The following is a 57671-nucleotide window of genomic DNA, read 5'->3' as shown; positions in this document are numbered from 1 at the left end:
CGCCGCCTTGAGGCCACGGGCGCAGCAATCCATGCCACCGATATGGCCGATCAGCAGGTCCTGCGGATCGAGCGACTGGCGACGCAGCTTGGAATCGAAGTTGGTACCGCCATTCTTGAAACCGCCGCCGGCGAGCACATGGTAATAGGCCAGCGCCATTTCCGGCACGTTGTTGGGGAACTGGTCCGTATCCCAGCCGGACTGGTAATCGTTGCGGTTCATGTCGATGGAGCCGAAAATGCCGAAGGCGTTGGCCATGGCAAGCTCGTGCTCGAAAGAGTGGCCGGCGAGGATGGCGTGGCCCTGCTCGATATTGACCTTCACTTCCTTGTCGAGACCGTTCTTCTGCAGGAAGGCATAAACGGTGGCGACGTCATAGTCGTACTGGTGCTTGGTCGGCTCCTGCGGCTTCGGCTCGATAAGGATCGTGCCTTCAAAACCGATCTTGTATTTGTATTCCACCACCAGATTGAGGAAGCGGCCGAGCTGGTCGAGCTCGCGCGACAGATCGGTGTTGAGCAGGGTTTCGTAGCCTTCGCGGCCGCCCCACAGAACGTAGTTCGCGCCGCCGAGCTTCTTGGTGGCGTCCATGCAGGTCTTCACCGTTGCGGCGGAGAAAGCGAAGACGTCAGGATCGGGATTGGTCGCGGCACCCGACATGAAGCGGCGGTTGGAGAAGAGGTTGGCCGTGCCCCAAAGGAGCTTCACGCCGGTATCGGCCTGCTTCTGCGCGAAATAATCAACGATCTCGTTGAGGTTCTTGGTGTTTTCAGCGAAGTTCTTGCCTTCCGGCCGTACGTCGGCATCGTGGAAGCAGTAGAACGGCGAACCCAGCAGCGAAAAGAATTCGAACGCCACGTCGGCCTTCAGTTTCGCGGCCTGCATGCTGTCTTCAAACCATGGACGCTCGAACGTCTGGCCGCCGAAGGGGTCACCGCCCGGCCAGGTAAAGGTGTGCCAGTAGGCCACGGCAAAACGCAGATGGTCTTCCATGCGCTTGCCGGCAACGATTTCGTTGGGGTTGTAATGGCGGAAGGCCAGCGGGTTGGTGCTGTCGGGGCCTTCATATTTGATCTTGGCGATATCGCCGAAGAAGCCTGTGCTCATTGGGTGGTTCCTCCTTGGTGGGTTAGGTTTAATTGATGGAGGGTGTGGCTACCCCCCTCTGTCCTGCCGGACATCTCCCCCTCAAGGGGGGAGATCGACTCGTGGTTAGGTGTCCACCTCTTGCGAGGCTGGAGATGAAGCGAAGTGTCCGCCGCTTGCCGATCTCCCCCCTTGAGGGGGAGATGTCCGGCAGGGCAGAGGGGGGTGAAGCCGCACCCTCAACACCTCAATGCGATAGCGCCCGAATGGCCGGATAAACCGCGTGATACCGCCGGTAAGCCTCCTCATAGGCATCGGCCAGATCAGCCACCGGCTCAATCGTCCGCGCCGTCTCCGGCTGCGAGCACACCGCCACCGGATCAGCTCCGGTCGCAGCAATCAGGCCGAGACGCGCGGCACCGAAGGCCGCACCGAAATCGCCCTCGGCGGGAATATCCACTGGCACACCAAGCGACGTAGCAATCGACGCCAGCCAATAGGCCGAACGCGAGCCGCCGCCGATGGCGGTGACACGAGAGATCGAGGTGCCGGCGGATTTCAGGGCTTCGAGATTGTCCCTGATCGCGAAGGTCACGCCCTCAAGCACGGCCTGCGTCAGCGCCTTGCGGTCGCTTTCATGCGAAAGGCCGATGAAGGAGCCGCGGATGGCAGCATCATTGTGCGGTGTGCGCTCGCCGGAAAGGTAGGGTGCAAAGGTGACACCCGTGGGGGCAAGCAGCGTGTGGCCGAGTTCGCCGGTCAGATCGGCGCCGGATTGGCCTGTCAGCCGCGAATACCAGTTCAGCGCATCCGTGGCGGAGAGAATGACGCCCATCTGGTGCCAGGTATTGGGCAACGCGTGGCAGAAAGCATGAACTGCGCTTTCCGGCTTCGGCAGATAAGAGGCATTGGCGGCAAAAAGCACGCCAGAGGTTCCGAGCGACACGAAGGCATGACCTTCCTTCACCGTGCCCATGCCGCAGGCCGAGGCGGCATTGTCGCCCGCTCCGCCGGCAACCACGGCCCGGCCGGAAATGCCCCATTCGGAGGCAAGCTCGGCGCGCAGAACGCCCGCCTCATCCGTGCCTTCCACCAGAGACGGCATGTGTTTTTCATCGAGCCCGGTGACGGCGAGAAGTTCGGATGACCATTTGCGCGCGCCGGTATCGAGCCAGGAGGTGCCGGCGGAATCGGACATTTCCGAGATATACTCACCGGTCAGCCACAGCCGCAGATAATCCTTCGGCAGCAATACCTTGGCGACTTTTGCGAAGACTTGAGGTTCGTTCTTTGCCACCCAGGCGAGCTTCGGCGCGGTGAAGCCAGGGAAGACGATATTGCCGGTTATCTTGCGGAAGCGCGGATCAGCGTCGAGTGCGGCTGCTTCGGCATGGGAGCGGGTGTCATTCCAGAGAATGCAGGGGCGCAGCACCTTGCCATCGGCATCGACAAGTGTGGCGCCGTGCATCTGGCCGGAAAGGCCGATGCCCTTCACCGCGGCAAGCTCTTTCGGAAACTTCTGCTTCAGGCCGGCAACTGCGGTTTTCGTCGCGGCGATCCAGTCCGCCGGGTCCTGTTCCGACCAGCCATGATGCGGGCGCGAGACATCCAGCGAGCCGTTGGCCGAGCCGATGATTTTCTGATCGCCGTCCATCAGCAGGGCTTTGACGCCTGAAGTGCCAAGATCGAGACCGAGATACATGTATTTCTCCATTCCGGCGCGCCATGCGCCAAAGTTCATGCGGTTTTTTAAAGCCGCCGCCAGAGGGAAAACCGGCGGCCACTTTTCCTTCGGAAGAGTTTCTTCAGGGAAGATTGTCCCTGAGGAAGATATCGATACGAATACGTTCCTGCGCGGCGATGACGGGCAGACCATCGGCGCGCGCCTTCAGGACGCGGATGGCGCTGCGCACCTCGTGACCCGCGTCCTGGTTGAGCACGGCATCCAGCAGCCCTTGCCGTAGCGCATTGGCGGTGGTTTCGGTGAGCTCATGGGCAATGACCGAAAGCGGTCTTTCGTCATCTACCGCCCCAAGCGCGCGGATGAGACCTCGATTACCGGCACCGAGACTGTAAATGCCGGCGAGGGTTGCATTGCCGAGCGCCTCGCGCACCAGCGCCTCGACGGTCACCGGATCGTCCCTGCCCTCCAGCACCGGCAGCAGCCGCGCCTGGGGAAACTCTGCCTCGATGACGGCGCGAAACCCTTCCAGACGCTCGCGGTGGTCCCGCACCAGCATGGAGCCGGCCACAACGGCGACATCGCCGCCGCGCCCGGAAAGAAAACGTCCCATCAGGCTCGCCGCCGTGCGGCCGGCGGCGACGTTGTCCACGCCGGCATAATGGTCGCGCCTCGAACCCGAGAGGTCCGACACCAGCGTCACCGTGGCGATGCCGTCTTCCGCCAGCCGGTCGGCGGCCTCCGCCACATCCTCGGAATCGGTGGCGACGAAGGCCACCCCGGATGGTTTTTCCCGGCGCGCGACTTCCAGAGCCTCGGTCAGAGCCGCAGCATTAAACGGCGGCACCTCGATGACGCGGATCGCCGTCCGCTCCAGATGCGAGCGGCTGGCCGCAGCCCGCACCTCGGCGCGCAGCGTCGCCATGAAGGAATTGTCGTTGTCGGGCAGGATGAAGATCATCGAGTAATTGCGCCCCTTGGCCAGATTGGCGGCGGCGATGTCGCGCACGTAACCCAGTTCGGCAATGGCCGCTTCCACCCGCGCCCGCGTTGCGGCATGCACGCCGGGGCGCATGTTCAGCACCCGGTCGATGGTGGCGAGGCTGACGCCCGCCCGCTCGGCGATATCGTGAACTGTCGGCTTCATGGCTCCTCCCGCCTCCTGCATATCCAGCTTTGCCGCCGCCGTAAATCGAAAAATGATGTACGTACCTCATAATTCATCAAATGGTTGCGGAATATCAATCCCGGCATTGGCTGAGGCTAATAGAGGGTCCGGCGGTAGTCCTGCTCCAGCTGCTCATCCATCTTCCGCAGGTCATCCCCATTTGTCGGAGTGCGCGACGTTTCATCCAAGATGATCTTGATAAGCGAGGGCATTTCCGACCGGGACTGGTGATGCGCGGGATCCCACAGGTGGGAACGCCGGAACGCCTTGGCGCAATGCATAAAGACCTCATCCACCTTCAAGACGATGGCAAGTTTGGGGATACGATCCGCAACGCTCATCAGCTTCAGTAGTTCTGGATCGGTGCTCAGTGTCGCTCGCCCGTTCACCCGCAGGGTGTCGTCGAAACCGGGGCACGATAAACAAGAGACCGACAATGGGGTTGGCGATGATATTGCTGAGCGTATCAAGGCGATTGTTGCCCGGCCGGTCCGGGATCGCCAGCGTGCGCGCGTCGAGAACCTTTACAAAGCCCGGCGGATCGCCGCGGGGGCTGACATCGGCCTTTCCCTCAAGGTTTTGGGTGCCGATGCAGAGAAAGGGCGAACGCCGAATGAATTCCTGCGCATGTTCGCCGAGCCTGTCCTGACACTTCTGTAGCGCAAGGGCATGTGTCGGCTCGAACAGGCCGCGAAGCGACTGCTCATCCGTGATTGCGAAGTCTGGATTGAGTTCCAAGGCCGCCATGATCTCCCCCTCTGAACCGCCCTGCCCAAGGGGCCACAATCCCGGTCAGCCGTCCTCCCGGCCCCGTTTTCGCTCCCCTTGCGCCTTTGAGGTACGTACCTCATAAATTGATATACATGGCTTGCCCGCTGCGATCAACAGTTGAAATCTGGCAACAGGCGAAATGGGGATTTTGGCCGGATATAAAAAAGGGGCCGTCATTTCCGACGGCCCCAGCTCTGCGGTGGATGGGAGGGGATTGTTATCAGTGCGCCGCGTCTGGCGGCGGCGCTGCCTTGGGTTTCTGGATCAGGATCGTCATGAAGATCAGGCTGGAAAACAGCAGCGTCAGCGCGAAGAACACATCGGCGAAGGCTAGAATCCATGCCTGCTGCGAGACCATGCCAACCATTTTCTTGACCGCGACGGATGCGCCGTCCAGCCCGTAGGAATCATAGTTGGCGCCGACACTGTTCAGCCATTCCAGCGCCTTGGGGTTGGAATAGCTGATATGTTCGGCCAGACGCACATAATGGTCGTCCGTGCGCTGCGACAGCATGGTGTTGATGACGGCAAGACCAACGGCGCCGCCGAGGTTACGCGTGAGGTTGAACAGGCCGGAGGCGTTGCGGATACGGGCGGGCGGCAGGGTGCCGAGCGCGATGTTGTTGATCGGCACCATGCACATCATCAGGCCGAAACCGCGCAGGATCTGCGGGATCAGCAGCTCGTAGAAATCCCAGTCGGTCGTCACATGCGTCATGATCCAGGTGCCGCAGCCGAAGCTGATGAAGCCGATGGCCATCATCGCCCGCGGATCGAGCTTGGTGGAGACCTTGCCGGCAATCGGCGCGGTGAAGAACATCGCAAGGCCGGACACGAACATGGTCTCGCCGATCATCAGCGCGTCATATCCCCTCACCCGGCCGAGATAGAGCGGGTAGAGATAGGTCAACCCGTAAAGCCCGATGCCCATGACGAAGGAGAACAGCGAGCCGATGGAGAAGTTGCGGTCCGCAAAGGCGCGGATATCAACCACGGGGAACTCTACCTTGAAGGCGCGCCAGAAAAAGACGACCGCGCCGATAACCATGGCGACCGTTCCCATGACGATGTGCTCGTCGTTAAACCAGTCCTTGTTGTTACCCTCTTCCAGCACATATTCCAGCGAGCCGAGGAAGACGGCCATGGAGATGAGCCCCCACCAATCGAACTTCTTCCAGAGCGACCGCTCCGGCTTGTCGAAATCGATCAGGCTCCATGTCAGGATGGTGACGATGATGCCGGGGATGATGTTGACGAGGAACAGCCAGTGCCAGGAAAAGGCGTTGGAAAGATAACCGCCGACCGTCGGGCCGATGGTGGGCGCAAGCGTGGCGACGAGACCGATGATCGGCGACACGACAGAACGCTTCGACGGCGGGAAGATGGTAAAGGCGGCCGCAAAGACCGACGGGATCATGCCGCCGCCGATAAAGCCCTGGATCGCGCGGTAAACGATCATCTGGTCGATATTGGTGGCAGTGGCGCAAAGCGCGCTCGAGATGGTGAAGCCCGCAGCACAGGTGGCGAAGAGCACGCGCGTGGAGAGGATGCGCGCCAGCGTGCCCGATAGCGGGATCATAATGACTTCCGCGATCAGATAGGACGTCTGCACCCAGGCGATCTCATCCGAGCCGGCGCCGAGGCCGGCCTGGATTTCCGCAAGCGAGGCGGAAACGATCTGAATGTCGAGAATGGACATGAACATGCCGAAGACCATCGCGAAGAATGCGATGAGCCTGCGCCTGTCCATCGGAGGATCGGCGGGGATGGACGCCCCGCCCGTACCGACAACCGTAGCCGCCATGATCTTGCCCTCAACGGTGCGTCAAAGACGCGCCTTACTTGGCCTGCGGATTAGCTTGCGCCGTTCTGGTGGTTTCCGGCGCCGTGCGGGTATCGACATCGACAACAACGCTGAGGCCCGCGCGCAGATTATGCTTTTCGAGGTCTTCCTTGGAGAAGACGATCCGAACCGGCACGCGCTGGATGACCTTGGTGAAATTACCCGTGGCATTTTCCGGCGGCAGCATCGAGAAGACCGAGCCGGAACCCGGCGAGATCGACTGGACCGTACCTTCGATCGTCGCGTCGTCAAAGGCGTCGACATGCACGCGCACCTTCGAACCGGGTACGACGCGGGCGAGCTGCGTTTCCTTGAAATTGGCGTCGATATAAAGCTCGTTCATCGGCACCAGCGAAGCCAGACGCTTGCCGACAGACACCAGATCGCCATTCTGTACCGCGAGATTGCCGATAACGCCGTCATAAGGCGCCTTCAGAACCGTGAAGGACAGATCGCGGGCCGCCTTGTCGCGGGACAGCTGCAGCGAACGGATGGTGCTTTCCGCCTCCTGACGCTGGGCGCGCAGGAGCTCCACATTGGCCTTGGCCGAGGCGATGGCGGCATCGCCGGCCACGACATTCGCCTTGGCCTGATCGAGCGCGACCTGCGCATTATCGGACGCGGCAACCGTGCCGACATCCTTTGCCTGCAGCTGGCTTGCGCGCTTCTGGGTGATTTCCGCACCACGAAGGGCTGCATCCAGCGCGCCCTTCTGGGCAACGGCCTGCTCGAGCGCCGCTTCGCCGCCGATGATCTGCGCATCGATACGCTTCAGAGACAGTTCCTCGGTGCGGATCTGCGCTTCGGCCTGGTCAAGCGCGATACGATAATCGCCGTCGTCAAGCGTCACCAGCGGATCGCCCGCCTTGACTTCCTGGTTCTCTACCACGTTCACTCTGGCGACGTAACCGGAAACCTTCGGCGCGATGACCGCGATGTCACCTTCGATATAGGCGTCGTCCGTCGACACCAGGAAGCGACCATCGATCCACCAGTTGTAACCGTACCAGCCAGCACCGGCCAGCAGTGCAATGGCAATGACAGGCAGAAGCTTCGAGCGCTTCTTCTGCTTTGGTGCCGGCGCTGCCTGCGGCTGCTGGGACGGCGCCTCCGCCGGCTTTGCGGGAGAGGTCTCGGCCTTGGCGGAGATATCCGCCTCTTCCGCATCGTTGACGGCGCGAACCGCATTATTCTTCTGGGCCGACATGAGAGAGCTTACCGTGATAGATTGAAGAAAGTTTTTCGAACTGAACCGTTCGGTTCGATTGACATAATCTCTTTCCTGACACATATCAAGTGTTATCGAACCGATTGGTTCGACGTTCGGTTAATTTTTTTTACGCCGTTGTGATGCTATGAGGGCGGTAGCGATGGCAGGTGAAGACAGGGATATGGAGACGGAAACGGAAACGGGCTGTCCGGGCAATGCCGCCGGGCGTTTTGCGGCGGGCGAAGACCCGGCCAAACGCGAGCAGATTCTGGCAGGTGCGTGGCGTGTGTTCAAGCGCAAGGGCTTCGATGCGGCCAGCATGAACGACATCACGCGTGAAGCGGGCGTTTCCAAGGGCACGATCTACGTCTATTTCTCCAACAAGGAGGATCTGTTCGTTGCGCTCGTCGATCACCATCGCAACGAATTCGCCACCTCCATGCGCCATATCCTTGAGGGCACCGAGGAGGTGCGCGAGGGGCTGGAGCAGTTCGGCAAGGCCTTTGCCAACAAGATGATCTGTTCGGACATGATCCCCGCCATGCGTTCGGTGCTCGGCGTCATCGATCGCATGCCAAAACTGGCGCAGCGCTTTTTCCTGTCGGCTCCGAACAACGTGCGCACCGTGCTCCTGGATTTCATCCAACATCAGGTCGAGATCGGCCATCTGAAAGTGGACGATCCTGAACTGGCCGCCCGGCAATATATCGAGCTTTCCACCGGCACCTTCTTCAAGCTGCGGCTGTTCGGCGAACTGGAAGGCCCGGTTCCCGACGAGGAACTGGACCGGGTTATCAGCAGCGCCATCAACGTATTCATGGCGGCTTACGGAACAGACAAGGCCTGAGACCATTCAGCAAGGGACGGCCTGACCGGCATCGGGCCGGCAAGGCAATGGCGCCCGATACGCGGTTTGCGCGAAATTTCGATGAAATCTTGCCAAACACAGGAGCTATCTCCTTGTTTCTCGCGTATTGCGCTATAAATTCCACCCACCGAATATATCGGCTGGCCTTGTTGCTGAAAGGAAAACATACCTGATGGAGTCCATTCTCCCTCTTCTGTCGGACCCCGCCGCCTGGGTGGCGCTCGTCACACTGATCGTCATGGAGGTCGTGCTTGGCATCGACAACCTGATCTTCATCTCCATTCTCACCAACAAGCTGCCGCCTGAACAGCGCGAAAAAGCCCGCAAGATCGGTATAGGCCTCGCGCTCGTCATGCGCCTTGGCCTGCTTGGTACCGTCGCCTGGATTGTGCAGCTCACCACACCGGTCTTCGAAGCCTTCGGCCACCCATTCTCGTGGAAGGACATGATCCTCATCGCCGGCGGTCTCTTCCTCGTCTGGAAGGCGACCAAGGAAATTCACCACAATGTCGACCCGGAAGACCACAAGGAAGACCTGGTGGGCGGCCCTGTGGGCATGAATTTCGGCGCCGCCATCGGCCAGATCCTGCTGCTCGACCTCGTCTTCTCGGTGGACAGCATCATCACCGCCGTCGGCATGACCCCTCACCTGCCGATCATGATCGTCGCCGTCATCGTGGCCGTGACAGTCATGCTGCTGGCCGCAACGCCGCTCGCCAATTTCATCGAGCGCAACCCCACCATCGTCATGCTGGCGCTCGCCTTCCTGATGATGATCGGCACGACACTGATCGCCGAAGGCATGGGCTTCCATGTTCCCAAGGGCTACGTCTATGCCGCCATGGCGTTCTCGGCACTGGTGGAACTGCTCAACATGCTGGCGCGCAATGCGAGGCGAAAGAACAAACAGCTGCATTGAGTGATAGCTGCAACGACTGGTAGGGCCCGCAGCATGCGGGCCTTGCATAACCGGACCAAGGGGGCCGACACATGGCATCGCCCGAAGGGACGAGAACATGGCTTTCGTCATTAAAGCGGAAATCTCAGACCCCGACGCGGAAACTTTCGCATTCACCGCGCAGAAAACCATGTATGGCGGCAAGACCATCATGGCGGGCGATACTGTTTTCCTGTTTGCCAGCGAAAATGAGGGCGGGCACGGCCTCATTGCGAGCGGCGTCGTGACAGCCACCCGGGCAATTGCCCGCAGACCGGGCATCGCGCGCCAAACGCCCCGGGTCGATCTCACCATAAAGAGAACGGCAACGGCCTGGCGTCCTCTCGGCCGGGCACAGTTGCGGGATTTCCGGGACTGGGAGGACGGGCAGCCTGAGACCGAACTCAATTTCAAACTTTACCGCCAGGCGACAGACAAGATCGTCGGCATATCTGACGAGGCAACACGTTTTATCGAGGCATTTTTTAAGCAATGAAATGATGTGCGCAGACACGAGGAACTCCCGCCCCGCACTTGCGTTGATGAGCAGGTCCCTGACAAAAAAAGCAAATACGATTCCATCCCCCGCATGCGAAAGTAACCCGCACAAATGACGACAGACCAGATTCTCGCCTTCACCGTCATCGCCGGCATGATGGTGGCCTTCATCTGGGACAGGTTTCGTTATGACGTCGTCGCCTGCAGCGCGCTGCTGGTGGCTGTAGCACTCGGCGTCGTGCCTTTCGACAAGGCATTTTCCGGCTTTTCGGATGATATCGTCATCATCGTCGGCAGCGCGCTGGTTGTCAGTTCGGCGGTGGCGCGTTCAGGCATCGTCGACATGACGATCAAGAAATATTTCCCCGAGATGCATTCAAAAGGCCTGCAGCTCGCCTTCCTGATGATCGTCGTCGCCGTCATGTCGGCCTTCATCAAGAACATCGGCGCACTCGCCATCATGATGCCTGTCGCGTTCCAGTTCGCCCGCAAATCAGGAAGCCCGGTTTCCTATTACCTGATGCCCATGGCGTTTGCCGCCTTGCTGGGCGGGCTGATGACGCAGATTGGCACATCGCCGAACATCGTCGTCTCGCGCCTGCGTGAGGAGATGACCGGTGAGAGCTTCTCGATGTTCGATTTCACGCCGGTTGGGGCTGGCCTCACCGTCATCGGCATCATCTTTCTGACCTTCGGTTATCGGTTGCTGCCGGTGCGCAACCGGGAAAAGGCCTCCGTTGAGGATATTCTCGACCAATCCGCCTATACAGCCGAAGCGACGCTGCCCGCAGACAGCACCTTTTCGGACAAGCCGCTGCGCGAGCTTCTCAAGCAGGCCGATGGTGATGTCATTGCCAGCACCATCCTGCGCGGGCCGCGGCGCATCTCGCCCTTCCCCGATGTGACGCTGAAGGCGGGCGATACGGTTATGCTCGAAGGCAGCCCGGAGGGGCTCGACCGCATCGTCTCCCAGGCAAAGTTGCTGCTTTCCGGCAAGCCCCTGATGGAGAACGGCCAGAAGACCGCCGATCTCATCTCGATGGAAGCCGTCATCAGCAATGAATCCGTTCTGAACGGCATTTCGGCGCGTGAACTCGCGCTCTCCTACACGCGCGGCGTCAATCTCATCGCAGTCAGCCGGCGCGGCCAGCGTGTCAGCCAGCGCCTCTCGGAACTGACATTGCAGGCGGGTGACGTCATCCTTTTACAGGGCAGCCGCAAGAACCTGCCGCAGGTGCTGCAGGAATTTTCGCTGCTGCCGCTGGCGCAGCGGGAGATTCTGCTCGGCGTACAGCGCCGCGCGCTTTTGCCGGTCATCGTACTCGCCGCCGCCATGATCGCGGCCGGCAGCGGTCTGGTCCCGGTCTCGGTCGCCTTTTTCGCAGCCGCCTTCATGATGATCGTCGTCGGCGCGATTCCGCTTACCGAAGTCTACAAATCCGTCGATGGCCCGATCCTCGTCATGCTCGCCGCCCTCATTCCCGTCAGCGACTCGCTGCGCACCAGCGGCGCCAGCGAGTTGATCGCCGCCTGGCTCGGCAGCGCGGCTCAGGGCCTGCCGCCCTTTGCCGCGCTCGGCATGATCCTGCTCACCGCCATGGCGGTTACGCCCTTCCTCAACAATGCCGCAACGGTGCTGGTCATGGCCCCCATCGCCGCCGGTTTTGCCACCACGCTCGGTTTCCGGCCGGAGGCCTTCCTGATGGCGGTGGCGATCGGCGCGGGCTGCGATTTCCTCACCCCCATCGGGCACCAGTGCAATACGCTGGTCATGGGTCCTGGCGGTTATCGTTTCAGCGACTATCCGCGGCTTGGCCTGCCGCTATCGATCATGATCGTCCTCGCCAGCATTCCCATGCTGCTTTACGTCTGGCCGGTCAACTGAAGCCAGCCGGCAGGACCGGCCGACCTCTGAAGACTCCATATTTCCTTGACGCCTGCGGCAGAATATGGCCTAAGCCCAAGCCGAACGGGAATATGAAAAAGGCACTTTCCTTTCGCCTTTCGACATGATGTCCTGCCGCATCCAAACGAAAACTCCGTGGTATCAGGGTGGAACCGCCCCGATGTCACCGCCACGTCACGACGAGTGAAATTCATGACCACTTCCGGCGTTCGCGTCCGCATCGCACCTTCCCCCACCGGCGAGCCGCATGTCGGCACCGCTTATATCGCGCTGTTCAACTATCTCTTCGCCAAGAAACACGGCGGCGAGTTCATCCTGCGCATCGAGGATACCGACGCCACCCGCTCGACCCTGGAATATGAGCAGAAGGTGCTGGAAGCCCTGCGCTGGACCGGCCTTACCTGGTCGGAAGGCCCCGATGTCGGCGGCCCTTACGGTCCCTACCGCCAGTCAGAGCGCAAGGCGATGTACTGGCCCTATGCCGAAGAGCTGCTGGAAAAGGGCCATGCCTTCCGCTGTTTCTGCACGCCCGAGCGGCTGGAGCAGATGCGCGAGGCCCAGCGCGCCGCCGGCAAGCCGCCGAAATATGACGGTCACTGCCTCAACCTGAAGGCCGAGGAAGTGACCGCGCGCGTCGCGGCCGGGGAGCCCAACGTCGTGCGCATGAAAATCCCGACCGAAGGCTCGTGCGATTTCCATGACGGCGTTTATGGCGATGTCTCGATCCCGTGGGATTCCGTCGACATGCAGGTGCTGATCAAGGCCGACGGCATGCCGACCTATCACATGGCCAACGTCATCGACGACCATCTGATGAAGATCAGCCATGTGGCGCGCGGTGAAGAATGGCTGGCGTCTGTGCCCAAGCACATCCTGCTTTACCGTTATTTCGGCTGGCAGGAGCCGGTGTTCATGCATCTTTCTTTGATGCGCAATGCCGACAAGTCGAAGCTTTCCAAGCGCAAGAACCCGACCTCGATCTCCTATTATTCCGCGCTCGGCTACCTGCCGGAAGCGTTGATGAACTTCCTCGGCCTGTTCTTCATCCAGATCGCAGAGGGCGAAGAACTTCTCACCATGGACGAGCTCGCCGCGAAGTTCGACCCGGAAGCGCTTTCCAAGGCCGGCGCCATTTTCGACATTCAGAAGCTGGATTGGCTGAACGGCCGCTGGCTGCGCGAAAAGCTTTCGCCGGAAGAGTTCATTGCCCGCACACTGGAATGGGCGATGGAGAATTCCCGCCTGACCGAGGGCCTGAAGCTTGCGCAGAGCCGCGTTTCCAAACTCGGCGAGCTGCCGAACCTTGCCGGCTTCCTGCTCGCAGGCGATGCTGGCCTGACGCCCGCTTCCTTTGCCGGGCTGAAGAGCAAGCCGGAGGAAATCCACGAAATCCTCACCACGGTTGCCGCAGACCTCGAAAAGATGCCTGACTGGAATGTGGAAGCCATCGAGGCCGAGCTGCGCGATGTGGCCGAACGCACCGGCAAGAAGCTGCGCGTCGTTACGCCGCCGCTTTTCGTCGCCATGTCCGGATCGTCGCGCTCGCTGCCGCTGTTTGACTCGATGGCGCTGCTCGGCCGCTCCGTCGTGCGCCAGCGCCTGAAGGCTGCGATCGCCGTTGTGGCCACGATGGTTGGCAGCGGAAGCTGATGATGACGTGCTGGCGGTGACGGCAGCATTTTAGAATACGCCCTTTGCCTGGGGCTCACCCCCCTCTGCCCTGCCGGGCATCTCCCCCTCAAGGGGGGAGATCGACAAGCGGCTGACACCTTGCCCATGGAACGGGCGGGCGCGGCATCTGATCTCCCCCCTTGAGGGGGAGATGTCCGGCAGGACAGAGGGGGGGGTAACCCAGAGCGCCAAGGGTAACCGCAACGAACAAGCCCGCTAAAGGCGAACACGATGACCGACACCAAGACCGAAACCACCGCCCTGTCCTCCGACGCAACAGAAGTGCGCCGCCAGAAACTTGCGCTGCTGCGCGAGCAGATCGGCGACGTCTATCCGGCGCATTTCCACCGCACGATGAGCAATGCCGAGCTGGCGGAAAAATATGCCGATATCGAAGCCGACGTCGAGACCGGTGATACGGTGACGGTGGCGGGGCGCGTTTATTCCTCGCGCAATTCCGGCATGTTCATGGATATTCATGACGCCTCGGGCAAGGTGCAGATCTTCAGCCACAAGGATACGACGCCGGAAGCGGCGCGCAACCTGCTGCCGATGATCGATATCGGCGACATCATCGGCGTGACCGGCAAGGTGCGCCGCACCAAGCGCGGTGAGCTGACGATCAACGCCGAAGAAATCACCATGCTGACGAAGTCGCTGCTGCCGATGCCCGAGAAATGGCACGGCGTCTCCGACATCGAGCTGCGTTACCGCAAGCGCCACCTCGACATTCTCTCCAACGAGGAATCCAAGCTGCGATTCCTGCAGCGCTCGAAGATTCTCTCCGGCATCCGCCGCTTCATGGAAGCCGAAGGCTTCCTCGAAGTCGAAACGCCGATGCTGCAGACCGTCTATGGCGGTGCAACGGCCGACCCGTTCAAGACCTTCCACAACACGCTGAAGATGGACATGTATCTGCGCATCGCGCCGGAACTGTTCCTGAAGCGCACGCTGGTTTCGGGCCTGTCCGACAAGGTTTTTGAAATCAACCGCAACTTCCGCAACGAAGGCGTCTCCACACGGCACAATCCTGAATTCACCATGATGGAGTGCTACTGGGCCTATGCCGACTACGAGGACATCATGGGTCTCGTTGAGCGGCTGTTCGAGACGCTGGCGATCTCGCTCCACGGCACCACAGAGGTGGAATTCCAGGGCCAGACGATCTCGTTCAAGGGTCCGTTCAAGCGCGTGCCGATGCCTGATGCGGTGAAGGAAGCAACCGGTATCGACTTCCTCGCCATCAAGACCGACGAAGAAGCCCGAGCTGCCGCCAAGGCCGCCGGTTTTGCTGTCGAGAAGGACTGGACCTGGGGCGAATGCCTTGCCTTCATCTTCGAAGAGAAGGTGGAAGGCACGCTGATCCAGCCGAGCCACGTCACGCACTTTCCGAAAGACATCTCGCCCTTCGCCAAGGAAGTGCCGGGCGAACCCCGCCTCGTCGAGCGTTTCGAAAGCTATTGCAACGCCTGGGAAGTGGGCAACGCCTTCTCGGAACTCAACGATCCCGAAGAACAGCGCCGCCGCATGGTGGAGCAGCTGGAACAGGCGCACGCCCGCGGCGAAAAGGACAAGCAGCTGGACGACGAGTTCCTCGACGCCATCGACCAGGGCATGCCACCCGCCGGCGGCCTCGGCATCGGCGTCGACCGCCTGATCATGCTTTTGACCAACGCCCCGTCGATCCGCGACGTCATTCTCTTCCCGGCCCGCCGCAACAAGGCGGATTGAGGCACCAGGAGCGCTGCCCGGTTCGAATTTCCGGGCAAGCTGCAATCCCCTTGAAGTTGGCGCTGAAAGGTGAATATTCACTCAACCTCATCCTCGGGCTTGTCCCGAGGATTTGCTAACGTAGCGATTTTGTTGACGTGCTTAGAGGCGTGGGGCAAGCCCAAGGATGACGTCGGGCAAGCATGACAAGGCAGCGTCGGCGGAACCTACCGCCGGCATGAAACAGGAACGCCTAGGCAACAGCCGAATCCCTCTCAATGCCCCGCCTTGGCCTTTTCGCCAGCAGCTTCCTCTGCCACCGCCGCCTCTCCGTCCATCGGTTTTTCCTCCGCCGCCTGCGCGGTGGTCGAGCCTTTTCCGAAGATCAGTGACTTCAGATAGGACAGGCTGAAGATGCTGCTGCCCTCGGCTTCCGGTGTCGAGGTCAGAAGCTCGTCGGTGACGGTCTCACCATGCGCTTCGGGAGACGGAGTTTCGTCATGTGCTTCCGGAGCAGTTTCGCCATGGCCGGGCTCCGTTGGCGCAGCGTCATGTTCGCCGCTGGCCCCGCCCTTGCTTTCGCCGTGACCTTTGGCGGACTTGCCCTCGTGGCCGCCCGCTTCCGGCTCCGCAACCGGCGTCGCACAATCGGCGAAGTCGCTGAGGCTGGCAGCCATGGCTTCGGTATCTTCAAGCGGCAGATCGATGCGCAGACCGTAAAACTGGCCGCTGCCATTTGCTGCGCCGTCATAATAGAAGGCTGAATAACGGCGGGCCTCGGCGCCCTCGGGAATTTTCGCCGTATCCGGAATGAAGACCACCTGTGCGGCAATGGCCCGGCCGCGCATTTCCGAACGCAGCTGCGGGCCGTTCCTGTCAAGCACGGAGACCTGAACCAGATCGGGCTTCTGTTTGTCGTAAACCGCTTTGGCGACGCGCAGGGCGGTTTTCAACCGCTCCGTGCCGTCTCCGCCTTCGGTGCGAATGAATTTGCGTACCCATAGCGAGCCGTTCTTGCGGATATTCACTGTCTGGACTGCGTCGCAGGAAAGCCCGTTGGTGGAGGCATAGGATGGGCCAAGCAGCCGCTCGCTGCCGATGAACACGGCAGCGGAACCGGTCGCGCCTGCCAAAAGCAGGATCCCGCCTCCAATCATAACGAGCTTGCGCGAAAACCGCATTCGTCCGAATACAGCTTTCACCCGCAACATCCTGACATCAAGTACCCCGCCTCTCGCCCTCACCCCGGAAACGTGGCTCGAAGGATGAGGAACACACGCGGGATAAGCTTCGGACCACGCTGTCCGAGCCTTCCGATAGTGCCGCTTTCTCATTGAAAAAAGTTTAATCCCGCAGGCAAGATACCCGCAAAAGCGCATTATTTTCGGACATTTCAGAAATCTCAAGATTTGCGAATGATTTGCAATAGCGTTGACAAAGGTGATTTTATAACAGATGGTATTGCGAATTAGTCGCAACAAAATCTGGTGAGCACGTGAACGTCCATAAATTCCGCCACGCCATTTTCGCTTTCTCGCTTTTTCTTCCGGGCGTCGGCTTTGCCCAGGAAAAACCTGTTGTCGTGACCACCTTCACCATCATCGCCGATATGGCGCGCAACGTAGCGGGTGACGCGGCCGAGGTGGAAAGCATCACCAAGCCCGGCGCGGAAATCCACAATTACCAGCCGACGCCCCGCGACATTCTGAAGGCCCGCAAGGCCGATCTGGTGCTGCGCAACGGACTCAATCTGGAATTGTGGTTCGAGAAATTCCTGACTAACCTCTCCGGCGTGCCTGATGTGACGGTGAGCGATGGTGTGAAGCCCATGGCGATCAGCGGCGGCGCCTATCAGGGCAAGCCCAATCCGCACGCCTGGATGTCTCCCGATAACGCCTTGATCTACGTCGAAAATATTCGCAAGGGCCTGAGCGAGATCGACCCCGCCCACGCCGATGTCTACGCCGCCAATGCCAAGGCCTATTCGGACAGGATCAGGGCCACGGTGCAGCCGATCCGCAATGAACTTTCGGCCCTTCCGGAAAACAAGCGCTGGTTGGTGACAAGTGAAGGCGCCTTTTCTTATCTCGCCCGCGATTTCGGCCTGAAGGAATTGTTCCTCTGGCCGGTCAACGCCGACAGTCAGGGCACGCCCCAGCAGGTTCGGGGTGTGATCGACGCCATGCGCGAGCATAATATCCACGTCATCTTCAGCGAAAGCACCGTTTCCGCCGATCCCGCCCAGCAGGTGGCCAAGGAAACCGGTGCGGCCTATGGCGGCATTCTCTATGTGGATTCGCTGAGCGAGGCTGATGGGCCCGTCCCGACTTACCTGGACCTGCTGCGTGTGACGAGCGAAACAATCGCCAAGGGACTGTCTTCATGAGAATGGGGGGTAGAAAATCAGGCGGTGGCCTGACGGTTCAAAATGCGACAGTGACCTATCGCAACGGCCACACCGCATTAAGAGATGCCAGCTTCTCCATTCCTCGCGGAACGATCACGGCACTTGTCGGCGTCAACGGCGCCGGCAAGTCCACGATTTTCAAGGCGATCATGGGTTTCGTTCCTTTGGCCACCGGTTCCGTCTCGATCTTCGATCTGCCGGTGAAGGAGGCGCTGAAGAAAAACCTCGTCGCTTACGTGCCGCAGGCGGAAGAGGTGGACTGGAGCTTTCCGGTGCTGGTGGAGGACGTGGTGATGATGGGCCGTTATGGCCACATGAATTTCCTGCGCATCCCCTCGAAGCGCGATCACCAGATGGTGGAAGAGGCGCTGAAACGCGTCAACATGCTCGATTATCGCAAGCGCCAGATCGGCGAACTCTCCGGCGGGCAGAAGAAGCGAGTGTTTCTGGCCCGCGCGCTGGCGCAGGAAGGGCAGGTGATTCTGCTGGACGAACCTTTCACCGGTGTCGACGTGACGACGGAGGAGCAGATAGTCGCGCTTTTGAAGGCGCTGCGCGACGAGGGCCGCGTCATGCTGGTCTCCACCCACAATCTTGGCAGCGTTCCGGAATTCTGCGACCGCGCCGTCTTCGTCAAGGGTACGGTTCTGGCGTCGGGCAAAACAAGCGACACCTTTACAGAGGAAAACCTGCAAAGGGCTTTCGGCGGCAGCCTGCGCCACTTCGTTCTCGGCGGGGCAGACCTGCATAGCGACGCCGATCCGCGCCGCCTGAAGGTCATAACCGATGACGAGCGGCCCTTCGTGATCTACGGCAAAAATGGCCAGGACAGGGGCGATTCTGAGGCTCCGAAAGAGAAAGCCGATGATTGAGACCCTTCTTGAGCCTTTCACCTATGGTTACATGTTGAACGCCATCTGGGTCAGCGCACTGGTGGGCGGTGTCTGCGGCTTTCTCTCGGCCTATCTGATGCTGAAGGGCTGGTCATTGATCGGCGATGCGCTTTCCCATGCCATCGTTCCCGGCGTTGCCGGAGCCTATATGCTGGGCCTGCCCTTTTCGCTCGGCGCGTTTCTCTCCGGCGGGTTGGCGGCCGGGTCCATGCTGTTTCTGAATCAGAAGGCACGGCTCAAGGAAGATGCGATTATCGGCCTGATCTTCACCTCGTTTTTCGGGCTTGGCCTGTTCATGGTATCGCTCTCGCCGACCTCGGTGAATATCCAGACCATCGTGCTCGGCAATATCCTCGCCATCACTGCTGAAGACACCATCCAGCTGGCTTTGATCGGCGGTATCAGCCTCCTTGTGCTTTCGCTGAAATGGCGCGACTTCATGGTGGTGTTCTTCGATGAGAACCACGCCCGCACCGTGGGGCTGAAACCGGAAGCGCTGAAGGTGATCTTCTTCACCCTGCTGGCCGCCTCTACGGTTGCCGCCCTACAGACTGTCGGCGCTTTCCTCGTCGTCGCCATGGTGGTGACGCCGGGCGCTACTGCCTATCTCCTGACCGACCGTTTCGAGCGGCTGATCCTGATGAGCCTCATCATCGGCGCGGCCACCAGCTTCATCGGCGCCTATCTCAGCTATTTTCTCGATGGCGCGACCGGCGGCGTCATCGTGGTGCTACAGACGGCGATCTTCCTTGCCGCCTTCGTCTTTGCACCCAAACACGGCCTGCTCGCCTCGCGCGCCAAGGCGCGCAGGGCGCTGGAGGAAACGCCATGAGTGAATATCTCGAACTGGCCATACTGCCGTTTCAGCTGCCTTTCATGCAATATGCCTTCCTGATCACGCTGATGATCGCGGTGCCCATGGCAATGCTCTCCTGTTTTCTGGTGCTGAAGGGCTGGTCGCTGATGGGGGACGCCGTTTCCCATGCCGTGCTGCCCGGCGTGGTGGTGGCCTATATCGTTGGCATCCCGCTTTCCATCGGGGCCTTCATCGCGGGCATGATATGTGCCCTCGGCACCGGTTTCATCAAGGAAAACAGCCGCATCAAGGAGGATACGGTGCTCGGCATCGTCTTTTCCGGCATGTTCGGGCTGGGACTGGTGCTTTACGTGAAGGTGCAGAGCGACGTACATCTCGACCATATCCTCTTCGGCGACATGCTCGGCATCGCGCCCTTGGACATGCTGGAGACGGGCGTGATCGCGCTTTTCGCCACCCTGTTTCTCGGCATCCTGCGCAAGGACCTGCTGGTCAACGCCTTCGATGCGCAACATGCAAGAGCCATCGGCCTGCCCGTGCGTGTGCTGCATTATGGCCTGCTGATGGTGCTGTCGCTCACCGTAGTCGGCGCGCTGAAGGCGGTTGGCATCATTCTCTCCGTCGCCATGCTCGTCGCACCGGGCGCAATCGCCTTCCTGCTGACCCGGCGTTTTTCCGCCATGCTGCTGGTGGCCATTGCGGTGGCGGTCGCCTCGTCGCTTGCGGGCATATGGCTGAGTTTCCTGATCGACAGCGCTCCCGCCCCCACGATCGTGCTCTTCATGAGCGTCACCTTCGTCGCGACATTCGTCCGCACCATCTGGAAAACCCGCCGTACCGACACGGCCCGTGAGACGGCAATATAAAAGAACGATTTTTACGGGCGCGTGGAACATTTTCTCCTTTTGCGCGTCATTTTATCGAGCCTGTCGCGGGGCGGCGGCTCGGGAAAATTTCGCAAAAGGGGAAGCGCCATGCTTAAATGGGCTCTTATTTTCTTTGTCATTTCTTTGATCGCAGGCGTGTTCGGCTTTACCGGCATTTCGGCAGCTGCAGCCGGCGTGGCCCGCATTCTGTTCTTCATCGCCGTGGTGATCTTCCTGGTCTTCCTCGTGCTTGCGCTGATGGCCGGAAGCGCCGTCGTCTGAATGAAAAAGGCGACCGGTTGTCACGCCGGTCGCCCTCCTCTCTCCCTTGAAATCCGTCAGCCCGTCCAGCCGCCATCAATGACATGGATCTGGCCGGTGGTGAAACCTGCTTCGTCTGACGCGAGGTAGGTGACGAGCGCTGCGATCTCTTCCGGCGTAGCGATGCGGCCCATAGGCTGGCGCGCGATGAAATCTGCAAGAGCCTGTTCGTAATTGCCGGTGGCGCGCAGACGATCGTGCAGCGAAGGGCTATCCACCGTTCCGGGGCAGATGGCGTTGCAACGAATGCCCTTTGTTACGAAGTCCGCCGCAATCGCCTTGGTCAGGCCCACAACGGCGGCCTTGGAAGCGGTGTAGGCAAACCGGTTTGGCACTCCCTTTACGCTGGAAGCAACCGAGGACATGTTGACGATTGCGCCCTTTCCCTTCTCCAGCATGCCGGGCAGGAAAGCGCGGCAGGTACGGTACATGGCCTTTGCGTTGAGGTCGAAGGAGAAATCCCAGTCCTTCTCTTCACACTCGAGGATGGTGCCGGAATGAACAAAACCGGCGCAGTTGAACAGCACATCCGCATGGCCGATATCGGCGGCAAAATCTTTTACGCCATCGCCGTCGAGCACGTTCAGAACCCGCGTCTCTGCCCCCTTGAGCGTAGAAAGCGCCTGCTCATTGATATCGGTGGCGATGACGCGCGCCCCGAGCGACACGAACCGCTCTGCCGCCGCCCGCCCGATACCCTGACCGGCCGCGGTGATCACCACTGTCCGGCCGTTAAAATCCTGCACCATGAATAGCCTCCCGCTAAGGCACGCCCGCCTGCCGGGGCCGAGCCGTTGAATTTCAGTGATCTCAAATATGGATCGACAATTCATATGTAAACGCGGTATTCATATGGCGTCAAGCAAACTTGCGTGGACGGCCGGTATAGGGCAAGCCTATTTTCAGGCTCAGCCCGGCGCCGGCGACCATACACACCATCATCATCGAGGCCAGATGACCGACGACGACAGCGAAAGATATCGCGCTCCCGCCCTCGACAAGGGCCTGGACATTCTCGAACTTCTGGCCCGCACCGATGGCGGGCTGACACAGATCGAGATCGCCAAGTCCATCGGAAAGAGCCCCAACGAGCTTTACCGCATGCTGGACCGGCTGGTGCGCCGGGGTTATGTGCAGCGGCTTGACGGCGATCGATTCTCTTTGACGCTGAAGATGTTCGGGCTGGCGCATTTCCATGCGCCGATCCGCCGGCTGGTTTCCTTCGCAGCCCCTGTCATGCGCGATTTTTCGGCGAGTGCGGAGCAGGCCTGCCATCTGGCGGTCCATGATCGCGGCAGCGTTGTGGTCATTGCCCAACAGGAATCATCCACCTACTGGGCCATGTCCATGCGTGTCGGCGCGCAGATGAGCCTGTTCCACACCGGCTCGGGCCACGTGCTTCTGGCCTTCCAGACAGAAGCGCAGCGCCAGATCATGATAACCGAACAGGTGCGCGGCAGCGGCGAGACCATACCGCAGGGTCTTGCCGATCGGCTGGCAGAGGTGCGCAAGAACGGCTTCGAATCGATGGACAGCCTCCAGACCGCCGGGGTCCGCAATATTTCCGCTCCGGTGCTGACGCTCGATGGCACCGCGCTGGCCGTGATCACCTGCCCCTATATTACCCCTCTTGGCGGCAAGGCGCCCACACGCGAGGCCTGCGAGGTGTTGATCCGCGAGGCAGCAAAACGTATCTCCGAGATCGTGACGGGCACTATCTGAGCACAAAAAAACGCGACCGGCAGGGACCCGATCGCGTTTCAGTTGACTGGAGATTTATGTCTCGTAAACGTCGGGGGAACGTGGATGGTTCCCCCTTTTTTCGTCAGGCGGCGGCGGCCGTCAGTTCCTTGCGCACCATTTCGCGCAGCGTCACCAGATCCTTGGCGAAGAGGCGGATACCTTCCGAGAGCTTCTCGGTGGCCATTGCGTCTTCGTTCAGCGCCCAGCGGAATGCCTTCTCGTCCAGCGACTGCAGCGGCTCGGCCTTGACGTTTTCTGCCGAAAGCTTGCGCTCCAGCTTGCCGGTATCCTTGTCCAGCTCTTCCAGCAGCGCCGGGCTGATCGTCAGGCGGTCGCAACCGGCAAGCGCTTCGATTTCGCCGACGTTGCGGAAGGACGCGCCCATGACGACGGTGCTGATGCCATTGGCCTTGTAGTAGTTGTAGATGCTGCGCACGGAAACGACGCCCGGATCGGTCTCGGCGGTGTAGTTTTCGCCGGTCGACTTCTTGTACCAGTCAAGGATACGGCCGACGAAGGGCGAAATGAGGAAGACCTTGGCTTCGGCGCAGGCAATCGCCTGAGCCTGCGAGAAAAGGAGCGTCAGGTTGCAGTCGATGCCTTCGGACTGCAGCACTTCGGCAGCCTTGATGCCTTCCCAGGTGGAAGCAAGCTTGATGAGGATGCGTTCACGCTCGATGCCGCGCTCCTTGTAGGCGGCAATGATGTGGCGGGCCTTCGTGATGGAGGCTTCGGTATCGAATGAAAGGTCGGCATCGACTTCGGTCGATACGCGGCCCGGCACGAGGCCGGCAAGCGCTGCCCCCACGGAGATGGCCAGTCGATCGGCAACGGCGGCAACAACGGCGTCGGACTGACCGCCCTGCTTCTTGCCCCAGGCGACGGCTTCCTTGACCGCATCGGCAAATGCCGGCGTGCCAAGCGCCTTCAGAACGATGGTCGGGTTGGTGGTGCAATCCACCGGCTTCAGGCGGGCAACCGCCTCGATATCGCCGGTGTCGGCAACGACCGTGGTGATGGCGCGAAGTTGTTCGAGTTTGGATGTCATATCGAATGATCCTTCATGATCTCTTGAAAACTTGCTCAGCCGTCATTTCGTTCCCGCACCATGGGTGCGCCCAAGGCCGAAATCGCGGTTTCGTCGGCTTTGACTATCGCAAGCGGCACGGTCGAAAGTCAAGACATTTGCGCATCGCAATTGACATAAGTTTCATGCCTGCGATACTCGGCAAACACAATGAATGGCGGAAACCGTGGCGAAACTGAGAAGAGAAACCCATACGGCCTATTCGGAAGCGGCTTCGCTGCGGCTGCGGGCGGCATGGCTCTATTATAACCAGGGCATGACGCAGAAAGATGTCGCCGAAAAACTGGGTATCAGCCGCTCCACCGTCATCCGCCTGCTGGACGAAGCGATGAAGCGCTCCGAAGTGCAGATATGGATCAATGAGGGCATCGAAGATTTCGTCTCGCTGGCCGGCCAGCTTGAGGCGGCTTACGGGCTGGACGAGGCCGTGATCATCCCCTCTCCAGACAAAGCCAGTGCCGAAGGCACCGCCAAGGCCGTCGGGCTGGCGCTCGGGCAGTTCCTCTCCGAAGCGGTGCCGAATGGCGCCACCATCGGCGTTGGCTGGGGTCGCACCATGACCGCCTCGCTTTCCAGCTTCCGCCCGCCGCGCCGGGAGAACTGCAAGGTCGTTTCGCTGCTCGGCGGTATCGTCGCCGTGCACCAGACCAACCCGCTCGATTACACCTGGCGGCTGGCGAGCGCGCTCGGCGCTGAATGTTACATGTTCCTCGCACCGCTGCTGGTGGATTCGGTTGAGACCAAACGGGCGCTGATCGAAAAATGCGGGCTTGCAACGCTGTACGATCTCGCCGAAACGCTCGATCTTGCCATCGTCTCCTGCGGCGATATCGGCCCGCACTCCACATCTTTGTCGGAAGGTTTCATCTCCAGGGAGACGCTGCGCGAACTCATTGACGCCGGCTGCGTCTGCGACACCATGTTCAACTTCATCGATGCCGAGGGCCGCTCGGTCGATCACCCAATCAACCAGCGCGCCATGGCGATCGATCTCGATACGCTGCGCAAGGCCAAACACATCGTGCTTGCCTCCGGCGGCGCCCACCGCGCCATCGCCATCCGCGCCACGATCAAGCGGATCGGCTGCAATACGCTGATAACGGACGAGGCGGCGGCGCGGGCGTTGATGGCGCTGGTTTAGGCGTTGTCAGGCACTACTCAGACATCCCTCATTCCTGTGACAAACACAGGGATGAGGGAGACCAGCCTCACACCTTTCCCGTTTCCCAGCCCAGCATCGCCCGCTTGCGAGTGAGGCCCCAATGGTAACCCGTTAGAGCCCCGCTTTTGCCGACAGCGCGATGGCAGGGAACGACGAAGGACACCGGGTTTGCCCCCACTGCGGCACCCACCGCGCGGGAGGCGGTGGGCTGGCCGATATCACAGGCGATGTGCGAATAGGTGACCGCGCGGCCCATCGGGATTTTGAGGAGGCTTTCCCATACCCTCACCTGAAAATCCGTACCGAGCAGCACAACACGCAGCGGCCTGTCCGCCGACCACATTGACGGATCGAAGATACGGGCGGCATAAGGCGCGGTCGCTTCGCGATCCTCGACATAATCCGCATTCGGCCAGCGGCCGGCCATGTCCTCAAAACAGGCCCTCTCCTCACCCGGATCGGCAAAAGCGCAGCCGGCAAGGCCACGATCGGTCACCATGACCAGCGCAAGACCGAAGGGCGAGGCGTGGAACCCGTAACGGATCGTCAGCCCGCCGCCCTTCGCCTTCCATTCGCCGGGCGACATGGCTTCATGCGTGACGAAGAGGTCGTGCAGGCGTCCCGGCCCCGACATGCCGACCTCGATCGAGGTTTCGAGCAGCGGCAGATCCTCCTCGCGCAAAAGCCGCTTGGCATGATCGAGCGTTACAGCCTGAAGGAATGCCTTGGGCGAAAGGCCGGCCCAGCGGGTGAAAGTCTTCTGCAATTGCGTCGGTGACTGGCCGAGCCTTGCGGCAATGGCTTCGAGGGAGGGCTGCTCGCGATAATCCAGCGTCAAAAGCTCGATGACCCCGCGCACCGTGTCGTAATCGGATCCGATGGGGGTGATGTCTTCGTTCAGCGCAATATTGGCGTTCATCGCAAATCTCCTAACGGTTAAGAGAAAACCATTAAAGCGTGGTCGTCTCCACCCGTTTCTTGCGCCCTGCTCCATTTCTACCGTCATACCGGCCTCGAGCCGGTATCCAGCCAGCCCAAGTCCTTGGGCTGAAAGGAGTCTTTTCCGCCGCGCCGACGCGCGTCGGCTGGATTCCGGCTCAGGGCCGGAATGACGGAGGGAGAGCTGGATTATCCTCTTACATCCGCCGCCGCACCGTCGCCAGCGCACCGCCAAACGCCTTGGCAAAGCTTTCCCGATCATCCGGATTGAGGAACGAGCCGATGTCGGTCGCCCGGCCCTCGCCCGTCACATGCATCGAGACGATGCCGATCTCGTCATGCCGCCTCACCCTGAAACGCGCCCAGAACGGATTGGAGCGATGCTCCACCATTCGTCCGGCAGGGGAGAATTTTCGGATCGACAGGCTGGTGCGCGAGACGCTGACCTCCTCCCGCACCTTGGCCGCCCGGTAATTGGCGCGGAAAGCGATATAAAGCAGCAGAAAATCCAGTCCGAAAAACAGGCCGATCGGCCACGCTCCAGTGGCGAAGAAAAAGCCGCCATAGATCAGGCAGGCAAATCCCGACAGGATGAGAAGGAGCCGGAAACCGCGGCGGCCAAGCGAACGGTGCGGAACGAGTTCCGCCGCGAAAATCGGCTGGTCGTTGAGCGTATCCACGTTGCTTTCCTTTGGGCGGGCTGGCTATAGATAATCCATGACAATCGCCAAGAAACGATCCAGCACCCAAACCTTGAAAAAGTCAAATCCGGCAGCCGCGCGCAGGCCGGCGCGGGTGAAGACGGCCTATTCCAGGGAGGAGCTCAGCGAAATCTTCCGCCGCTTTTCCATCCAGCGGCCGGAACCGAAAGGCGAGCTGGAACATACCAATCCCTTCACCCTGCTGGTGGCTGTGGCGCTGTCCGCACAGGCGACCGATGTGGGCGTGAACCGGGCCACCCGCGCGCTGTTCAGGGTGGCCGATACGCCGGAAAAGATGCTGGCGCTCGGCGAGGAAGAACTGATCGGTTACATCAAGACCATCGGGCTTTACCGTAACAAGGCGAAGAACGTCATTGCCCTGTCGCAGATGCTGATCGACAATTTCGGCGGCGAGGTGCCGAAGACCCGCGACGAACTGGTGACGCTTCCCGGTGTGGGCCGCAAGACGGCCAATGTGGTGATGTCGATGGCCTTCGGCGTGCCCACGCTTGCGGTGGACACACATGTGTTCCGCATCGCCAACCGGCTCTGTCTTGCGCCGGGCAAGACCCCTGACGAGGTTGAAGACCGGCTGATCCGCATCATTCCCGAAGAATATCTGTTCCATGCGCATCACTGGCTGATCCTGCACGGGCGTTACTGCTGCAAGGCACGCAAGCCGGAATGCGAGCGCTGCGTGATCGCCGATATCTGCAAATCGCCGGAAAAGACCTTCGATATTCCGGCGCCGCTGGTGGAATTACCCGCGCAGCTGTTCGGTTCGGCTGGCGGCGAATGAAGGGTCGCGGCGGCTGACAGCCTTGTGCAGATGCACCATCATGGAGGCCGCAAAAAGCGGCGTCAGCAGGTTGAGGAATGGAACCGCCAGAAAGGCCGCAATGACCAGCCCGGCCATGAAGACGGTGGTGCGGTGTTTTACCCGGAACAGCCGGGCGTCAGCGGGCGAGCGGAAACGCATCGCCGCGAATTCGAAGAATTCCCGGCCGAGCAGGTAACCGTTCACCAGAAAAAACGCGATGAGGTTGATACCGGGAACAAGCAGCAGAAAAAGCGCAATGAGGTTGCCGGCAATGACAACGCCGAAAAACTTGATGGAGGAGAGCACGGCCTCGCCCATCGGCATCGCCTTGCCGGGCGGATCGTCCGGATAGCTCTTTTTTTCAACCACTTCGGCAACATCGTCGAGAAACAGGCCGGCGATGACGGCAGTGACCGGCGAGATGAGCAGCGCCAGTGCCAAAGCCAGCCCTATTCCGGCGAAAATGGCGAAAACGAAGCTCAGCCAGCCCGCCCAGTCCGGCACGCCGGGAATCAGCGCATCTATCCATGGCAGGGCGAAATAGATGAAGATCGAGCGGATGGCGAACCACAGGGCCGCGAGCACGAGAAGGGTGAGCCCCAGTACCTTCCAGAATACCGACCGGGTTTCGGCGGCAAAGAGATTTTGGAAGGCGAGCCGCGCCGCATCAAAAATCATTCGGAACTCCTTGAAGCTTCTCGGGTTGGGGCACTCTCTCAGGAGGAGATAGGCGATGACCCCATCCTGCGCAAGACGGGGACCCAAAAGGTAGATTAGCGCGATCTAAACCGGAGATGGAATTTCTCTTGAATAAAAGGTATCTCTAAAATATAATAATATACCTATCATAATTCGCATTCCGGTCCGGTGGAGGACAAGGCCGGAAAAGCTATCCCCCACCGTCAAATTGCGGTTCGCACGCTTGTCTGCGCGCGCGCATGCATCATCGTTCAATAAAGATAAGAATGAGGCGTTGGTGGAAAAGCTGCTGTTGAACCTTACGCGCGCCATGAAGGCAGGCACCCCTTCCGAGCGCAAGATCGCCAAATATCTGATCGAACATCTCGACGAATTACCGTTCGAGACGGCGCAGACGCTGGCTGCGAAGCTCGGCCTCAGCCCGATGACGGTCGGACGTTTCCTGCGCTCGCTGGGATACCGGCAGTTCAGCGATATCCGCGCCGATCTGCGCCATGCCGAAGAAACCGCCGGCGCGGACCAGCCCGCAACGGCGGAAGGCGGCGAACGCCAGTCCAACCCGTTTTCACAGCTTCTTTCGCAGCAGATCCAGGCCGTCCAGACTGCCTTCGACATGACGTCCCAGTCAATCTGGCGGCTTGCCATGAACGAGATCGCCACGACGGGCGATGTCTTTCTGGCAACCTCGCCGGAAGGTCTCGATGCCGGGCGGCATTTCTACGCGCGTCTTCTCGAAAGCCGGGGGCACATCCATTATCTCGGCAGCGACAGCGCCGCCTATGTTGCCCTGTGGGATTTCGACGCCGCGAAGACCCTGCTCGTCATCATGGATTGCGGCGGCAGCCTGTCACCGCTGCAGCGCTTGGCTGCAATGGCGCGCAAGAGCGGCTATCGCACATTGCTGATCACCACGCGCTTTTACGAATGGGGTCCGGAAAGTGCCGACCTCTGTCTCGCCATGCCGCAGGCGCAAAATGGCGGCCAAGGCTTGCTGCAACTGGTTTCCCTGCTGGAATTCACCCTCTGCGCGCTAAGCGCCGGGGCCGATGACGCAACAAAAGCGCGGGCGAAAAACTTTGCCGCGCTGAAGCGCTCGCTACGCGGCTGATCTGCGCTTGGCACGCGACAGGATCGAGTGGCCACCACCTGTTTCTTCTCCCGCCGGAGAAGAATCGCGCGGCATCCGTCAGCAAAAATTCCACGCTGATAAGTCAAAGGCTTTCCAGCTCCTGACGATGCCGGTACATGGCGAGAAAACGGCGATAATCCCGCTCATAACGTGGTCCCCGCGCCGGATCGCCTGATATTTCCGCGTTGCCGGGATACATGGCGGCGCCAGCAGCCGCGAGGCTTGCATGCACCCCGCCGGCGGTTGCCGCTGTCATTGCCGTGCCCAGTAACACCGCATCGGCGGTGGCGGGAACCACGATGCGCTTGCCGGTCACATCGGCATAAAGCTCCATCAGCAGCGGGTTTTTCACGTGTCCGCCAGTGACATGCAGGCTCTCCACGGCATAACCGAAACGCTCCATCGCATCGAGCACATGGCGCGCGCCGAGCGCAATCGCCACGGCGGTGCGCCAATAGAGACGGCAGAGGCTGTCGAAAGACGTATCCAATGTCAGCCCGCTGATGACGCCGACGGCGTGCGGATCGGCAAGCGGCGAGCGGTTGCCGTGAAAATCCGGCAGCACATGCAGCCGCTCGGCAAAGGCCTCGCCCTCAAGCGCCCGCAATTCCGTTACCCGCGCAACGATGCGGGCATGCAGCGCCGTATCCGGCTCCCCGCCCGCCGCATGCATGCGTACCATATGATCGAGCAGCGCGCCGGTGGCCGATTGCCCGCCCTCCACCAGCCAGTGCCCGGGCAGGATCGCCTGCCAATAGGGGCCCCAGAGGCTATGGCCGGGCATCTGCCGCTCCGACACCGCAACAAGGCAGCTCGAAGTCCCGGCGATCAGCGCAACATGGCGGCCAACATCGGCAGACAGGCATCCGCCCAGCGCCCCCAGCGCGCCGGCATAGGCGTCGATCATGCCCGCAGCGACCTGACAACCGGTGTCGAGACCAAGCTCGGCTGCAGCTTCGGGCGAAAGCGGACCGATGCTTTCTCCCGGCATCACGGTGGTTTCGGGGAGCCCCGCCCGATCTCTCAAGTCGGCAAGCCCCGCCAGTTCGAGATAATCCGCCTGCCAGCCGGGATTTTCCTGCGCAAGAAAATTCCACTTCGCCGTCTGCGTGCAATTTGAACGTTTTGCTGAACCGGTCGCTTTCCACGTCAGGAAATCCGCCAGATCGAAGGCGAAGGACATGCGCGACCAGCTCTCAGGCATATGCTGCTTCAGCCACATCAGCTTCGGCATCTGCATTTCCGGCGAGACGCTGTTGCCGGCGAAATCCAGCACCCGGTGTCCCGATGCCGTCAGCCGGTCGGCCTCCGATATCGCCCGGTGATCGAGCCAGACGATGGTGTCGAACCGGTCTTCCCCGGTCACGGATACCGAAACCGGCTCACCCCGCCCATCGCGGATGACGAGCGAACAGGTGGCATCGAAACCGATTGCAGCAATGCTTTGCGGCGGAACACCCGCCTCGGCAAGCGCTGCCCTTACCACGATGCAGACTGCCTTCCATATGTCGGTGGAATCATGTTCGGCGTGGTTTTCCTGCGGCCTCTGCATCAGGATCGGATGGGTGGCGCGGGCAAGCAGCCGGCCGGCCGCATCGAAAATGCCGGCCCGGGCGCTGGCGGTGCCGACATCGACAGCGACGAGATTTTGACGCTTCAAGACTGCAATTCCATCCCTTGCGCAACGGCCCGGCGACAGCGGCGGCAGGCGAAATCCGTTTTAGCCTGCATCACGTTCCGCTTGGCCGCCCAAACCGCCCTTCCCCACATAGCTGCCGACAAGTTGGACCAAATCCGGCATCGCGTCAAACACGGCATCCGCGCCAAGCCCGGCGATCTTTTCACGGAATGCGGGAAAACGGGCATGCGAACCACCGGTAAAAGCAAAAACGCCCATGCCGGCGGCCTTTGCCGCGGCAATACCGGCCGGGCTGTCCTCGATCACGATGCAGTGACGCGGATCGACGCCCATCTGGCGCGCCGCGTGCAGAAAGAGATCAGGCGCCGGCTTGCCGTTCTTCACCATGGTGGCGCTGAAGACATGCGGTTCGAATTTGTCGATCAGGCCGGTCAACCCCAGTGAATAACGGATACGTTCCGGCTGACTGGAGGAAGCAACACAGCGCCTGAATGGCACAAGCCTGTCGAGCGTCTGCGCAATGCCGTCGATCGGCTGCAACTCGCTTTTGAAGCGCTCGAACAGCGTCGCCCGCATATGATCGAGAAAATCGATATCCGTCTCGACACCGTAATCCTCGAACAACGTCCTTGTCATGCTGGCGACGCTTCGGCCGAGAAAGCGCTCATAGGCTTCCTCCTCCCCCATCGTCACACCCAGATGGGAGAGCATGTCGAGGAGGACGGAGATGGAAACCGGCTCGCTGTCGACGAGAACGCCGTCGCAGTCGAAAATCAAAAGGGGGCCGGTGTCGTCTTCCATCTCATCGTCACTTTTCAGCCAGCTTGTCATCCAGATAAAGCTGCAAGGTCTTCGCTGTACCCTCTTGCCACAGCGTCTTCAGCGCGTGGGCGAAGCGTTTACGGAAAAGTTCCGATTCGGCAACTGCTCCGAAAATATCGTTAAGCGCGAGGAAGGCCATGGGATCGTCCTTGGCCTTGATGGCCGCCGCCTGCAGGCGCTCGGCGCTGGCATCGTTGAAGACGATTTCCTTGCCGCTGTCGGACGTGCCGTAGAAATAGCGGCACCACAAGGCCGAAACCAGCGAAAGACCGGTGATATCCTCTCCGCGCTCCAGCCGGTCGGCGGTGGAAGGCAGGATGAATTTCGGCTGGCGGTTGGAACCGTCCTGCGCCAGGCGCGGAATGGTGTCGCCAATCTTCGGATTGAGGAAGCGCCGCTCGATCAGCGCGAAATACTCATTGAGGTCCGTATCCGGCACCGGCGGAATGACCGGTATGATCTCTTCCTTTTCGAGCTTTGCCAGAAACGCCCGGATCAGCGGATGCTCCATCGCCTCGTGGACAAAGTGGATGTCGAGCAGCGCCGCAGGATAGGCGATTGCCGCATGGCCGCCATTGAGGATGCGGATTTTCATATGCTCATAGGGCGCAACATCGGATACGAACTGCACGCCCGCCTTTTCCAGCGCCGGGCGGCCCGCCGGGAAATTATCCTCCATCACCCATTGCTTGAATTCTTCGCAGAAGACCGGCCAGTTGTCGTCGATGTTGAAGTCATCCCGGGCGATGTTGCGTTCGCGCTCGCCGGTGGCTGGCGTGATGCGGTCGACCATCGAATTGGGGAAGGCAACGTTTTCGCCAATCCAGTTGGCAAAGGCCGGATCGGACAGGGCCGCCAGCCCGACCACGGCATTTTTCGTGACCTTGCCATTATGCGGAATGTTGTCGCAGGACATGACGGTGAAAGGCTGCACGCCTCTGTCGCGCCGCACCTTCAGCCCGGCGACGATCAGCCCGAACACGGTTTTCGGCGAAGCCGGATTTTTGCCGTCTTCGGCAATCGCCGGATGCTGCGGATTAAAGGAGCCGGAGGCGTCAATGAAGTAACCGCCTTCCGTGATCGTCATGGAGACGATGCGAATCTTCGGATCGGCCAGTTTTTCGATGATCGCCGCGCTGTCGCCGACCGGCAGAATATCGATCATCGGCCCGGTGACACGCGCACCGGTGCGGTTATTGTCCTGCTCCACAACGGTCGTCAGGAAATCCTGTGCGGCGAGTTTTTCGCGCATCACCATATCCGACGGCAGGACACCCGCGCCGATGATCGCGAAGTCATGGTCCGCTCCGGTGTTGAAGAGGTCGTCGAGATAAACCGCCTGATGGGCGCGGTGGAAATTGCCAACGCCGAAATGCACGATGCCGGCAGAAAGATCGTCCCGGCTGTAGGACGGAACGGCCGCGGTCTTTTTTGCTTCGTCAAGCGTTGCGAGGGAAAGTTTGCATGTCATGTCATGATCCTCGAAGGGAAAACGGTGGTCTTGCCAATCGCCCTGTCGCGGGCATTCGGACTATCTGCAAACGGCCGCCACCGAATGGCGAGCCGCTGCGTCTTTAGGGCCAGCCCCGCCTAGATTGCTTTGCCCTTGTCATCGAACCTGTGGATTTTGGTATCGTCGGGCGTGATGAAGACAGTGTCGCCGTGCTTGCAGGCGAATTCGCCGTCCGCGCGGGCGGTAATCGGGCCGATGCCTGGGACATCGATATGCAGAAAAGTGTCGGAGCCGAGATGTTCGGCGACGGTGACCTTGCCCTGCCAGAGACCGCTTTCCTTCGACAGCACCAAATGTTCCGGCCGAACCCCGGCTGTGGCGGCACCCTTTTGGCGGGCGAAGTCACGGGTGATGAGGTTCATGCGCGGCGAGCCGATGAAGCCGGCGACAAAGAGGTTGGCGGGAGAGCGATAGAGCTCCATCGGCGAGCCGACCTGCTCGATATTGCCACGGTTCAGCACCACGATCTTGTCGGCCATGGTCATGGCCTCCACCTGGTCGTGGGTAACGTAGATCATCGTCGTTTTCAGCGTGTTGTGCAGCTCGGAGATTTCCAGCCGCATGGTGCCGCGCAGCGCCGCATCGAGGTTGGAGAGCGGCTCATCAAACAGGAAGGCGGAAGGCTCGCGCACGATGGCGCGGCCAATCGCCACGCGCTGGCGCTGGCCGCCCGAGAGCTGTGAGGGCCGGCGTTCGAGATAATCGGTGAGGTTCAGCACCCGTGCCGCATCCTCCACCTTCTTGTCGATAATCGCCTTGTCGAGCTTGGCCATCTTCAACGGAAAGGCGATGTTGTTCCTGACGCTCATATGCGGATAAAGCGCATAGGACTGGAACACCATGGCAAGGCCACGTTCGGCCGGCGCCCGCTCGGTCACATCCTTGCCGTCGATGACGATCTTGCCGCCGGAGACATCCTCCAGCCCGGCGATGAGGCGCAGAAGCGTGGACTTGCCGCAACCGGAGGGACCGACGAAGACGACGAATTCGCCATCGTTGATATCGAGATCGATCGACGGGATGACCTTTGCCTCACCGAAGACCTTGGACACGTTCTGAAGGGAAATGCTGCCCATGTTTGTCGTTCCTTATTTCACGGCGCCAAAGGTCAGGCCGCGCACGAGTTGCTTCTGCGAGAACCAGCCAATGACGAGAATGGGGGCGATCGCCATCATCGAGGCGGCCGAAAGTTTTGCCCAGAACAGCCCCTGCGGCGAGGAGAAGGAGGCAATGAAGGCCGTCAGTGGTGCCGCATTGGTGGTGGTCAGCCGGATGGTCCAGAAGGATTCATTCCAGGCGAGGATGACGTTTAAGAGCAGCGTCGAGGCAATGCCGGGCACCGCCATCGGTGTCAACACATGCACGATCTCGTTCCACAGCGATGCGCCATCCATGCGGGCCGCTTCCAGGATCTCGCCGGGAATTTCCCGGAAATAGGTGTAGAGCATCCAGATGACGATCGGCAGGTTGATGAAGGTGAGCATGATGGTGAGGCCAATGCGGGTATCGAGCAGGCCGGCATTGCGGAAGATCAGATAGATCGGCACCAGCACGGCCACCGCCGGCATCATCTTGGTGGAAAGCATCCACATCAAAATGTCCTTGGTGCGCTTGGTCGGCGAGAACGCCATGGCCCAGGCGGCAGGAATGGCGATGATCAGCGCGATGATCGTCGAGCCGAGCGACAGCACCACCGAGTTCATGAAGGGCTTGAAGTAATCGCGCTGGGTCTGGACCGTCACGTAATTCTCAAGCGTGCCCGAGGGAATGAGGCTGAAGCCGGCGATCGCCTCCGGCTCGGTCTTGATCGAAGTGAGGAAGGCGTAAAGGATCGGGAAGAACAGCAGGAGCGCGACGATCCATGCAGCGATGGAGAAGCCGATCTTTGCGCGAGTGGTTGTCTTGCGGGCCATGATGTTTCCCCTTTACCGGTCGAGGTTCTTGCCGACGGCGCGCATCAGGAAGATGGCGACGATATTGGCGAGGATAACGGCGATGATACCGCCGGCCGAAGCGCCACCGACGTCATAACCCAGAAGTGCGGTGCGATAGATCAGGAAGGCAAGGTTGGTGGAAGCGTAACCCGGGCCACCATTTGTGGTGACGAGGATTTCCGCGTAGACGCCGAGCAGGAAGATTGTCTGGATCAGAATAACGACGGTGATAGCGCGGGAAAGATGCGGCAGCGTCAGATAGATGAAGCGGTTGACGAAGTTTGCGCCATCCATCTCGGCCGCTTCCTTTTGCTCACCATCGAGCGATTGCAGCGCGGTGAGCAGGATCAGCGTCGCAAAGGGCAGCCATTGCCAGGCGACGATGATGATGATGGACAGCAGCGGAAACTGCGCGAACCAGTCCACGGGCTGGAAACCGAAAAAGCGCGAGAGATCGGCAAGCACGCCATAGCCGGGATGCATGATCATGTTCTTCCACACCAGCGCGGCAACCGGCGGCATGACGAAGAAGGGCGAGATGATCATGATGCGCACGATGCCCTGGCCGAAAATGTCGTTGTCAAGCAACAGAGCAATGGCAATGCCGCCGATCACGGTGATCAAAAGCACCCCGCCGACGATCAGCAGCGTGTTCCAGATCGACTGGAAAAAGGCGGGATCGGTGTAGAAATACTGATAATTGAACAGGCCGGCGAAGCTGACATTGGCTGGGTTCAGGAGGTTGTAGTTCTGGAACGAGAACCACAGGGTCATTGCCAGAGGCACGATCATCCAGACCAGAAGCAGCAGAACCGAAGGCGCAAGCATCACCCGCGCAAGACCGCTTGTGTTTCGTGTTGCCATTTGCACTCACCTCCCCTTGGGCTCGGGCATCACGAGATGCGCCCGGCATATCCGGAAGAACCGGCTCATTCTTGTTTTGATTTGAAAGCTATCGAAGCCGCATGGCGGTCTTCAGCCCGCAGTCTCGCTGCCCGGCATTGGCGCCGGACAGCGATCTTCGGGAGGATTACTTGATGTAACCGGCGCGGGTCATTTCGCGCGTCGCGGTCGACTGGGCGCTGGCAAGCGCATCATCGACGCTGGACTGGCCGGCAACGACCGCCGAGAACAGCTGACCAACCGTGGTGCCGAGCGCCTGGAATTCAGGGATCGCCACGAACTGGCCGCCGGTGTAAGGCACGGGCTTTACAGTCGGCTTGGTGATGTCGGCGGCATCCATGGCGGCAAGCGTCGGCTTGGCGAAGGCGGCAGCCTTTTCATAGTCGGCGTTCTTGTAAAGCGAGGTGCGGGTGCCCGGAGGCACGTTTGCCCAGCCTTCCTTGGAAGCGACGAGTGCGGTGTAGTCCTTGCTGGTTGCCCAGGAGATGAACTTCTCAGCGGCTTCGGCCTTCTGCGAGCTCTTCGGGATAGCAAGGTTCCAGGACCACAGCCAGTTGCCGTGGTTCTTCAGCTCGCCATGGGTCGGGAAGAGCGCGTAACCCACCTTGTCGGCAACGGTGGAATCCTTCGGATTGGAAACGAAGGAGGCAGCCACAGTGGCGTCAATCCACATGCCGCATTTGCCCTGCTGGAACAGCGTCAGGTTTTCATTGAAACCGTTGGAGGAGGCACCGGACGGTCCGGCATCCTTCATCAGATCAACGTAGAACTGCAGCGAGCTCTTCCATTCCGGCTGATCGAACTGCGGCTTCCAGTTTTCATCGAACCAGCGGCCACCGAAGGAGTTGGTGAGCGCGCTGATGAAGGCCATGTTCTCGCCCCAGCCGGCCTTGCCGCGCAGGCAGATGCCGTTGATATCGGCCTTGCGGTCGGTGATCTTGCGGGCCGCATCGCCGATGAATTCCCATGTGGGGTTATCAGGCATCTTCAGGCCGGCTTTTTCAAACAGGTCCTTGCGATACATGATCATGGCGGATTCGCCATAGAAGGGGGCTGCGTAAAGCTTGCCGTCAGCGGAAAGGCCGCCACGGATCGCCGGCAGAATGTCGTCGACGTCATATTTGTCGCCGAGCTTTTCGAGCGGCAGCAGCCAGCCCTGCTTGGCCCAGATCGGCACTTCGTAGTTGCCGATGGTCATGATGTCATATTGACCGCCATTGGTGGCGATATCGGTCGTCACACGCTCGCGCAGGACGTTTTCTTCAAGCGTTACCCATTCGACCTTGATATCCGGGTTCTTGGCGGTGAAGTCCGAGGTGAGACCCTGCATGCGGATCATGTCGCCGTTGTTCACGGTGGCAATGGTCAGCGTCTCGGCGGAAGCAAGGGTCGAAAAGGCGAGTGCCGAGCATGCGCCCAGCAAAATGGTCTTCAATGTCATATCTTCCTCCCAGAAGAAAAATGATGAGCATTCGCTTTGCTCCGGGGCATTTACTCACCTGGAGACCAAAAATGTCAAGCGACATCCTGTGCTGCGACGCACAGGGAAAAACCAAGCTCTTGATTTTACGTAATTAATTTTTGCTCAGTGTGTGAGCAAATATTCACTTGTCGCTTCGTCGGTGATGAGCCCGTTCAACAGGCCACCCTTCAGCGCCGCCAGAATCGATGCGTTCTTGCGCGCACCCTGCGCCATGCCGATGACGGTGCAGGTGTCTCGTGAGGGAATGGGAACGGAGGCGACGCGCTCGTTGACAGCGTGATCGAGGATGTCGCCGTTGGCATCATAAATCCACCCACAAATCTCTCCCACCGCCCCGCTCGCCATCAGTGCCTTCATCTCGTCGACATCAAGAAACCCATCGACGCAGAGCGGTGCATTTTCGCCGAGTTCACCGATACCGACGAAGGTAACATTGGCAGCGGCCCCCAGCGCCAGCGTGGAGCGCACCATGGATTGATCGTGCAGCAACTCGCGTTCTTCCGCCGATGAGCAGAGCACCGGCAGCGGCATCGGGAAATGCCTTGCCTTGATGGCATCGGCCATGCTGAAGATGACGTTGTAATAGGCGGCCGATCCGTCTGGGCCGATATTGCCCGTCAGCGAGACGATGCGGTGCTGCGGGCATTCCATCGGCGGCAGCTGATCCACGGCGGCCTTCAATGTACGGCCGGTGCCGATGGCGAGCACGATGGGATCGACATTTCTCAGCCAGCGCTCGATTTCCGCCGCGCCCGCTTCGGCAATGCCGACGGTCGAGGACACACCGGCGGGATCGCTCGGCACCACCTCGATATATCGAAGGTCGAATTTCTCTTTCAGCCGTTCGGCCTTTTCGAGACAGGCGGCGATGGGGTGGTCGAGCCGAACCTTGATCAGCCGCTCGGCAACGGCCAGCGACACCAGCCGCTGCGCCGACTGCCGGGAAATGCCCATGGCGGCGGCAATCTCGTCCTGCGTGCGACCGGCGACATAATAAAGCCAGCCAGCACGGGCCGCATCATCCAGCCGTCCATGTGCGTCGTTTCGTCTGGCCATGCCGCTGCCCTCTGAGAATTTCGTCTGCGCATTTGCTGGCATTTTTTTGCAGCGGCTGTCAAACGGGGGATGCGGAAGAGAACGCTCGGCGGTGCGGCGTAATTCTTCTCCCCGCCGGGGAGAAGGTGGCCCGAAGGGTCAGATAAGGGGGCAACGCCAGCGATATGCGGGGAGCTTGCCCACTCATCCCGCTGCCGCGGACTTCTCCCCCTCGGGGAGAAGAAACAAGTGGCCGCCGCCCGATTCCCTACCGGCGCTCAGCCCGAAGCCAGCACTGCTCAATCAAGCCGCTTCCTGCACCAGGTGCCCCGCCGAAACCTCACGATAAAGCCGCTGCGGCGGCACATAGTCCACCGGCCGGATCGGGCTTCTGATCTCGTCGGTCGCCATGTTGCGCTTGATCTGCCGTCGCGCGGGATCAGGCACCGGAACGGCGGACATCAGCTTCTTCGTATAGGGGTGCTGGGGATTATCGAAAACGGCCGCGCGCGGGCCGATCTCGACGATCTCGCCAAGATACATCACCGCCACCCGGTGACTGACGCGTTCCACCACCGCCATGTCATGGCTGATGAACAGGAAGGCGAGGTTGAGGTTCTGCTGCAGGTCGAGCAGCAGGTTGCAGACCTGCGCCTTGATCGAGACATCGAGCGCCGATACCGCCTCATCGGCGACGATGACCTTGGGATCGAGCATCAGCGAGCGGGCAATGGCGATGCGCTGGCGCTGGCCGCCGGAAAATTCATGCGGGAAGCGCCGCATCATATCCGGGCTCAAGCCCACTTTTTCCAGAAGATCGGCAGCCTTTTCCCGGGCCTGCTGTTTGGTTCCGAGGCGATGTTCGATAAAGGGCTCCATGATCGCCGTGCCGACGCTCATGCGCGGGTCGAGCGAGGCGAAGGGGTCCTGGAAGATCATCTGCACGCTGCGGCGCATGGTTCGCAGCGTCGTCTTGTCGAGCTTCAGCACCTCGTAGCCATCGAGCATGACATCGCCTGACGTCGGCTCGATCAGCCGGGTGATGGAGCGGCCCGTGGTGGACTTGCCGCAGCCCGATTCACCCACCAGCGAGAGGGTTTCGCCCTCGGCGAGATCGAAGGAAACCTTTTCCACTGCATGCACGGCGCCGGATTTGCGGCCGAATAGGCCGGAGCGGATGTCGAAACGGGTGGTCAGATCCTTGACCGAAAGGATGGGCGTGCGGCCGCCGGAGACAGTATCCTTCACGTCCGCCACAGGCTGACTTTCGCCGGTCTTGATATCGATGATCGGGAAGCGGGCCGGCAGCAGCCTTTCCTTCATCGAACCCAGCTTCGGCACCGCGGAAAGCAGGGCACGCGTATATGGGTGGCGGCCACGATGGAAGATGTCGTCGGTGGTGCCGGTTTCCACCACATCGCCACGGAACATGACGATGGTGCGGTCAGAGACTTCCGCCACCACGCCCATATCGTGGGTGATGAAGAGAACCGACATGCCCTCCTCTTCCTGCAATGTCTTGATGAGGTCGAGAATCTGGCCCTGGATGGTCACGTCGAGCGCCGTCGTCGGCTCGTCGGCGATCAGCAGCTTCGGTTTGGAGGCAAGCGCCATGGCGATCATCACGCGCTGGCGCATGCCGCCGGAAAACTGGTGTGGATAATCGTCGAAACGGTTCTTCGCGTTGGGAATGCGGACTTTTTCCAGAAGCCGGATGACCTCAGCCTTCGCAGCAGAGGAGGAAATATCCTGATGTACGGTCAGCGCTTCGGCGATCTGCTTGCCGATCGGAAAGATCGGGTTGAGGCTGGTCATCGGCTCCTGGAAGATCATCGAAATGTCCTTGCCCCGGACCTTGCGCATCTCTTCTTCCGGCAGCGCCAGCAGATCGCGCCCGCCGAGCATGACCTTGCCTTCGATGCGGCTCGTCTTTTTATCGAGCAGCCGCATGATGGAGAGCGAGGTGACGCTCTTGCCCGAGCCGCTCTCGCCGACGATCGCCACCGTCTCACGCGGCGCGATCTCGAAACTCATATTGCGCACCACGGATTTCCAGCCGCCATCGACGCGGAAGGAGGTGGTGAGATTTTGAACCGATAAAACCGGGCTGACCGAACCGCCGGTCTGTTCCATTGATGTCGCTGCCAAAAGCATGCCGATCTCCTGAAAAGCAGAAGGCGGCCACGAGGGGCCGCCGGATGTCTCATGCAGCAAGTGCAGTTTCGGCCATCGAAACCCAGTAGCTGATGCCGTAAGGCAGCGCGTCGTCGTTGAAATCATAGGCGGCATTGTGCAGTCCGGCGGTATCGCCATTGCCGATGAAGATGAAGGCGCCGGGGCGCGCTTCCAGCATGTAGGAGAAATCCTCTGCGCCCATATGCGGATTGGGATTGGTGTTGACGGCGTTGGCGCCGGCCACACCCATCGCCACGCCGGTCGCGAATTCTGTCTCGTCACTGTGGTTGAACGTGACGGGATAACCGCGATCGTATTTCACCTCCACCGTCGCGCCATGAGCCATGGCGGTGGCGGCGGCCACTTCCTTGAGGCGCTTTTCGGCGAAATCGCGGGTCTCCGGCAGCAGCGTGCGCACGGTGCCGGTCAGCGTCACTGCACCGGGAATGACGTTGGACGCCGTGCCGCCATGGGTGGTGGCCACGGTGACGACGAGTGATTTCAACGGATCCGTCTCGCGCGAGACAATGGATTGCAGGGCGATGATGATATGCGCCGAAGTCAGCACCGGATCGATGGAAAGATGCGGTGCCGCCGCATGGCTGCCCTTGCCGGTGATGGTGATTTCGAAACTGTCCGCAGCCGCCATGGTGGAACCCTTGCGGATGGCGAACTGCCCGACGGGGATGCCCGGCTCGTTATGCATGCCATAGACCTGCGAGATGCCGAATTTCTCCATCATGCCATCATTCAACATGGCAAGCGCTCCCGCGCCACCTTCTTCCGCCGGCTGGAAGATCACGGCCACCGACCCCTTGAAATTGCGCGTCTCGGCCAGATATTGCGCCGCACCCAAAAGCATGGCGGTATGCCCGTCATGACCGCAGGAATGGGCCTTGCCCGGCGTCTTCGAGGCCCATGGCTTGCCGCTCGTCTCAAGGATCGGCAGCGCATCCATGTCGGATCGGAAACCGATGGTCGGACCATCCCCGTGCCGGCCCTTGATGATGCCGACCACGCCTGTTTTGCCAATGCCCGTTTCGACCACGTCGCAGCCGAAGGATTTCAGTTTTTCGGCAACGAATTTCGATGTTTCGTAGACATCGTAGAGCAGTTCCGGGTGTTCATGCAGATGGCGCCTCCAGCCGGCAACTTCTTCCTGCATTTCAGCCACACGGTTCAATATCGGCATTCTCTTTTTCCCTTTTTTTGTTCCCCGCCGGGTTGTCGGACGCCATATTGAGTTTGGAATTTCCTCTTTTGCAAGCATGAAATTTGCTGCATGAGCGAAAAATAGGCCCAAAACTAAATGGCTCAAAATTTGTTCATCAATGAAACATTGGGACTTGCTTTTCAAAAAAACTGACAATAGCATCATCTGGAATGGAGGAATATTCCTTAGCAAAGTCAAATAGTTAGAATAACAGGCCTTGCACATGACGACGGGAAAAGCGTCAAACATTCAAACAGATAAAATCCAAAAAGGGGAAAACCACAATGAAGAAGCGCAGCGTTCTCTTTGCCGGCACGGTGGCGGCCATGGCTCTCGCGGGCTCTGCCGCCCACGCCGAGCGCGGCAGTGACGGCGAACTGAAAATCCTGTTCTGGCAGGCCGTATCGACGCTTAATCCCTATCTTTCGGGTGGCACGAAGGAAGTCTACAGCTCGTCCATGGTTATCGAGCCGCTGGCGCGGTATGACGAAAAGGGCGAGCTGGTGCCGATGCTGGTGACCGAGATTCCGACGATCGACAATGGCGGCGTCGCGAAGGATCTTCTCAGCATGACGTGGAAGCTGAAGACCGACGTGAAGTGGTCTGACGGCACGCCCTTCACCGCAGAGGATGTGATCTTCACCTGGAAATATTGCACCGCACCCGATGGCGGCTGCGCGCAGGCGGCACAATATGAGGGCGTGAAGAACGTCGAGGCCATCGACGCACACACCGTCAAGGTCAGCTTCACGGAGCCGAAACCCTACCCCTATTCGGCATTCGTGGGCGCACAGTCGCCGGTCATCCAGAAGAAGCAGTTTGAAAAATGCGTCGGCGCGGCAGCTCCCGGCTGCACCTCCGCCAATTTCGGCCCCATCGGCACCGGCCCCTTCGTCGTCAAGGATTTCAAGCCGAACGACGTCATCAGCTTCGTCGCCAACCCCAATTACCGTGACCCCGCCAAGCCCGCCTTCGCCACGGCGACCCTGAAGGGCGGCGGCGATGCCGCTTCCGCCGCGCGCGCCGTGCTGGAAACCGGGGAATTCGACTATGCCTGGAACATGCAGGTGGAGCCGGAAATCCTCGCCACCATGGTGGCGGCCGGCAAGGGCAAGCTGGAAACCGCCTTCGGCACGCAGGTCGAGCGTATCAATCTCAACTGGTACAATGCCGATCCTTCGCTGGGCGACAAGCGCTCCACCAAACACGCCGGTCCCCATCCGGCCATTTCCGATCCCGCGGTACGTCGCGCGCTTTCGCTCGCCATCGACCGTGAGGTCATCGATGAAGCAGGTTACGGAGAAGCGGGCAAGCCGACCTGCAACATCGTACCGGCTCCGGAAGCCGTCGCTTCCACCAAGAATGACAGCTGGTGCCTGAAGCAGGATGTGGAAGGCGCAAACAAGCTATTGGACGATGCCGGATGGGTGAAGGGTGCCGATGGCATTCGCGCCAAGAATGGCGTGAAACTTTCCTTCCTTTACCAGACGTCCACAAACTCGGTTCGCCAGGCCACGCAGGAACTGGTGAAGGACATGTGGTCGCAGATCGGCGTCGCTTCCGAACTGCGCAATGTCAGCGCCTCGGTCTTCTTCGGCGGTGACCCGGCGAGCCCGGATACCTTCCAGAAATTTTATGCCGACGTCGAAATGTACACCAACAATTTCGACGGTACGGACCCGGAAAAATATCTGGCGGAATGGCTGTGCGACAAGATTCCGGCCCCTGAAAACGGCTGGCAGGGGCAGAATATTCCGCGTTACTGCAACCCGGAATTCGACAAGCTTGTGGGTGAGCTCTCCAAGACCGCCGACCTTGCCAAGCGTGCGGAGATTTCCAAGCAGCTCAACGACATGCTGACGGAGGAAGGCGCGCATATTCCGCTCATCCACCGCGGCAGCGTTTCCTCGCATTCGCTGACGCTGGAAGGCGTGCGCATGAATGCCTGGGACTCGGAACTCTGGAACGTCGCGGACTGGTCCCGCAAGAAGTAACACGCAGATGCGCCGGCTTCTCCCCCGGAGAGGCCGGCCTTATGCATGCCCCTGGACCATGTTCTGAAGACACATTTGCCGCGTTAAGGCGAAATAGCTCCCAATTTTCGCTCTGCCGCGCCCTGGGTCTGGAGAGTTTCAGATGTTTACCTTTACGCTCCGGCGGCTAGCCTTTGCCGTTCCGACGTTGCTCGTCATCAGCTTCGTCATCTTCGCGCTGCTTGATCTCGCGCCCAACGATCCGACCGGCGACCTTCCCCTCACCATTCCGCCTGAAGTGCGTGAGCAAATCCGCGCCTCGCTTGGCCTCGACCAGCCCTTCTTCATCCGTTACCTGATGTGGCTGCAGCAATTCTTCATCAACGAGCCGCTGAACCTCTTCGAAAAGCTGACCGGCTGGCAGATCGGCGATGGCAGCCGTATGCGGGTGCTTTCCTGGGCGACACGCAGCCCGGTGGTCGATCTCGTCATCCAGCGCATGCCGCAGACACTGTGGGTGGTGGGCCTTGCCTATCTCTTCGGTGCGCTGCTGGCGATCCCGATCGGGGTGATCTCCGCCTACAAGCAATATTCGATCTTCGACCAGATCGGCACTTTCGTCTCCATGGTCGGTTATTCGGTGCCGACCTTCTTCACCGGCGTGTTGCTGGTCGTCATCTTCAGCTCTTACCTGCAATGGTTCCCTTCAGTCTACGACACCAATCTGAGGGTCACGGACTGGGCGAGCTTCGTGGCGCAGGTGAAGCAGATGTTCCTGCCGGTGCTGGTCCTGACGCTCTATAACGTCTCGCAGATCAGCCGCTTCGTGCGCGCCTCCATGCTCGACAATCTGCATCAGGATTATGTGCGCACCGCACGCGCCAAGGGCGTGAAGGAAAAATCCGTGCTGCTCATCCACGTGCTGCGCAACAGCCTCATCCCGGTCGTAACGGTTATTGCGCTTGGGGTGCCGACCATCTTCTCCGGCGCCATCATCACCGAGCAGATTTTCCGCGTGAACGGGCTTGGCCAATTGCTGATAACAGCCGTTCAGGGGGCGGATATTCCGCTGGTTCAGACGCTGACCTTCATCTTTGCGGTGCTGATCGTGCTCTTCAACCTGATTGCCGACGTACTTTACGGCATTCTCGACCCGAGGATCCGCTATGACTGACGCCACCATTACAGCGCCGACGGTTGCGGCCACCCCCACGCAATCCGCCCTTGCCGATATCTGGAAACAGTTTCGCGTTCACAAGGGCGGCGTGGCGGGGCTCTTCGTCTTTATCTTCATCCTGCTCGCGGTCTATGTCGGGCCTTATATTCACACCGTTGCTCCGAACGCCATCAATGTGAAGGCGCGCAACCAGTGGCCGTCGCTGGCGCATCCCTTCGGCACCGATAATCTTGGCAAGGACATGCTGGCGCAGGTCCTGGCCGGCGGGCGCATTTCGCTTGCCGTCGGCATCACCGCCATGCTGCTGGCTCTGTTCCTCGGCACGCTGGTGGGTGTTCTGTCAGGTTATTTCCGCAGGCTGGACGGACCCTTGATGCGCCTCACCGACCTGTTCCTGGCGCTACCACTTTTGCCGCTGCTGCTCGTCATCCTGATGCTGTTTCGCGACACGCTGCGTGCGGCCTTTGGACCGGAGACTGGCATTTTCATCCTGATCGTCTTCGTGATCGGGATAACCAGCTGGATGCATACAGCCCGCATCGTGCGCGGTGATGTGCTGACAATCAAAAGCCAGGAATTCATCATGGCTGCGAAATCGAGCGGCATGCGCGAATACCGCATCATCCTCAGGCATATTCTGCCGAATGTGCTGAGCTCGATCATGGTCTCCGCCACGCTCGGCATCGCTGCCGCCATCATCACGGAATCCGCCCTCTCCTTCCTCGGTCTCGGCTTCCCCTCCGACTTTCCGACCTGGGGACGGCTGCTGTTCGACGGCGCGAACTTCCTGCAACTGACGCCCTCGCGCGTGTTGTGGCCGGGGCTGGCGATTTCGCTGACGGTCCTGAGCGTGAATTACATCGGCGATGCCGTGCGCGATGCGCTTGATCCGCGGGCGCTGAAGAGCTGAACGCTTCCCTTATCCCTGTGACAAGCACAGGGATGAGGTTGAGCGTATCGCGGCACAAAAGCGCAACGCGTCCTAGTGATAATTCACCTTTTCTGCATCCAGAATGCTGTCCGCATCCAGCGCGGCAATCGGGATATCGTTCCGCGCCGGAATATCGCCAGAAAGCTGAAGCGCGAGATAACGCCCGCAGCAGACCCGCAGGAACGAGGTGAAATTGCCGAGATCGTGCCCGGCATCGATCGATTCATTATAAAGCTTGGCGATGAGCTGCACGCTGTTCATGCCGTCGCGCCGCGCGATCTCGTCCAGCGTCGTCCAGAAAAAGTTCTCAAGCCGGACACTGGTGACCATGCCATCGATGCGGAGCGACCGCGTATGGCTTTCCCAGAGCGCTGGGTCTGCCTTGATGAAGAGCTTGCACATGGTTTCCTCCCTCACCACGCCTGAGATATAGGCGGAAAAAGGGGCCGGAAAAAGCCCCGTTCGCCGGTCTTATTTACCGAGCACCGCCATGAACTGCGAAAGCCAAGCGGGATGGGCGGGCCATGCGGGCGCCGTTACCAGCTTGCCGTCGGTCACCGCCGCATCGATGGCGATATCGGCATAGGTGCCGCCTGCCAGCTCCACCTCCGGGCGGCAGGCGGGATAGGCCGAGCAGTTGCGGCCCTTGAGCACACCCGCAGCCGCCAGCAATTGCGCGCCATGGCAGACGGCCGCGACAGGCTTGTCTGCCTCGAAGAAATGTTTCACCGCCGCCAGCACGTCCGCATTGAGCCGCAGATATTCCGGCGCACGGCCACCCGGAATGACCAGCGCATCGTAATCCGCCGGTTTGATATCGGCGAAGGTGGCATTGAGCGCGAAATTATGGCCGCGTTTTTCCGAGTAGGTCTGGTCGCCCTCGAAATCGTGGATGGCCGTGGCGATGGTCTGGCCCGCCTTCTTGCCGGGGCAGACGGCGTGCACCGTGTGGCCGACAGCGAGCAGCGTCTGGAACGGCACCATGGTCTCGTAATCCTCGGCGAAATCACCGGTGATCATCAAAATCTTCTTCGGCATGTCTGCTCCTCCCGTTTTCGAATGCCTTTGGGCACCCTAACAGGAGGGATCGAGATGCGGGTATTATGGCAATACTACATGCCCGATAAAGGTGATATCAGCCGGCCGGCGGCTCCGGCCAGCGCCGGACGCCACCACCCCAATCCTCGAACGCTTTCGAAAGCCTGAGCACGAACAGGTCCTCATAACGCGGGCCGACAATCTGCAATCCGATGGGCATGCCGGATGCCGAGAAACCGCAATTGATCGAGGATGCCGGCTGTTCCGACATGTTCCACGGCACGGTAAAGGCGATATGTTCGAAGGGCCGTGCAGGATCGTTGGTGGGAGAAGCCCAGTCGGCAGGATAGGAGACGATGGGGTTAACGGGTGAAATCACCACATCAACGGACTGCATCAACCGCCCGCAAACTTTACGCATTTCCATGGTCTGGTTGAAACCGAAAACGGCACGCGCGCCGGAAACATCAGCACCCTTTTCCGCCCATTCGTGAATATAGGGAAGGATCGCGGCACGACGATCCGCGCTCAACGCCACCATGTCGCCCCAGAACTTCGCCCGCCAAAAATCATCCAGCCCGTCGAGCATCTCACGCGTCAGCACCGGCTCGACCGGGATGACAATGGCGCCGGCCGCCTCGAACAGTTTTGCGGCCGCGACAACGGCGTCGCGCACCTCTTCGTCCAGCGGCAGGCCGCAGCCCGCATCCAGCATCAGTCCGATTTTCAGGCCTTTCACATCAATATCGAGGTCCATCCAGTCGATGCTGTTCGGCGGCAGCGACGTGCCGTCGCGCCAGTCCGGCCGCGAAAGCGTTGCCATGGCATAAGCCGCATCAACGACCGTGCGCGTCATCGGCCCGGCACAGCGGCCGGTATAATAGGGATCAACCGGGATACGACCCTGGCTCGGCTTGAAGCCGAAGAGGCCCGTCCACCCCGCCGGCAATCTTACCGAGCCGCCAATATCCGTGCCGATATGCAAGGTGCCGTAACCCGCAGCACCGGCCGAAGCAGCACCGGCGCTGGAGCCGCCGGGATTCTGGGTGGAGTCCCACGGGTTGCGGCTGAGCTTATGGAAGCTGGAAAGGCCAGAAGAGAGCATGCCGTAATCCGGGCACGTCGTCTTTGCATAGATAATCGCGCCATCCTCACGGCAACGGGCGGCCACCGGCGCGTCTTCAACCGCGGGCACAAGCTCCACCGCCCTGGTGCCGAGCGGCACAGGATGGCCTTTCGTGGCGATGAGTTCCTTCAGCGAGACCGGAATTCCATCGAGGGCTCCCAGCGTTTCACCCTTTTGCCAGCGCTCCGTCGAGGCCAGCGCCTGCCTGCGCGCATCCTCCGGATCATAAGCGTAAAGGGCGTTCACAACCGGCTCGAATGCCTCGATACGCGCCTCCACCGCCTGCCAATATTCCGATGGCGAGAGTTTCTTTTCCCGGTAAAGCGCCAGAATTTCGAGCGTGTTGAGGTGTATGAGATCGGTCATGGCATCGTCTCGTCAGAAAAACAGGAAATAGGGGCGATATCGGCGTGAAGCGGTCAGCTTGTATCGCGCGGGTCCAGCAGGTCGCGCAGGCCGTCGCCGAGAAGATTGAGGCCGAAGACGGCGAGCGCAATGGCAAGGCCGGGCATGATGGCAAGCCAGGGCGCCGCGCCGAGATAGGTCTGGGCGTCAGCCAGCATCCGCCCCCAGGTGGCGGCGGGCGGCGGCATGCCGAGACCGAGGAAGGAAAGGCCTGCCTCCGTCAGTATCGCCAGACCCAGCTGGATCGTCACCTGCACGATGATCTGGTTGGAGATATTCGGCACGACGTGCAACATCGTGATCTTGGCGCGGTTCTGGCCGATGCTGGTGGCGGCGGTGATGTATTCCCGCGCCCAGATTTGTAAGGCCGCCCCAAGCGTCAGTCGCGCAAAGACCGGCACCATGAAGGTGGCGATGGCGATGATGGCGGTAAAGCGTCCCGTGCCGATGAAGGCGCCGAGCATCATGGCCGACAGGATGGGCGGCACGGCGAAGATGATATCGCAGATGCGCATGACGACGGTTTCTGTGAAACCGCGCAGCGCCGCGACCGTGACGCCGATCGCCGTGCCGATAAAGGCGCCGATGGCGACGGCGGCAATGGCGGTGGAGAGTGAGTTCCACGCACCGGCCATCAGCATGGAGAGCACATCGCGGCCAAAATGGTCGGTACCGAGACCACCGTAGACGAAGGGCGATTTCAGCTTTTGGACGATCTGCATCTTGGTGGGCGAAACCGGTGTCCAGACCAGCGACAACAGCGCGACGGCGACGAGAAAGGCCGTGACGGCAATACCGATAACGAAGGCCGGGCGGCGGCGGATAAATCGCATCATCGCGCACCTGCCCGCAGTCTCGGGTCGATGAAGAGATAGGCTATATCGACCACGAAATTCATGATGATGACCAGCGCCGAGAAGAACAGCACGACGGACTGCATGACGACGATATCCCGCTGGGTCAGCGCCTGATAGGCAAGCCGGCCGAGGCCCGGCAGGTTGAAGACGTTTTCCACCAGCACCGCACCCGCAATGAGGAAGGTGAACTGCAGGCCGATCATGGTGACGACGGGGATCATCGCGTTCGGCACCGCATGCCGCCACAGCGCCACCCGCTCGCTCAGGCCCTTGGCCCGGGCGGTACGGACGAAATCCTCGTTCATCACTTCAAGCACGGCGGAACGGCAGACGCGGGTGAGAACGCCGGCCTGCGACAGCGCAAGAGCGACCGCCGGCAGGATAAGCGCCGTGAGACCCGCTGCAAAGCTTGGCGACCAGCCGGGAAAACCGCCAGCCGGCATCCAGCCGAGCGTGGTGGAAAAGACGATGATGAGCAGCAACCCGACCCAGAAGCCCGGCACGGCAATACCCACATGGGAAAACAGCCCGGCCGCGAAATCCAGCGCCCCGTTGCGGTTCCTCGCCGCCGCTACGCCGAGCGGAATGGCGATAGTGACGGACAGGCAAACGGCCAGCAGCGCAAGCGGCAGCGTCACGGCCAACCGCTCGACGATCAGGCCCGCCACCGGCACGCCATAGGTATAGGATTGTCCGAGATCGCCGCGGAAGACGCCAGCAAGCCAGCGGATGTAGCGCAGCAGCAGCGGCTGATCGAGACCCATCTGCTTTTGCAGCGCCGCCAGCGTATCCGGACTGGCCGAGGTTCCCAGCATGATGGCGGCCGGATCACCCGGCAGCAGGCCCATGACAAGATAGATGATGAGCGAGACGGCAAACAGCGTGATGACGAGGCTTACGAGACGCCGGATGAGGACGGCTAACATCTGGCATCTGCTCCTTGCGATACTTTACGCGCGGCGGCTGGAAAGCTCCACACTCTCCCGTCATGCCGGACTTGATCCGGCATCCAGCCGACGCGCGTCTGCGCGGCGGAGGGAGCCTTTTCAGCCCAAAGACTTGGGCTGGCAGGATGCCGGATCAAGTCCGGCATTACGGAAGACACGAGTATCGTCAAACGTCACTCTTCCCAATGCACATCCGTCAGCACATTCGAGGGAATGGGCTCGTTTTCCCACAGCCCTTTCACCTTCTTGTCCCAGACCCCGAGCTTCGGCATCACGAACAGGAACAGCGCCGGCACATCTTCGGCGAGGATTTTCTGGGCGTCGCCATAAAGCTTTTCCTGCTCAGCCGCATCCGCCGTCTTTTCGACGCTGGCGATGACCTCGTTGAAGGCCGGGTTCTTGTAGTTGAAATAATAGGGATCACGGGAGTAGATATCGATATCCATCGGCTCGGCATGGGCGACAATGGTCATGTCGTAATCCGCACCCTTCAGGACGTCCGCCACCCATTTGGCCGGAAATTCCGTGGTCTCGATGGTCATGGTCACGCCGATTTCAGCCAGCATCGCCTGCAGGATTTGCGAGGTGCGCTGGGCATAGGCCATCTGCGGGGCCTTGATGGTGAAGCTGAAACCGTCCGCATACCCCGCTTCGGCAAGCAGCGCCTTGGCCTTATCGATATCATAGGGATGAACGCCCGTCGTATCGATGTATCCGCGATCATTCGGCGTATAGTGACTGCCGATAGCCGTTCCGAAACCGGACCATGCACCCTCGATGACGGTGCCACGATCCACCGCCATCATCAGCGCCTGGCGCACGCGCTTGTCGCTGAAGGGCTTGCGGGCGCTGTTCATGCCCGCCACGACCTTCAACTCGGTATTGCCGACGAAGGTGCCGAGGCGCGCATCGCCGTCAAACGAGCTCATCAATTCCGGCGCACCGAATTCCGGGAAGGCGTCGATATCGCCGGATTTCAGCGCCGCCGCCTGCGCCTGCGGATCGGAGACGAAACGGAACGTCGCCTTTTCCAGCTTTACCGACACGGCCTTGTCCCAATAGGCGGCGTTCTTCTGCAACTCCACCTTGTCGCCCTTGGCCCAGTTCACAAATTTGAACGGGCCGGTGCCGACGGGCGTGGTGCGGTTGGTCTCTGCGCTCTTGGGCGCGACCATGACGGAGGCCGGCCAGCCGAGCCAGTAGATGAGGCTGCCGGCGGGCTGCTTCAGCTTCAGCACCAGCGTGTCGGCATCCGGGGTCTCGATACTGTCGATCGCCGCAAAGAAGCGTTTCTGCGGATTGACGGAAGCTTCACCACGCGCCCGGTCCAGCGAGAACTTCGCGACGGAGGAATCGAACGCCTCGCCGTCATGGAAGGTGACACCCTTGCGCAGCTTGAAGGTGTAGGTCTTGCCATCAGGGGAAATTTCCCAGCTTTCGGCGAGCTGCGGCTTCACCTTGCCCTTGCTGTCGATGGTGACGAGACCTTCGAAAATATTCTGCCAGGTGACCTGACCGATGGCGACGGGAGCGGCAATGGTCGGATCGAGACCGGTCGGCTCTACCGTCATTCCGAGCGTCAAAGCGGTTTTCGCCGCAGCTTCGGCCTCAGCAATCGAGAGCGGCAGAAAGAGCGCCGTGCCGAGAGCAAGCGCCAGCGCGGTACGGCGCGAGAGCTTCGCCGCCTGCGAAAGATAGGTACGTGGCATCCTTTAGTCCCCTGTCTGGCGGCCGGGGCATTTTTGCCCTTCCAAAGACCACCCGTTGCAAAAAGAGTGTCATGTTGCAGGCGCACACACAATCATGATTTTTGTGTGCTCCGTGTAGCTGAAATGGCTACACGGGAATGCGGGTGAAAATCAACCTTGGTGGGCAATTCCGGGAACGTCTCCGGTTCCTCGCCCCGCCGAGGAGAAGAAACTACCCTGCCGTCGCCTCACGCATGAAACGCTCGATGAAATCGGCAAGCTTGGAAGCTGCGAAGGACAATTGCCTGTCGGGCGCCACACAGAGGTCGATCTGGGTGTGGATACCCTTCTTGCCCGAGAGCGGAACGGCGACCATCTGGCCGCTACGGATTTCGCGCGCCACCGAAAGCGCCGGCAGCAGCGTGGCCGCGGCGTGGCCCAGCACCAGCTCTTTCAGCATTTCCAGCGAACTGGTGATGAAAACGGGGTCAAGTTCGATATCCGCCTCGGCAAAAAGCATATCGAAGGCCTGCCGCGCGGCAAAACTCTTGTCCGGCAAGGCAAGTGGCAACCCGGCCAGTTCCTTCAGCGACACCTCCGGCTGACCGGCAAGGGCATGACCGGCGGGAAAGATCGCGTCGTAATTGATGCGCGTGCGCGAGCGCACCTTGACCCCGGAAACCTTTGGCGCAAACAGGCTGACAACGAGGTCTGCTTCCGCAGTCCCCAGCGCTTCCATGGCTTGGCGCGCACTTGTGATATGGACCTCGAAACGCAGCTTCGGATATTTGAGGCTGAACTGCGCCAGCACCGGCGCCAGAAGGTTGGCCACTGTAGCGCCATTGGCGTAAATGGTCACCCGGCCGCGCTGCAGACCTTTGAGATCGTCGATCAACTGGTGCACATGGTCGAGTTCGCGCAGCGTCTTGCCGGCGCGGGCGGCCAGCAGCTCGCCCGCCGCCGTTAGCTTCACGCCACGGCTGGAACGCTCTACCAGGGGCGAGCCGAAATAATATTCGAGATTTTCGATCTGCCGGCTCACCGCCGTCGGCGCCACATTCAGGTTTTCCGCCGCGGCGCGCATGGAATTGGTGCGGACGAGTTCATCGAAATACATCAAGGCGCGCAATTGCATGGGTGGTACCTTATTCGGGTGGGCTGGTGTGCGGCTCACCATATCATCGCAGCGTCGCGAGAGAATACTTCACCCGGAAAGATCGCCGCTTGTTTCTTCCCCCGCCGGGGAGAAGGTGGTGCGCAGCGTCGGATGAGGGGGCGACGGTGGAGAAATGCGGAGAGCTTGCCCCCTCATCTGCCCCGCTCGGGGGCATCTTCTCCCCCTCGGGGAGAAGAAAAGGAGGCACCCCTACCCCATTACGTCCGCTTGAAACCCTCGCTCGCCACCAGCAGCTGCCTCGTATAATCCGCGCTGAACTCGCGGCTTTCCAGCGCCTCGGCCTCCAGCATTTCCACCACCTTGCCGCTTTTCATCACCGCCAGACGGTCGCACATGTGGCTGATGACGCCGAGATCGTGGCTGACCATGACGAAGGTGAGGTTGCGGTCCTTGCGGGCCTGTTCCAGGAGGTTCAGGATTTCAGCCTGAATAGACGCATCAAGCGCCGAGGTCGGCTCATCGAGCAGCAGGACCTTCGGCTCAACGATCAGTGCGCGGGCAATGGCGATACGCTGGCGCTGGCCGCCGGACAGCTGGTGTGAATAACGGAAGCGGAAACCGGAACCGAGGCCGACTTCGTCCAAAGCGCGGGCAATGCGCTGTTCGCGATTGTCGAGACCATGGATGACCAGCGGCTCGAGCAGCAGCGCATCCACCGTCTGGCGCGGGTGCAGTGAACCGTACGGGTCCTGAAACACCATCTGCACATCGCGGTAAAAGCTCTTGTCGCGGTGCTTGCCCGAATAGGAGCGCCCGGCCACCATCAACGAACCTTCATCGAAATGGTTGAGGCCGGCGATGGCGCGCAGCAGGGTCGATTTACCGGAACCGGATTCACCGACGATACCGAAGGATTCACCCTCGGCCACATCGACGCTGACGCTGTCGAGCGCGATGTAACCGTCGAAATCCACCACCATGTCTCTGATGGAAAGAACTGTGCTCATGCGCGCCACTCCGGCTTGCGTTCCAGAACGGGCAGCGGATGCCGATGGCCGCCAATTTGCGGCAGACAGTTCAACAGGCCCTGCGTATAGGGATGTTTCGCTTCCTTGAGGTTAGCGGAAGCAAGCTCTTCCACCACCTTGCCGGCATACATGACGAGAACCCGGTCGCAGAAGGAGGAAACGAGCCTGAGATCGTGGCTGACGAAGATCAGCCCCATGCCGCGATCGCGCACCAGCTTGTCGAGAATGTCGAGCACTTCCAGCTGCACCGTCACATCGAGCGCCGAGGTCGGCTCGTCGGCGATCAGCAATTCCGGACCGCAGACGAGCATCATGGCGATCATGACGCGCTGGCCCATGCCGCCGGAAACTTCGTGTGGAAAGAGATCGAAGACGCGCTCGGGATCACGGATCTGCACCGCCTCCAGCATGGCAAGCGTGCGCTGGCGCGCTTCGCTGGAGCCAATCTTTTCGTGGGTACGCAGCGTTTCCATGATCTGGCGGCCAATGGTCATGACCGGGTTCAGCGAATATTTCGGATCCTGCAGGATCATGGCCATACGCTTGCCGCGCATGAGCCGCCGCTCTTTTGCCGACGCCTTGAGCAGGTCAATATCGCCAAACCGCAACGTATCGGCCTCGATCCGGGCATTTTTCGGCGTCAGACCCATGATGGCGCGGCCAGTCTGCGACTTTCCGGAGCCGGATTCGCCGACGATGCCGAGGCGCTCACGCCCCAGCGTGAAGGACACGCCGCGCACCGCCTCCACCAACCCGGTGCGGGTCGGGAAGGAAACGCGCAGGTTTTCAACCGTCAGAAGAGACGCACTCATTGGCCCGCCTCCTTGGGATCAAGCGCATCGCGCAGACCGTCGCCCAAAAGGTTGAAACCGAGGCTGACGATCAGGATCGCAATACCCGGCATGGCAGCCACCCACCATTGATCGAGAATGAAACGGCGGCCCGACGCAATCATCGCGCCCCACTCCGGCAGCGGCGGCTGCGCGCCGAGACCGAGGAAACCGAGGCCTGCGGCGGTGAGGATGATGCCCGCCATATCGAGCGTGACACGCACGATCAGCGACGACATGCAAAGCGGCATGACGTGTTTCAAGACGATGCGGAAGGGCGACGCGCCCATGAGCTTCACTGCGGCGATAAAATCGGAATTGCGGAAGGTCATGGTTTCGGCACGCGCGATGCGCGCATAGGGCGGCCATGAGGTGACCGCGATGGCGAGCACCGCATTTTCGATGCCAGGCCCGAGCGCCGCAACCAGCGCCAGCGCCAGAACGAGCTTCGGAAAAGCGAGGAAAATATCGGTGATGCGCATCAGAACCGCATCCACCCAGCCACCGGCATAACCCGAAACGGTGCCCACGATGAGCCCGATGGGTGCGGCGATGATGGCCACCAAAAGCACGACGAACAGGGTCAGGCGCGAACCGTGGATGAGACGCGAGAGAATATCACGGCCCTGATCGTCGGTGCCGAGCAGATAACCGGCAGTGCCGGGCGGCAGAAGCCGGGCATTGCGCAGATCGCCCTGCACCGGATTATGTGGCGCCAGCACATTGGCAAAAATCGCCACGAACAGCAGCGCGATGATGATGCCAAGGCCAAGCAGCGCCAGCCGGTTTTCCGAAAAGCGCCGCCAGATCACATAGGCGCGGCCAAGCCGCGCCTGCCTGCGCGAGGCCGGCCGGTCGGAGAGCAGCCATTCGCGGCTATAGGGTTTGAGTGTATCGGTCGAAATCGTCATCGGCTGCGCGTCCTTGGATCGAGCGTCCGGTAAAGCAGATCGGAGAAGAGATTGATGCCGACGAAGATGGCGCCGATCACGATCGTGCCGCCGAGAACGGCGTTCATATCCGCATTCTGCAGGGAATTGGTGATGTAGAGGCCAAGCCCCGGCCAGGCGAAGATGGTTTCGGTCAGCACCGAACCTTCCAGCAGACCGGCATAGGAGAGCGCAATCACGGTCACCAGCGGCACGGCGGCGTTGCGCAGTGCGTGGAACCAGATGATGCGCGTTTCCGAAAGCCCCTTGGCGCGGGCCGCGACGACATATTCCTGGGCGAGCTCGTTCAGCATGAAGGAGCGCGTCATGCGACTGATATAGGCCAGCGAGAAATAACCGAGCAGCGAGGCCGGCAGGATGATGTGGCGGAAAAGATCCCACAACACGTCCCATTGCCGCTGCCAGATGGCGTCGATCAGGAAGAAGCCAGTGACTGGCGTGAAGGTGAATTCATAGACGATGTCCATTCGCCCAGGATAAGCCACCCATTGCAGCCGGGCGTAAAACACCAGCAGCGCCAGCAGGCCGAGCCAGAAGATCGGCACGGAATAGCCGATGAGGCCGATGACACGCACCACCTGATCGGCAAAGCTGCCGCGCTTGACGGCCGCGAGAACGCCGAGCGGAATGCCGAAGACGGCGCCGATGATCGTGCCGATCGTGGCAAGTTCGATCGTCGCCGGAAACACCCGCTTGATGTCCTCCATCACGGGATTGGTGGTGAGGACGGAGGTGCCGAAATCGCCCGAAAGCGCCTGCTTCAGATAGATAAAGAACTGCTGCCAGAGCGGCAGGTTGAGGCCGAGCTGCTCACGGACGCGCTCGACCACATGCGCAGGCGCGCGGTCGCCGACGATCGCCAGTGCGGGATCGATCGGCACCACGCGGCCAATGAAAAATGTGACCGCCATCAGCCCCAGAAAGGTGGTGATGACGGTTACGGCGAAGCCGAGAATGGCCTTCGCGCGGGCGTTGGCACGGCGTTTGCCCTGCCTCGCCCGGCTGTTTGCTTCAACGATGCTCAAGAGACCGATCCTTCCGGATCATTCCTTGGAGATCGGATAGACATAGTTGGTGTCGAAGCTCGGTCCGAGCTTCAGGCCCTTGAGCTTGGCGGAATAACCGGCCACTTCCGTCTGCTGGAAGATGATGACGAAGGGACCCTTCGCCAGAACTTCCTTCTGCAGGTTTTCATAGATGGCGGCGCGCTTGGCGCTATCCTTTTCCAAGAGAGCAGACTGGGTTTCCTTGGTCAGATCAGGAACATCCCAGGCGTTACGCCAGGCCAGCGTCTTGTTCTTGCCTTCATCCGAATTGTCGTAGTTGATGGTGAAGGTTTCCGCATTCGAGTTCGGGTCGAAATAGTCCGAACCCCACTGGCCGATGTAGATGTCATGCGTGCGGGCGCGATATTTGGTCAGCGTCTGCTTACCGTCGCCGGGGATGATTTCGAGCTTGATGCCGGCCTGTGCCAGCGTCTGCTGCACGCTTTCGGCAATGCCCGTCACCGGCTGGGTGTTGCGCACATCCATGGTGACGGTGAAGCCGTCCTTCAGACCGGCCTTGGCGAGAAGTTCCTTGGCCTTGGCGACGTCAAGCTTGTAGGGGTTCTCATCAAGCGCGCCAAGCTGGCCCTTCGGCAGGAAGGTCTGATGGACTTCGCCAATGCCCTTGATGATCGTCGCGCCGATCGCGTCATAATCGACGAGATATTTGAACGCTTCGATGACCTCAGGCTTCTTCAGGTTCTCGTTCTTCTGGTTGAGGCTGAAATAATAAACGGTGCCCTTGGGCGCGGAGGTAACGGCAAGGCCTTCCTTCTTGGAAACGGCTTCCATATCGCCGGGCTCAAGGTTACGGGCAACATCGATATCGCCGTTTTCAAGCGCCAGACGCTGGCCGGAGCTTTCCTTCATGTGACGATAGACGACCCGCTTCAGCTTCGGCTTCTCAC

At 60.5% G+C, this 57671-nt stretch carries 52 protein-coding genes (2 of these 52 only partly in view); 18 read left to right on the top strand and 34 right to left on the bottom strand.

From position 1 onward, the window contains the following. The 6 genes from xylA to EGT36_RS25775 all read right to left on the bottom strand — a co-directional run. On the bottom strand, nucleotides 1–1107 hold the 5' portion of the coding sequence (xylA, locus tag EGT36_RS25805; RefSeq protein ID WP_125271326.1) for a xylose isomerase. 204 nt of this gene lie to the left of the window's left edge; 1107 of the gene's 1311 nt are visible here — the first part of the coding sequence; the start codon lies at nucleotides 1105–1107; the stop codon falls past the left edge of the window. Between the two features lie 226 nt (nucleotides 1108–1333). Further along, on the bottom strand, nucleotides 1334–2788 hold the full coding sequence (xylB, locus tag EGT36_RS25795; RefSeq protein WP_125271455.1) for a xylulokinase: 1455 nt from the start codon (nucleotides 2786–2788) through the stop codon (nucleotides 1334–1336). A gap of 103 nt (nucleotides 2789–2891) precedes the next feature. After that, the gene (locus tag EGT36_RS25790) at nucleotides 2892–3914 is read right to left on the bottom strand and encodes a LacI family DNA-binding transcriptional regulator (RefSeq protein ID WP_125271324.1); all 1023 of its coding nucleotides are present in this window, start codon (nucleotides 3912–3914) and stop codon (nucleotides 2892–2894) included. A 309-nt stretch (nucleotides 3915–4223) separates the two neighbouring features. Beyond that, nucleotides 4224–4682: a pyridoxamine 5'-phosphate oxidase family protein gene (locus EGT36_RS25785; protein ID WP_479829395.1), complete on the bottom strand. Its 459-nt coding sequence runs from the start codon at nucleotides 4680–4682 to the stop codon at nucleotides 4224–4226. 244 nt (nucleotides 4683–4926) lie between these two features. Further along, nucleotides 4927–6510, bottom strand: a complete 1584-nt coding sequence (locus EGT36_RS25780) for a DHA2 family efflux MFS transporter permease subunit (RefSeq protein WP_077986917.1) — start codon at nucleotides 6508–6510, stop codon at nucleotides 4927–4929. A 34-nt stretch (nucleotides 6511–6544) separates the two neighbouring features. Beyond that, a complete protein-coding gene (locus tag EGT36_RS25775; RefSeq protein ID WP_004445212.1) occupies nucleotides 6545–7756 on the bottom strand; it encodes an HlyD family secretion protein in 1212 nt (403 codons plus the stop codon). 163 nt (nucleotides 7757–7919) lie between these two features. Here EGT36_RS25775 and EGT36_RS25770 point away from each other — a divergent pair, with 163 nt between their 5' ends. The 6 genes from EGT36_RS25770 to lysS all read left to right on the top strand — a co-directional run bounded on the left by EGT36_RS25770 (nucleotide 7920) and on the right by lysS (nucleotide 15370). Then, nucleotides 7920–8606, top strand: coding sequence for a TetR/AcrR family transcriptional regulator (locus EGT36_RS25770; RefSeq protein ID WP_004445213.1), 687 nt, complete (start codon nucleotides 7920–7922; stop codon nucleotides 8604–8606). 193 nt (nucleotides 8607–8799) lie between these two features. After that, nucleotides 8800–9546 carry a TerC family protein gene (locus EGT36_RS25765; RefSeq protein WP_004445214.1) on the top strand — a complete coding sequence of 249 codons (747 nt, stop codon included), beginning with the start codon at nucleotides 8800–8802 and terminating at the stop codon, nucleotides 9544–9546. Nucleotides 9547–9643: 97 nt separating this feature from the next. After that, nucleotides 9644–10060 (top strand): hypothetical protein, encoded by a 417-nt coding sequence (locus EGT36_RS25760; RefSeq protein ID WP_022562749.1) that lies wholly within the window; start codon nucleotides 9644–9646, stop codon nucleotides 10058–10060. Nucleotides 10061–10174: 114 nt separating this feature from the next. After that, nucleotides 10175–11947, top strand: a complete 1773-nt coding sequence (locus EGT36_RS25755) for an SLC13 family permease (protein WP_125271323.1) — start codon at nucleotides 10175–10177, stop codon at nucleotides 11945–11947. 213 nt (nucleotides 11948–12160) lie between these two features. Next, a complete protein-coding gene (gene gltX / locus EGT36_RS25750; protein ID WP_125271322.1) occupies nucleotides 12161–13618 on the top strand; it encodes a glutamate--tRNA ligase in 1458 nt (485 codons plus the stop codon). A 252-nt stretch (nucleotides 13619–13870) separates the two neighbouring features. Then, complete coding sequence (gene lysS, locus EGT36_RS25740; RefSeq protein ID WP_004445220.1) at nucleotides 13871–15370, top strand: lysine--tRNA ligase; 1500 nt, start codon at nucleotides 13871–13873, stop codon at nucleotides 15368–15370. Nucleotides 15371–15624: 254 nt separating this feature from the next. Here the strand turns inward: lysS and EGT36_RS25735 are convergent, their stop codons facing one another. Beyond that, nucleotides 15625–16560 carry a hypothetical protein gene (locus EGT36_RS25735; RefSeq protein WP_246751698.1) on the bottom strand — a complete coding sequence of 312 codons (936 nt, stop codon included), beginning with the start codon at nucleotides 16558–16560 and terminating at the stop codon, nucleotides 15625–15627. A gap of 284 nt (nucleotides 16561–16844) precedes the next feature. Here EGT36_RS25735 and EGT36_RS25730 point away from each other — a divergent pair, with 284 nt between their 5' ends. The 5 genes from EGT36_RS25730 (at nucleotide 16845) to EGT36_RS25710 (ending at nucleotide 20614) form a co-directional block, all read left to right on the top strand. Then, entirely contained in the window at nucleotides 16845–17735 is an 891-nt protein-coding gene (locus EGT36_RS25730; protein ID WP_072493047.1) for a metal ABC transporter substrate-binding protein, read from the top strand. Continuing rightward, nucleotides 17732–18628 (top strand): manganese/iron ABC transporter ATP-binding protein, encoded by an 897-nt coding sequence (locus EGT36_RS25725; RefSeq protein ID WP_286084340.1) that lies wholly within the window; start codon nucleotides 17732–17734, stop codon nucleotides 18626–18628. The genes EGT36_RS25730 and EGT36_RS25725 overlap by 4 nt, the downstream gene beginning before the upstream one ends. Further along, the gene (locus EGT36_RS25720; protein WP_125271320.1) at nucleotides 18621–19481 is read left to right on the top strand and encodes a metal ABC transporter permease; all 861 of its coding nucleotides are present in this window, start codon (nucleotides 18621–18623) and stop codon (nucleotides 19479–19481) included. The genes EGT36_RS25725 and EGT36_RS25720 overlap by 8 nt, the downstream gene beginning before the upstream one ends. Beyond that, nucleotides 19478–20332: a metal ABC transporter permease gene (locus EGT36_RS25715; protein WP_107327605.1), complete on the top strand. Its 855-nt coding sequence runs from the start codon at nucleotides 19478–19480 to the stop codon at nucleotides 20330–20332. Before EGT36_RS25720 ends, EGT36_RS25715 begins: the two co-directional genes overlap by 4 nt. A 108-nt stretch (nucleotides 20333–20440) precedes the next feature. After that, nucleotides 20441–20614, top strand: a complete 174-nt coding sequence (locus tag EGT36_RS25710) for a DUF1328 domain-containing protein (RefSeq protein WP_003499086.1) — start codon at nucleotides 20441–20443, stop codon at nucleotides 20612–20614. Between the two features lie 56 nt (nucleotides 20615–20670). Here the strand turns inward: EGT36_RS25710 and EGT36_RS25705 are convergent, their stop codons facing one another. Further along, nucleotides 20671–21402, bottom strand: a complete 732-nt coding sequence (locus EGT36_RS25705; RefSeq protein WP_004445231.1) for an SDR family oxidoreductase — start codon at nucleotides 21400–21402, stop codon at nucleotides 20671–20673. A gap of 205 nt (nucleotides 21403–21607) precedes the next feature. Here EGT36_RS25705 and EGT36_RS25700 point away from each other — a divergent pair, with 205 nt between their 5' ends. Beyond that, a complete protein-coding gene (locus EGT36_RS25700; RefSeq protein WP_034496812.1) occupies nucleotides 21608–22375 on the top strand; it encodes an IclR family transcriptional regulator in 768 nt (255 codons plus the stop codon). 103 nt (nucleotides 22376–22478) lie between these two features. Here EGT36_RS25700 and tal read toward each other — a convergent pair whose 3' ends face one another. Continuing rightward, nucleotides 22479–23444, bottom strand: coding sequence for a transaldolase (gene tal, locus EGT36_RS25695; RefSeq protein WP_034496814.1), 966 nt, complete (start codon nucleotides 23442–23444; stop codon nucleotides 22479–22481). 205 nt (nucleotides 23445–23649) lie between these two features. On the opposite strand from tal, the gene EGT36_RS25690 reads away from it, so the two are divergent. Then, nucleotides 23650–24624: a sugar-binding transcriptional regulator gene (locus EGT36_RS25690; protein ID WP_044459383.1), complete on the top strand. Its 975-nt coding sequence runs from the start codon at nucleotides 23650–23652 to the stop codon at nucleotides 24622–24624. Between the two features lie 67 nt (nucleotides 24625–24691). On the opposite strand, the gene EGT36_RS25685 is transcribed toward EGT36_RS25690, so the two are convergent. Both EGT36_RS25685 and EGT36_RS25680 read right to left on the bottom strand, forming a co-directional pair. Further along, complete coding sequence (locus EGT36_RS25685) at nucleotides 24692–25564, bottom strand: methylated-DNA--[protein]-cysteine S-methyltransferase (protein WP_034496818.1); 873 nt, start codon at nucleotides 25562–25564, stop codon at nucleotides 24692–24694. Nucleotides 25565–25781: 217 nt separating this feature from the next. Further along, nucleotides 25782–26264, bottom strand: a complete 483-nt coding sequence (locus EGT36_RS25680; protein WP_125271319.1) for a DUF2244 domain-containing protein — start codon at nucleotides 26262–26264, stop codon at nucleotides 25782–25784. 37 nt (nucleotides 26265–26301) lie between these two features. On the opposite strand from EGT36_RS25680, the gene nth reads away from it, so the two are divergent. Continuing rightward, on the top strand, nucleotides 26302–27084 hold the full coding sequence (gene nth, locus EGT36_RS25675; protein ID WP_004445242.1) for an endonuclease III: 783 nt from the start codon (nucleotides 26302–26304) through the stop codon (nucleotides 27082–27084). Here the strand turns inward: nth and EGT36_RS25670 are convergent. Further along, nucleotides 27046–27783: a sulfate transporter family protein gene (locus EGT36_RS25670; RefSeq protein WP_004445244.1), complete on the bottom strand. Its 738-nt coding sequence runs from the start codon at nucleotides 27781–27783 to the stop codon at nucleotides 27046–27048. The two genes, nth and EGT36_RS25670, sit on opposite strands and share 39 nt — an antisense overlap. A 295-nt stretch (nucleotides 27784–28078) precedes the next feature. Here EGT36_RS25670 and EGT36_RS25665 point away from each other — a divergent pair, with 295 nt between their 5' ends. Continuing rightward, nucleotides 28079–28912 (top strand): MurR/RpiR family transcriptional regulator, encoded by an 834-nt coding sequence (locus EGT36_RS25665; protein ID WP_051634323.1) that lies wholly within the window; start codon nucleotides 28079–28081, stop codon nucleotides 28910–28912. A 103-nt stretch (nucleotides 28913–29015) separates the two neighbouring features. Here EGT36_RS25665 and EGT36_RS25660 read toward each other — a convergent pair whose 3' ends face one another. The 10 genes from EGT36_RS25660 to EGT36_RS25615 form a co-directional block, all read right to left on the bottom strand. After that, nucleotides 29016–30593, bottom strand: a complete 1578-nt coding sequence (locus EGT36_RS25660) for an FGGY-family carbohydrate kinase (RefSeq protein WP_108081567.1) — start codon at nucleotides 30591–30593, stop codon at nucleotides 29016–29018. A 60-nt stretch (nucleotides 30594–30653) separates the two neighbouring features. Beyond that, nucleotides 30654–31373, bottom strand: coding sequence for an HAD family hydrolase (locus EGT36_RS25655; RefSeq protein ID WP_037092314.1), 720 nt, complete (start codon nucleotides 31371–31373; stop codon nucleotides 30654–30656). 7 nt (nucleotides 31374–31380) lie between these two features. Then, the gene (locus EGT36_RS25650) at nucleotides 31381–32865 is read right to left on the bottom strand and encodes a mannitol dehydrogenase family protein (RefSeq protein ID WP_125271318.1); all 1485 of its coding nucleotides are present in this window, start codon (nucleotides 32863–32865) and stop codon (nucleotides 31381–31383) included. Between the two features lie 119 nt (nucleotides 32866–32984). After that, nucleotides 32985–33983 (bottom strand): ABC transporter ATP-binding protein, encoded by a 999-nt coding sequence (locus EGT36_RS25645; protein WP_125271317.1) that lies wholly within the window; start codon nucleotides 33981–33983, stop codon nucleotides 32985–32987. A 12-nt stretch (nucleotides 33984–33995) separates the two neighbouring features. Next, on the bottom strand, nucleotides 33996–34820 hold the full coding sequence (locus tag EGT36_RS25640; protein WP_004445255.1) for a carbohydrate ABC transporter permease: 825 nt from the start codon (nucleotides 34818–34820) through the stop codon (nucleotides 33996–33998). Between the two features lie 12 nt (nucleotides 34821–34832). Further along, nucleotides 34833–35705, bottom strand: a complete 873-nt coding sequence (locus EGT36_RS25635) for a carbohydrate ABC transporter permease (RefSeq protein ID WP_004445256.1) — start codon at nucleotides 35703–35705, stop codon at nucleotides 34833–34835. 166 nt (nucleotides 35706–35871) lie between these two features. Further along, nucleotides 35872–37185 carry an ABC transporter substrate-binding protein gene (locus EGT36_RS25630; protein WP_034496827.1) on the bottom strand — a complete coding sequence of 438 codons (1314 nt, stop codon included), beginning with the start codon at nucleotides 37183–37185 and terminating at the stop codon, nucleotides 35872–35874. Between the two features lie 144 nt (nucleotides 37186–37329). Next, nucleotides 37330–38283: a sugar-binding transcriptional regulator gene (locus EGT36_RS25625; protein WP_125271316.1), complete on the bottom strand. Its 954-nt coding sequence runs from the start codon at nucleotides 38281–38283 to the stop codon at nucleotides 37330–37332. 282 nt (nucleotides 38284–38565) lie between these two features. Next, the gene (locus EGT36_RS25620) at nucleotides 38566–40416 is read right to left on the bottom strand and encodes an ABC transporter ATP-binding protein (protein WP_022562770.1); all 1851 of its coding nucleotides are present in this window, start codon (nucleotides 40414–40416) and stop codon (nucleotides 38566–38568) included. Nucleotides 40417–40465: 49 nt separating this feature from the next. Continuing rightward, complete coding sequence (locus EGT36_RS25615; protein WP_004445263.1) at nucleotides 40466–41629, bottom strand: M20 aminoacylase family protein; 1164 nt, start codon at nucleotides 41627–41629, stop codon at nucleotides 40466–40468. Between the two features lie 305 nt (nucleotides 41630–41934). On the opposite strand from EGT36_RS25615, the gene EGT36_RS25610 reads away from it, so the two are divergent. The 3 genes from EGT36_RS25610 to EGT36_RS25600 all read left to right on the top strand — a co-directional run bounded on the left by EGT36_RS25610 (nucleotide 41935) and on the right by EGT36_RS25600 (nucleotide 45710). After that, nucleotides 41935–43644 (top strand): peptide ABC transporter substrate-binding protein, encoded by a 1710-nt coding sequence (locus tag EGT36_RS25610; protein ID WP_125271315.1) that lies wholly within the window; start codon nucleotides 41935–41937, stop codon nucleotides 43642–43644. Nucleotides 43645–43786: 142 nt separating this feature from the next. Continuing rightward, nucleotides 43787–44797, top strand: a complete 1011-nt coding sequence (locus tag EGT36_RS25605) for an ABC transporter permease (RefSeq protein ID WP_004445267.1) — start codon at nucleotides 43787–43789, stop codon at nucleotides 44795–44797. Next, nucleotides 44790–45710, top strand: a complete 921-nt coding sequence (locus tag EGT36_RS25600) for an ABC transporter permease (protein WP_004445269.1) — start codon at nucleotides 44790–44792, stop codon at nucleotides 45708–45710. Before EGT36_RS25605 ends, EGT36_RS25600 begins: the two co-directional genes overlap by 8 nt. 72 nt (nucleotides 45711–45782) lie before the next feature. Here EGT36_RS25600 and EGT36_RS25595 read toward each other — a convergent pair whose 3' ends face one another. From EGT36_RS25595 to EGT36_RS25540, 12 genes are all read right to left on the bottom strand, one after another. Further along, the gene (locus EGT36_RS25595) at nucleotides 45783–46133 is read right to left on the bottom strand and encodes a ribbon-helix-helix domain-containing protein (protein ID WP_004445271.1); all 351 of its coding nucleotides are present in this window, start codon (nucleotides 46131–46133) and stop codon (nucleotides 45783–45785) included. Between the two features lie 69 nt (nucleotides 46134–46202). Continuing rightward, a complete protein-coding gene (locus EGT36_RS25590) occupies nucleotides 46203–46769 on the bottom strand; it encodes a DJ-1/PfpI family protein (protein ID WP_172965712.1) in 567 nt (188 codons plus the stop codon). A 97-nt stretch (nucleotides 46770–46866) separates the two neighbouring features. Then, entirely contained in the window at nucleotides 46867–48261 is a 1395-nt protein-coding gene (locus EGT36_RS25585; RefSeq protein ID WP_125271314.1) for an amidase, read from the bottom strand. A gap of 53 nt (nucleotides 48262–48314) precedes the next feature. Continuing rightward, nucleotides 48315–49136, bottom strand: a complete 822-nt coding sequence (locus EGT36_RS25580; RefSeq protein WP_004445277.1) for an ABC transporter permease — start codon at nucleotides 49134–49136, stop codon at nucleotides 48315–48317. Beyond that, entirely contained in the window at nucleotides 49133–50083 is a 951-nt protein-coding gene (locus tag EGT36_RS25575) for an ABC transporter permease (RefSeq protein ID WP_035207072.1), read from the bottom strand. The genes EGT36_RS25580 and EGT36_RS25575 overlap by 4 nt, the downstream gene beginning before the upstream one ends. Before the next feature lie 194 nt (nucleotides 50084–50277). Further along, complete coding sequence (locus EGT36_RS25570) at nucleotides 50278–51813, bottom strand: ABC transporter substrate-binding protein (protein ID WP_035207069.1); 1536 nt, start codon at nucleotides 51811–51813, stop codon at nucleotides 50278–50280. A gap of 211 nt (nucleotides 51814–52024) precedes the next feature. Beyond that, nucleotides 52025–52927: a LysR family transcriptional regulator gene (locus EGT36_RS25565; RefSeq protein WP_125271313.1), complete on the bottom strand. Its 903-nt coding sequence runs from the start codon at nucleotides 52925–52927 to the stop codon at nucleotides 52025–52027. A 239-nt stretch (nucleotides 52928–53166) separates the two neighbouring features. Continuing rightward, nucleotides 53167–53916, bottom strand: a complete 750-nt coding sequence (locus tag EGT36_RS25560; RefSeq protein WP_125271312.1) for an ABC transporter ATP-binding protein — start codon at nucleotides 53914–53916, stop codon at nucleotides 53167–53169. Continuing rightward, the gene (locus EGT36_RS25555; RefSeq protein WP_034496847.1) at nucleotides 53913–54749 is read right to left on the bottom strand and encodes an ABC transporter ATP-binding protein; all 837 of its coding nucleotides are present in this window, start codon (nucleotides 54747–54749) and stop codon (nucleotides 53913–53915) included. Before EGT36_RS25555 ends, EGT36_RS25560 begins: the two co-directional genes overlap by 4 nt. Then, a complete protein-coding gene (locus EGT36_RS25550; protein WP_004445289.1) occupies nucleotides 54746–55678 on the bottom strand; it encodes an ABC transporter permease in 933 nt (310 codons plus the stop codon). The genes EGT36_RS25555 and EGT36_RS25550 overlap by 4 nt, the downstream gene beginning before the upstream one ends. Then, nucleotides 55675–56742 (bottom strand): ABC transporter permease, encoded by a 1068-nt coding sequence (locus EGT36_RS25545; protein ID WP_004445291.1) that lies wholly within the window; start codon nucleotides 56740–56742, stop codon nucleotides 55675–55677. Before EGT36_RS25545 ends, EGT36_RS25550 begins: the two co-directional genes overlap by 4 nt. 18 nt (nucleotides 56743–56760) lie before the next feature. After that, nucleotides 56761–57671, bottom strand: partial view of an ABC transporter substrate-binding protein gene (locus tag EGT36_RS25540; RefSeq protein WP_004445293.1) — the 3' portion only. Its footprint extends 730 nt past the window's final position; only the last 911 of its 1641 coding nucleotides appear in the window; the start codon falls outside the window, past its right edge — the gene reads right to left on this strand; its stop codon occupies nucleotides 56761–56763.

Source organism: Agrobacterium sp. FDAARGOS_525 (assembly GCF_003938925.1).
Taxonomy (GTDB): domain Bacteria; phylum Pseudomonadota; class Alphaproteobacteria; order Rhizobiales; family Rhizobiaceae; genus Agrobacterium; species Agrobacterium pusense.
The sequence above is the reverse complement of the archived record's forward strand: the minus strand, read 5'-3'. Positions and strand labels throughout refer to the sequence as shown.

Excerpts from the sequence above, each read along its gene's own strand:
- gltX (WP_125271322.1), top strand. The coding sequence starts at position 12,161 with ATGACCACTTCCGGCGTTCGCGTCCGCATCGCACCTTCCCCCACCGGC.
- EGT36_RS25605 (WP_004445267.1), top strand. The coding sequence starts at position 43,787 with ATGTTTACCTTTACGCTCCGGCGGCTAGCCTTTGCCGTTCCGACGTTG.
- EGT36_RS25580 (WP_004445277.1), bottom strand. The coding sequence starts at position 49,136 with ATGATGCGATTTATCCGCCGCCGCCCGGCCTTCGTTATCGGTATTGCC.
- EGT36_RS25615 (WP_004445263.1), bottom strand. The coding sequence starts at position 41,629 with ATGCCGATATTGAACCGTGTGGCTGAAATGCAGGAAGAAGTTGCCGGC.
- EGT36_RS25705 (WP_004445231.1), bottom strand. The coding sequence starts at position 21,402 with ATGGTGCAGGATTTTAACGGCCGGACAGTGGTGATCACCGCGGCCGGT.
- EGT36_RS25655 (WP_037092314.1), bottom strand. The coding sequence starts at position 31,373 with ATGGAAGACGACACCGGCCCCCTTTTGATTTTCGACTGCGACGGCGTT.
- lysS (WP_004445220.1), top strand. The coding sequence starts at position 13,871 with ATGACCGACACCAAGACCGAAACCACCGCCCTGTCCTCCGACGCAACA.
- EGT36_RS25585 (WP_125271314.1), bottom strand. The coding sequence starts at position 48,261 with ATGACCGATCTCATACACCTCAACACGCTCGAAATTCTGGCGCTTTAC.
- EGT36_RS25570 (WP_035207069.1), bottom strand. The coding sequence starts at position 51,813 with ATGCCACGTACCTATCTTTCGCAGGCGGCGAAGCTCTCGCGCCGTACC.
- EGT36_RS25725 (WP_286084340.1), top strand. The coding sequence starts at position 17,732 with ATGAGAATGGGGGGTAGAAAATCAGGCGGTGGCCTGACGGTTCAAAAT.
- EGT36_RS25735 (WP_246751698.1), bottom strand. The coding sequence starts at position 16,560 with ATGTTGCGGGTGAAAGCTGTATTCGGACGAATGCGGTTTTCGCGCAAG.
- EGT36_RS25625 (WP_125271316.1), bottom strand. The coding sequence starts at position 38,283 with ATGGCCAGACGAAACGACGCACATGGACGGCTGGATGATGCGGCCCGT.
- EGT36_RS25700 (WP_034496812.1), top strand. The coding sequence starts at position 21,608 with ATGACCGACGACGACAGCGAAAGATATCGCGCTCCCGCCCTCGACAAG.
- EGT36_RS25710 (WP_003499086.1), top strand. The coding sequence starts at position 20,441 with ATGCTTAAATGGGCTCTTATTTTCTTTGTCATTTCTTTGATCGCAGGC.
- EGT36_RS25575 (WP_035207072.1), bottom strand. The coding sequence starts at position 50,083 with ATGTTAGCCGTCCTCATCCGGCGTCTCGTAAGCCTCGTCATCACGCTG.
- EGT36_RS25620 (WP_022562770.1), bottom strand. The coding sequence starts at position 40,416 with ATGCTTTTGGCAGCGACATCAATGGAACAGACCGGCGGTTCGGTCAGC.
- EGT36_RS25760 (WP_022562749.1), top strand. The coding sequence starts at position 9,644 with ATGGCTTTCGTCATTAAAGCGGAAATCTCAGACCCCGACGCGGAAACT.
- EGT36_RS25630 (WP_034496827.1), bottom strand. The coding sequence starts at position 37,185 with ATGACATTGAAGACCATTTTGCTGGGCGCATGCTCGGCACTCGCCTTT.
- EGT36_RS25555 (WP_034496847.1), bottom strand. The coding sequence starts at position 54,749 with ATGAGTGCGTCTCTTCTGACGGTTGAAAACCTGCGCGTTTCCTTCCCG.
- EGT36_RS25765 (WP_004445214.1), top strand. The coding sequence starts at position 8,800 with ATGGAGTCCATTCTCCCTCTTCTGTCGGACCCCGCCGCCTGGGTGGCG.
- tal (WP_034496814.1), bottom strand. The coding sequence starts at position 23,444 with ATGACATCCAAACTCGAACAACTTCGCGCCATCACCACGGTCGTTGCC.
- EGT36_RS25600 (WP_004445269.1), top strand. The coding sequence starts at position 44,790 with ATGACTGACGCCACCATTACAGCGCCGACGGTTGCGGCCACCCCCACG.
- EGT36_RS25595 (WP_004445271.1), bottom strand. The coding sequence starts at position 46,133 with ATGTGCAAGCTCTTCATCAAGGCAGACCCAGCGCTCTGGGAAAGCCAT.
- EGT36_RS25715 (WP_107327605.1), top strand. The coding sequence starts at position 19,478 with ATGAGTGAATATCTCGAACTGGCCATACTGCCGTTTCAGCTGCCTTTC.
- EGT36_RS25720 (WP_125271320.1), top strand. The coding sequence starts at position 18,621 with ATGATTGAGACCCTTCTTGAGCCTTTCACCTATGGTTACATGTTGAAC.
- nth (WP_004445242.1), top strand. The coding sequence starts at position 26,302 with ATGACAATCGCCAAGAAACGATCCAGCACCCAAACCTTGAAAAAGTCA.
- EGT36_RS25670 (WP_004445244.1), bottom strand. The coding sequence starts at position 27,783 with ATGATTTTTGATGCGGCGCGGCTCGCCTTCCAAAATCTCTTTGCCGCC.
- EGT36_RS25685 (WP_034496818.1), bottom strand. The coding sequence starts at position 25,564 with ATGAACGCCAATATTGCGCTGAACGAAGACATCACCCCCATCGGATCC.
- EGT36_RS25550 (WP_004445289.1), bottom strand. The coding sequence starts at position 55,678 with ATGACGATTTCGACCGATACACTCAAACCCTATAGCCGCGAATGGCTG.
- EGT36_RS25640 (WP_004445255.1), bottom strand. The coding sequence starts at position 34,820 with ATGGCCCGCAAGACAACCACTCGCGCAAAGATCGGCTTCTCCATCGCT.
- EGT36_RS25770 (WP_004445213.1), top strand. The coding sequence starts at position 7,920 with ATGGCAGGTGAAGACAGGGATATGGAGACGGAAACGGAAACGGGCTGT.
- EGT36_RS25780 (WP_077986917.1), bottom strand. The coding sequence starts at position 6,510 with ATGGCGGCTACGGTTGTCGGTACGGGCGGGGCGTCCATCCCCGCCGAT.
- EGT36_RS25790 (WP_125271324.1), bottom strand. The coding sequence starts at position 3,914 with ATGAAGCCGACAGTTCACGATATCGCCGAGCGGGCGGGCGTCAGCCTC.
- EGT36_RS25635 (WP_004445256.1), bottom strand. The coding sequence starts at position 35,705 with ATGGCAACACGAAACACAAGCGGTCTTGCGCGGGTGATGCTTGCGCCT.
- EGT36_RS25755 (WP_125271323.1), top strand. The coding sequence starts at position 10,175 with ATGACGACAGACCAGATTCTCGCCTTCACCGTCATCGCCGGCATGATG.
- EGT36_RS25565 (WP_125271313.1), bottom strand. The coding sequence starts at position 52,927 with ATGCAATTGCGCGCCTTGATGTATTTCGATGAACTCGTCCGCACCAAT.
- EGT36_RS25650 (WP_125271318.1), bottom strand. The coding sequence starts at position 32,865 with ATGACATGCAAACTTTCCCTCGCAACGCTTGACGAAGCAAAAAAGACC.
- EGT36_RS25610 (WP_125271315.1), top strand. The coding sequence starts at position 41,935 with ATGAAGAAGCGCAGCGTTCTCTTTGCCGGCACGGTGGCGGCCATGGCT.
- EGT36_RS25645 (WP_125271317.1), bottom strand. The coding sequence starts at position 33,983 with ATGGGCAGCATTTCCCTTCAGAACGTGTCCAAGGTCTTCGGTGAGGCA.
- EGT36_RS25590 (WP_172965712.1), bottom strand. The coding sequence starts at position 46,769 with ATGCCGAAGAAGATTTTGATGATCACCGGTGATTTCGCCGAGGATTAC.
- EGT36_RS25785 (WP_479829395.1), bottom strand. The coding sequence starts at position 4,682 with ATGGCGGCCTTGGAACTCAATCCAGACTTCGCAATCACGGATGAGCAG.
- EGT36_RS25775 (WP_004445212.1), bottom strand. The coding sequence starts at position 7,756 with ATGTCGGCCCAGAAGAATAATGCGGTTCGCGCCGTCAACGATGCGGAA.
- xylB (WP_125271455.1), bottom strand. The coding sequence starts at position 2,788 with ATGTATCTCGGTCTCGATCTTGGCACTTCAGGCGTCAAAGCCCTGCTG.
- EGT36_RS25560 (WP_125271312.1), bottom strand. The coding sequence starts at position 53,916 with ATGAGCACAGTTCTTTCCATCAGAGACATGGTGGTGGATTTCGACGGT.